Source organism: Cellulophaga sp. HaHaR_3_176 (assembly GCF_019021925.1).
In the GTDB taxonomy this organism is placed as follows: Bacteria; Bacteroidota; Bacteroidia; order Flavobacteriales; family Flavobacteriaceae; genus Cellulophaga.
In genome coordinates, this window is the sequence record NZ_CP058990.1 from 403,700 (window position 1) to 461,370 (window position 57,671).

A 57,671-nucleotide genomic window follows, 5' to 3' on the forward strand; every position below is an offset into this window, starting at 1 on the left:
TATTCTTCCTGATGGAAGAGTATTTGGAGGGCCAATGAATTATCTGCGTTACGGTTTAGAAAAAAGAAATATGAAAGGCTTAGGTAAAGTTCTTGCAGGTTTATTTGCGGTTCTTGCTGTAGGTGCTTCTTTTGGAGGTGGAAACATGTTTCAAGCAAATCAATCTTTTGAACAGTTAGCAGGTCAGTTTCCTGTATTAGAAGGTAATGGTTTTTGGTTCGGTATTGTAACAGCTATTCTAGTAGGTGTTGTAATTATTGGTGGTATTAATAGTATTGCAAATGTAACAGGGAAGATAGTTCCTGTAATGGCATCGATATATATCGTAGCTGCATTGGCGGTTATTATAATGAATATAGAAAATATAGGGCCAGCTTTTTCAGCTATTTATGATGGTGCTTTTAGTCCTTCTGCATTAAGAGGTGGTGTAATTGGGGTGTTAGTCATAGGTTTTCAAAGGGCAGCTTTCTCTAATGAGGCAGGTGTTGGTTCAGCAGCTATTGCGCATAGTACTGCAAAAACAAATCATCCGCCATCAGAGGGTTTTGTTGCTTTATTAGAGCCTTTTATAGATACTGTTGTTGTTTGTACGCTAACAGCTTTAGTATTGATATTTACGGGTATGCATGAAGTAGAAGGTATGGCGGGTGCTCAGTTAACATCTGATGCTTTTGGTAGTCAAATTTCTTGGTTCCCATATGTATTGGCATTGGCAGTTTTCTTATTTGCATTTTCTACAATGATTTCTTGGTCTTATTATGGAATGAGAGCTTGGACTTACCTTTTTGGAAAGAGTAAAAGAACTGAGTTTATTTACAAAATGTTCTTTTTAGTATTTGTTGTAATAGGTGCATCTGTAAGTTTAGGAGCTGTATTAGATTTTTCAGATATGATGATTCTAGCAATGTCTTTCCCTAATATTATAGGACTTTATATAATGTCTGGTGAGGTTAAAAAAGATTTAAAGGAGTATTTGATAAAATTAAAATCAAATCAATTATTTAGAAGACAAAGAGAAGAAGAGGCTGCTAAATAATAAATAAAATCATGAATAAATTTAAATCCCACTTCAAGTTCGATAAACAAGAACGAAGTGGGATTTTCTTTTTATTAGGCATAATAATATTTTTACAATTAGGCTATTATGCTTATAAATCATATAAGACAGATAATGATTCAAGCTTTGTCTTAAATCAAGAAGTTGAAAAACGAGTCTTACTTCTAAAGAAAAACAAGGAGAAAGATGGAAAATCTTTTTTTCCGTTCAACCCTAATTATATTTCAGATTATAAAGGTTATAAATTAGGAATGTCTGTTAAGGAAATAAAAAGGCTTCACAAATATAGAAGTCAAAATAAATTTGTTAATTCAAATTTAGAGTTTCAAGTAGTTACAAGGGTTTCAGATTCTTTATTAAATATAATCTCTCCTTTTTTTAAATTTCCAGAATGGAAAACATTCAAAAAATATAATACGAAACAAAATAATACTTCTAAAGCTCAAAATAAGAATAGTTTAGTAATAAAACAGGATATTAATAAAGCTTCGTCAGAAGATTTTAAAACTATTTACGGTATAGGTGATAAACTTTCATTGCGAATTGTTAAGTTTAGAGATAGGCTAGGGGGGTTCTTGGTCGAAGATCAATTATATGATGTTTATGGTTTAAAACCTGAAGTAGTCGAAAAAACACTTCAGAAATTTAAAATTATAACGAAACCCAATATCATTAAAATTAACTTGAACACATCTTCAGCATCAGAGTTATCTAAAAATTTATATTTAAATTATATTCTTTCTAATAAAATAGTTCAATACAGAGAGGAAAATAATGGGTTTTCATCTTTTGAGGAATTGTCGAAAATAGAGGGATTTCCTTCAGAAAAAATTAATAGAATATCTTTATATTTGGCTTTATAAAAAAAAAGACCTATGAAAAGTATGTACTTCACTGAAGAACATGAGTTGTTTAGAGCAAGCTTGAAAGATTTTTTGAAAAAAGAAGTTGTTCCTCATATTGATAAATGGGAGGCAACTGGAACTATCGAACGTTTTATTTGGAAAAAGTTTGGAGACATGGGGTACTTTGGGCTTGCTACAGCAGAAGCAGATGGAGGTTTAGGGTTAGATTTGTTCTATACAGTAATTCTTTTAGAAGAACTTCAGAAAATTAATTCAGGAGGTTTTGCGGCTGCTATATGGGCGCATTCGTATTTAGCAATGACTCATTTAAACAAAGAGGCTGACTCGGCAATCAAAGAGCAGTATTTGACGCCAAGTGTTCTTGGTGATAAAATAGGCTGTTTGTGTATTACAGAGCCATTTGGAGGTAGTGATGTTGCGGGTATGCGAACTAATGCTGAAAAAAACGGAGATACTTATGTTATTAATGGATCAAAGACATTTATAACAAATGGAGTTTATTGTGATTATATGATAGTTGCGGCTAAAACTAAACCAGAATTAGGAAATAAAGGGATAAGTATTTTTATAATCGACAAGAATACAGATGGAGTTTCGGCTACAAAATTAGACAAATTAGGATGGCGTGCTTCTGATACAGGGGAAATTGCTTTTGATAATGTTGTGATACCAGCATCTAATCTAATGGGTGAAGAAAATAAAGGATTCTCTTATATAATGGAGCATTTTGCATTGGAAAGGTTGATAATGGGTGTTAATGCTCATGCGCGTGCTGAATATGCTTTAGATTATGCTCAACAATACATGTCTGAGCGTCATGCTTTTGGTAATGCTATAAATAAATATCAGGCTTTAAGGCATAGATTTGTAGATCTTTATGCTGATATGGAAATTTGTAGAGAGTATAATTACTTAGTGGCATATAGATTAAATAAAGGGGAATATGTAGTTAAAGAGGCTACAATTTCAAAATTGAAATCTACTGAAATGGCAGATAAGGCTATTTACGAGTGTTTACAGTTTTTAGGGGGTTATGGTTATATGGAAGATTATCCGATGGCTAGACTTTTGAGAGATAGTAGGCTTGGGCCTATTGGAGGAGGAACTTCAGAGATTTTAAAAGAAATTTTATCTAAAATTATTATAGATAAAAAAGAATATAAAACAGTAGAATAGTAATAATGATAGGGTGTTGAGGTGTTTTGGCAAATAAAACATGAATTTTATTTTGAATTTATATTTGTTAATCGATAAAAAATATTATATTTGCAGCCTTAATCACTAAAGAGAGGAGGTTTTAGCCCATGTTAATTATACCAATAAAAGAAGGAGAAAACATAGATAGAGCATTAAAGCGTTTCAAGCGTAAGTTCGATAGAACTGGAACAATGCGTCAATTAAGAAAGCGTCAACAATTTAATAAGCCTTCTGTAGAGCGTAGAGCTCAGATTCAGAAAGCACATTATATTCAAGGTTTAAGAGATCAAGAAGAAATATAATTTACAGTAATATATTATAATATTAAAGCCTTGCATTTATTGCAAGGCTTTTTTTTGTTTTCAATTTAATTTTTTAAAAGTGTGGTATATATTATAACTTTACTTTATGAGTGTCTCTTCTTTTGTTACATACCTTTCTTTAGAGAAAAAATATGCTGAAAATACAGTAGTTGCTTATCATGCAGATCTTCAGGAATTTGCTTTGTTTTGTAGCGAAAATTTTAAGCAAGCTGTTATTGATAAAGTAGATTATACGGTTGTTAGAAGTTGGATTGTGGAATTGGTTAATTTAAAACACTCAAATAGAACAATTAATAGGAAAATATCTTCGCTTAAGGCGTATTATAAATTTTTGCAGAAAATAGGAGAGATTGAGATTAGTCCTTTGTTAAAGCATAAGTCTTTAAAAACTCCAAAAAAAATAGAAATTCCCTTTTCGGAAGATGAAATGAATAAAATTCTATTTGAGATTCCGTTTCCGGAAAATTTTGAAGGAGTTCGTGATAAGTTAATTGTAGAGTTACTTTATGCTACAGGTATAAGAAGGGTGGAGTTGGTGAATTTAAGACTCAGTAATTTAGATGTTGATCAAGGTTTGATTAAGGTTTTAGGGAAAAGAAATAAAGAGCGCGTTTTGCCATTGCTAGGTTCTCTTAAAAAATTATTTGCTTTATATCTTCAAGAAAGAAGGGGGGTTGAGGGTTCGGAAAAAATAGATTTTGTTTTTTTATCAAAAAAAGGAGATAAGATTTATGAAACTCTTGTTTATAGAGTTGTTAACCATTATTTAGGTTTAGTTTCATCTAAGGTAAAAAAAAGTCCACATATCCTTCGTCATACTTTTGCTACGCATTTATTAAATAAAGGTGCTGATTTAAATTCTGTAAAAGAATTGTTGGGGCATGCTAGTTTGGCTTCGACGCAGGTTTATACTCATAATAGTATTGCTGAGTTGAAAAAAGTTCACCTTTTGTCTCATCCGAGAAATAAAAAATGATAAAATATTAGTTATGCTTTTTTTAATTTTACTTAAAGTAAATACGGTATTTTGTGGTTGTTATTTAGGTGTGAGCTTGAATTATTATAAAATAAATTAAATCATTTAAATTTATTTTATAATAAAATGATTTGATGTGGTATATATTTTAAAATTGAAAGAAATAAAGCGAAAAGGGTTTTTATTATGTATAATAAAAGTCTATGTTGCTAGAAATGAATTTATTGTAGTAAGCTAGTTTTGGTGTTTTGATAATTTAATTGCTTTAGGTTGCGGTGCTTTGAGTATGTGGTTGGGGTAGAAATGAAAAAAAAAGAAGGTAAATGAGAAAAAAAAATGAAAAATGTTTTTGAATATTTAAAAATATATCTACATTTGCAATCCGTTAGAAATAGTGGGCTTTTTTTTAACGAAAAAAGCAGTAAAAAGCCGATGTAGCTCAGCTGGCTAGAGCAGCTGATTTGTAATCAGCAGGTCGTGGGTTCGAGTCCCTCCATCGGCTCTTAAATGTAGTTCTTTTAAAATAATGGTTTGGGGAGATACTCAAGCGGCCAACGAGGGCAGACTGTAAATCTGCTGACTACGTCTTCGCAGGTTCGAATCCTGCTCTCCCCACTAAAATTTTCATTACCTTTGTGTGGTGTTAGTTTTGAGATAAAAAACGAAGTGTTTTTTATTTAATGATTTTGAAATTTTGAATTTAAAAGTAGCAACTTTAATAGTTGTGATAATAATGCGAGAGTAGCTCAGTTGGTAGAGCGTCAGCCTTCCAAGCTGAATGTCGCCGGTTCGAACCCGGTCTCTCGCTCTTTTAAACCTTGAGTGTAAGGTTGTTTTTTTGAGTTTTGATCTTTTTGTTTAATGATTTTGAACTCAGACAGGCCGGTGTAGCTCAGGGGTAGAGCGTTTCCTTGGTAAGGAAGAGGTCATGAGTTCAAATCTCATCATTGGCTCAAATAAGACGTAAATTGTACACTAATATAAACTAAGATTAAAATTCAATAAACATGGCTAAGGCAACATTTGATCGTTCTAAACCGCATTTAAATATCGGTACTATTGGACACGTAGATCACGGTAAAACTACATTGACTGCCGCTATTACAACGGTTTTAGCGAACGCAGGATTGTCTGAATTGAGAAGTTTTGACTCAATTGATAACGCACCAGAAGAAAAAGAAAGAGGTATTACAATTAATACATCTCACGTTGAATATTCAACTGCTAATCGTCATTACGCTCACGTTGACTGTCCAGGTCACGCGGATTACGTAAAGAACATGGTTACGGGTGCTGCTCAAATGGACGGTGCTATTCTTGTTGTTGCTGCTACTGATGGTCCAATGCCTCAAACTCGTGAACATATCCTTTTAGGTCGCCAGGTTGGTATTCCTAGAATGGTTGTATTCATGAATAAAGTGGATATGGTTGATGATGAAGAGTTATTGGAATTAGTTGAAATGGAAGTTAGAGAATTACTTTCTTTCTATGAATATGATGGTGATAATGGTCCTGTTGTTGCTGGTTCGGCTTTAGGAGCTTTGAATGGTGAGCAAAAATGGGTTGATACGGTTATGTCTTTAATGGAGGCTGTTGATACTTGGATTGAGTTACCAAAGAGAGATGTTGAAAAAGATTTCTTAATGCCTGTAGAGGATGTATTTACGATTACTGGTCGTGGTACAGTTGCTACTGGTCGTATAGAAACTGGAGTTGCTAATACTGGAGATCCTGTTGAGATTATCGGTATGGGTGCTGAGAAGTTAACTTCTACTGTTACGGGTGTTGAAATGTTCCGTAAGATACTAGATAGAGGTGAAGCTGGTGATAACGTTGGTCTTTTATTGAGAGGTGTTGAAAAAACACAAATCAAAAGAGGTATGGTTATTTGTAAGCCGGGTTCTGTTAAGCCGCATGCCAAGTTCAAGGCGGAGGTTTACGTTCTTAAGAAAGAAGAAGGTGGTCGTCATACTCCATTCCATAATAACTATCGTCCTCAGTTCTATGTAAGAACTACAGATGTTACTGGTACTATTAATCTTCCTGAAGGAGTTGAGATGGTAATGCCAGGTGATAACCTTACAATTATTGTTGATTTGTTATCTCCAATTGCATTGAGTGTTGGTCTTCGTTTCGCTATCCGTGAAGGTGGTAGAACTGTAGGAGCTGGTCAGGTAACTGAGATTATTGATTAATTCATTTATAAGATTATAAATAAAGTATTTTCATTGAGGGTGTCTGCTAATAGCAGATACCTTTCGATGTAAATATATACGGGTGTAGCTCAGTTGGTAGAGCACTGGTCTCCAAAACCAGGTGTCGTGAGTTCGAGTCTCCCCTCCCGTGCAAATAAAAAAATGAAAGTAAGATTTCATTTTTTTTTATAATTAAAGTTAAATCTTTCGCAGTATGTTAACATATATCAAGGAGTCCATAGAAGAACTTAGAACGAATATAACATTGCCAGCTAGAGCAGAAGCTACTAACTTAATGGTAATTGTTGCTGTCTTTTCTATTTTGTTTGCTTTGGCAACTTGGGGCGTAGATAGCCTTTTTAGTAAGTTGATTACATTCTATTTTGATAACGTAATAAATAATTAAAAAAGCTTTTTTTTTATGTCTGATGTTTTAGAGAAAAAATGGTATGTGGTAAGGGCTGTAAGTGGTCAGGAAAACAAAATTAAGGGTTATATCGAGTCAGAGGTGGCTAGGTTGGGTTTTGGTGATTACTTAGAGGAGGTTCTTGTTCCTACTGAAAAAGTTGTTCAAATTCGTAATGGTAAGAAAATAAATAAAGAAAGAGTTTATTTTCCTGGTTACATTATGGTTAAGGCAAATTTAGGTGGAGAGATGACTCATGTTATTAGATCTATTACTAATGTTATAGGTTTTTTAGGGGAGACAAAAGGAGGAGATCCTGTTCCGCTTAGAAAATCTGAAGTAAATAGAATGTTAGGCAAGGTTGATGAGTTGACAGTAACTACGGATAGTGTAGCTATACCATTTGTACTTGGTGAGACTGTTAAGGTGATTGATGGACCTTTTAATGGTTTTAATGGTACTGTTGAGAAAATTAATGAAGAAAAGCGTAAGCTTGAGGTAATGGTTAAGATTTTCGGAAGAAAAACACCATTGGAGTTGAGTTATATGCAAGTGGAAAAAGTATAAATATAACTGTTACATAAAAAATTGTGTTGCTTCCAGTAAACACAATTTAATTTAATTTTAAACAATGGCAAAAGAAGTAAGTAAAGTAGTTAAACTACAAGTTAGGGGAGGTGCAGCGAATCCATCGCCACCGGTCGGACCCGCTTTAGGTGCTGCCGGTGTTAACATCATGGAGTTCTGTAAGCAATTTAATGCGCGTACACAGGACAAACAGGGTAAAGTTTTACCTGTTGCTATCACGGTATACAAAGATAAGTCGTTTGACTTCGTTGTAAAGACACCGCCGGCGGCAGTTCAGCTTATGGAAGCGGCAAAGATTAAAAAAGGATCTGGAGAGCCTAATCGTGTTAAGAACGGAAACGTTTCTTGGGATCAGATTAAGACAATCGCTGAAGATAAAATGGTAGATTTAAACGCATTTACGGTAGAATCTGCTATGAGCATGGTTGCCGGAACTGCGAGATCTATGGGTTTAAAAGTTTCAGGTACTAGACCTTTTTAATATCTTAAAAGCATTTATAATGGCAAAATTAACAAAAAATAAAAAAGTAGCGCTTTCTAAGATAGACAAGAATAAAATTTATTCTGTAGAAGAAGGTTCTGCTTTAATAAAAGAAATAACAACAGCTAAGTTTGATGCTTCTGTTGAATTAGCAGTTCGTTTAGGTGTTGATCCTAGGAAAGCTAATCAAATGGTTCGTGGTGTGGTTACATTGCCACATGGAACTGGTAAAGATGTTAAAGTTTTAGCATTAGTTACTCCAGATAAAGAAGCAGAGGCTAAAGAAGCTGGTGCTGACTTTGTTGGGTTAGATGAATATTTAGATAAAATTAAAGCTGGTTGGACAGATGTTGATGTAATCATCACTATGCCAAGTGTTATGGGTAAATTAGGTCCTTTAGGTAGAGTTTTAGGTCCTAGAGGTTTAATGCCTAACCCAAAGACTGGTACTGTAACTATGGATGTGGCTAAGGCTGTATCTGAAGTAAAAGCTGGTAAAATCGATTTTAAAGTTGATAAGACAGGTATTGTTCATGCTGCAATTGGTAAAGTTTCTTTCTCTGCAGAGAAGATTCAGGAAAATGCAAAAGAACTTATTGATACCCTTAACAAATTAAAACCGACAGCTGCAAAAGGTGTTTATATTAAAAGTATTTTCATGTCTAGTACTATGAGTCCTAGTGTACAATTAGATGCTAAATCAGTTTAATTCCAATTAAATCATGACAAGAGACGAAAAATTAAACGCAATAGAAGATTTAACTGCACAATTAGGGGATAATGCAACTATTTATTTAGCTGATATTTCTGGTTTAAATGCAGTAGTAACTTCTGATTTAAGAAGAGCTTGTTTTAAAGCTAATATTAAATTAGCAGTTGTAAAAAATACATTGCTAGCAAAAGCAATGGAGGCTTCTGATAAAGAATTTGGTGAACTTCCTAGTGTTTTAAAGGGTAGTACTTCCTTAATGTTTGCTGAGACTGGTAATGGTCCTGCAAAATTAATTAAAGCTTTTAGAGCGAAGACTAAAGATAAGCCTTTGTTAAAAGGAGCTTTTGTTGAAGAAGCGGTTTATATTGGTGATGATCAATTAGAGTCATTAGTTAATATCAAATCTAAAGAAGAAGTTATTGGTGATATTATTACTTTACTTCAGTCTCCAGCTAAGAATGTTATTTCTGGGCTTAAGGCTAGTGGAGGAAAAATTGCTGGTATTCTTAAAACTTTATCAGAGAAATAAAACGTACGCACTACAAACAATTATATTTTAAAAATTTATTAAACGATAGAAAAATGGCAGATTTAAAAGATTTCGCAGAACAATTAGTTAACTTAACTGTAAAAGAGGTAAATGAGTTAGCTACTATATTAAAAGATGAGTATGGTATCGAGCCTGCTGCTGCTGCTGTTGCAGTTGCTGCTGGAGGTGCTGCAGGTGGTGAAGCTGCTGAAGAGAAAACAGAATTTGATGTTATCTTAAAAGCTGCTGGAGCATCTAAATTAGCAGTTGTAAAATTAGTTAAAGAATTAACTGGTTTAGGTTTAAAAGAAGCTAAAGATATCGTTGATAGCGCACCAAAAGCTATCAAGGAAGGTATTACTAAAGATGAAGCAGAAGGAATTGTTAAGTCATTAGAAGAAGCTGGAGCAGAAGTTGAGCTTAAATAATAGAAGCAACCATAATAGTATTGGTTTAGGTCTTTCCACTTTTGTGGCTAGACCTAAACTTATTTATGTATGTAGCCATTAAATACATACAATTTTAGAGTAAGTATTCATAATCAAAATTTTGTCCATTGATGTTTACAAATCAGACTGAAAGAATAAATTTCGCATCCGCTAAGAACATTCCAAATTACCCGGATTTCTTGGACATTCAGGTTAAATCATTTCAAGATTTTTTTCAATTAGAAACTAAATCTGATGAAAGGGGAGACGAAGGACTATATAATACGTTCATGGAAAACTTTCCTATTACGGACACGAGAAATCAGTTCGTATTAGAGTTTTTAGATTATTTTATAGACCCACCTCGTTATTCAATACAAGAGTGTATTGAGCGTGGTCTTACCCATAGCGTTCCGCTAAAAGCAAGGTTAAAATTATATTGTACTGATCCGGAACATGAGGATTTCGAAACTATTGTTCAGGATGTATATTTAGGGACTATCCCTTACATGACACCAAGTGGTACCTTTGTTATAAATGGTGCTGAGCGTGTAGTTGTATCTCAATTACATAGATCTCCAGGTGTATTTTTTGGACAATCATTCCATGCAAATGGAACAAAATTATATTCTGCAAGAGTAATTCCTTTCAAAGGTTCTTGGATAGAATTTGCTACCGATATCAATGGCGTTATGTACGCTTACATTGATAGAAAGAAAAAATTACCTGTAACTACATTATTCAGAGCTATTGGTTTTGAAAGTGATAAAGATATATTAGAGATTTTTGACCTTTCTGAAGAGGTTAAAGTTTCTGTTGCAGGACTTAAAAAAGTATTAGGACGTAAATTGGCTGCGAGAGTATTAAATACTTGGCATGAAGATTTCGTTGATGAAGATACTGGTGAGGTTGTTTCTATTGAAAGAAATGAAATCATTTTAGATAGAGATACTGTTCTTGAAAAAGATCACATCAATCAAATTGTTGATGCAGATGTTAAAACTGTTCTTTTGCATAAAGAAAGTGCTGCTCAATCTGATTATGGTATTATTCATAACACATTACAAAAAGATCCTACAAACTCTGAAAAAGAAGCTGTAGAGCATATTTATCGTCAATTACGTAATGCTGAGCCGCCAGATGAGGAAACTGCGCGTGGTATAATTGATAAGTTATTCTTTTCTGATCAACGTTACAACTTAGGTGAAGTTGGTCGTTATAGAATGAATAAAAAATTAGGTTTAGATATCGGAATGGACAAACAGGTTTTGACCAAAGAAGATATTATAACTATTATAAAGTATTTGATTGAGTTAATCAATTCTAAAGCTGAAATTGATGATATTGATCACCTTTCTAATCGTCGTGTTAGAACTGTAGGTGAGCAATTATCTCAACAGTTTGGTGTTGGTTTAGCACGTATGGCTAGGACTATTCGTGAACGTATGAACGTTCGTGATAATGAGGTTTTTACACCTATCGATTTAATCAATGCTAAAACTTTATCTTCTGTAATTAACTCTTTCTTTGGTACAAACCAATTATCTCAGTTTATGGATCAAACGAATCCATTAGCAGAGATTACTCATAAGAGAAGACTTTCGGCTTTAGGGCCAGGAGGTTTATCTAGAGAGAGAGCTGGTTTTGAGGTTCGTGATGTTCACTATACACACTATGGTAGATTATGTCCTATTGAAACTCCAGAAGGACCAAACATTGGTCTTATTTCTTCTCTTTCTGTATTCTCAAAAGTAAACCCATTAGGTTTCTTAGAGACTCCATATAGAAAGGTTGAAAATGGTAAAGTTGATATTAATAATTATACATATTTAAGTGCCGAAGAAGAAGAAGGAATGAAAATTGCGCAAGCAAATATTCCTATGGATGATGAAGGCAATATAACAGCTGAAAAGGTAATTGCAAGAGAAGAAGGAGATTTCCCTGTTGTAGACCCAGCTGAAATTCAATATACGGATGTAGCTCCTAATCAAATTGCATCTATTTCTGCATCTTTAATTCCTTTCTTGGAACATGATGATGCGAACAGAGCATTGATGGGATCTAACATGATGCGTCAGGCAGTTCCTTTATTACGTCCTGATGCTCCTATAGTAGGTACAGGATTAGAACGTCAGGTAGCTTCTGATTCAAGAGTGTTAATAAACGCTGAGGGTAATGGAACTATTCAGTATGTTGATTCTCAGATTATAACAATCAAATATGATAGAACTGAAGAAGAGCGTTTAGTTAGCTTTGAGGATGATTCTAAAACGTATGAACTTGTTAAATTCAGAAAAACAAATCAAGGTACTAGTATTAATCTTAAGCCTATCGTAAGAAAGGGTGATAAAGTTAATAAAGGTCAAGTACTTTGTGAAGGTTATGCAACTGAAAATGGAGAGTTAGCTTTAGGTAGAAACTTAAAAGTTGCCTTTATGCCTTGGAAGGGGTATAATTTTGAGGATGCAATTGTAATTTCAGAGAAAGTTGTTCGTGAAGATATCTTTACATCTATTCATGTTGATGAATATTCTTTAGAAGTTAGAGATACTAAATTAGGTGCTGAAGAATTAACTAATGATATACCAAACGTTTCAGAAGAGGCTACAAAAGACTTGGATGAGAATGGTATGATTAGAATTGGTGCTGAAGTTAAACCTGGTGATATTTTAATTGGTAAAATTACTCCGAAAGGAGAATCTGATCCAACACCAGAAGAAAAATTACTTCGTGCAATATTTGGTGATAAAGCAGGTGATGTTAAAGATGCATCTTTAAAAGCATCTCCATCTCTTAGGGGTGTTGTTATTGATAAGAAATTATTCTCTCGTTCGATTAAAGATAAGAGAAAACGCTCTGAAGATAAAGAAGCAATTTCTAAATTAGAATTAGAATATGAAGTTAAATTCCAACAACTTAAAGATGTTTTAGTTGAAAAACTATTTAATCTTGTTAATGGTAAAACTTCTCAAGGTGTATTAAACGATTTAGGAGAAGAAGTTCTTCCTAAAGGAAAGAAATACACAATGAAAATGCTTAATGCTGTAGATGATTTTGCTCACTTAGTAGGTGGAAGTTGGACGACAGATAAAGAGAATAATGTTATGGTAACAGATTTGTTACATAACTATAAAATTAAACTTAATGACCTTCAAGGTAACTTGAGAAGAGATAAGTTTACAATATCTGTTGGTGATGAATTGCCAGCTGGTATTATGAAATTAGCTAAGGTTTATGTTGCTAAAAAACGTAAGCTTAAAGTTGGTGATAAGATGGCGGGTCGTCATGGTAACAAGGGTATTGTATCAAGAATAGTAAGACATGAAGACATGCCTTTCTTAGAAGATGGAACACCTGTTGATATTGTGTTAAATCCATTAGGTGTACCATCTCGTATGAACATTGGTCAGATTTATGAAACTGTTCTAGGTTGGGCAGGTTTAAAATTAGGTAAGAAATATGCAACTCCAATTTTTGATGGTGCTACTCTTGATCAAATAAATGCTTATACAGACGAAGCTGGAATTCCTAGATTCGGTCATACATATCTTTATGATGGTGGAACAGGTCAGCGTTTTGATCAACCTGCAACTGTAGGTGTGATTTATATGTTGAAACTAGGACACATGGTTGATGATAAGATGCATGCTCGTTCTATAGGACCGTACTCTTTAATTACACAACAGCCATTAGGTGGTAAAGCACAATTTGGTGGTCAACGTTTTGGAGAGATGGAAGTTTGGGCATTAGAAGCATATGGAGCTTCTGCTACTCTACGTGAAATATTAACAGTTAAATCTGATGATGTTGTAGGTAGAGCTAAAACTTATGAGGCTATTGTTAAAGGTGAAACAATGCCAGAACCTGGTTTACCAGAATCATTCAATGTATTAATGCATGAACTTAAGGGATTAGGTTTAGACATTAGACTTGAGGAGTAGTAGCAATAGGTTTTTTAAGAGACACTATTTAGTAACACAAATTTAATTTATCATCACCATATTGTTATGGCTAGACAAAGAGATAATAACACAGTAAAAAGGTTCAATAAAATTTCAATAGGCTTGGCTTCTCCAGAATCAATTTTGGCAGAATCTAAAGGTGAAGTTTTAAAACCTGAAACTATTAACTATAGAACGCACAAACCAGAGCGTGACGGTCTTTTTTGTGAACGTATTTTTGGCCCTGTAAAGGATTACGAATGTGCTTGTGGTAAGTACAAGAGAATCCGTTATAGAGGTATTGTATGTGATCGTTGTGGTGTAGAAGTTACAGAGAAGAAAGTACGTAGAGATAGAGTAGGACATATTAATTTAGTTGTTCCTGTAGCTCATATCTGGTATTTCCGTTCATTACCAAATAAAATTGGATACTTATTAGGGTTACCGTCTAAGAAATTAGACATGATTATCTATTACGAGCGTTATGTGGTTATTCAACCAGGTATTGCTAAAGGTCCTGAAGGAGAAGAAATCAATAAAATGGATTTCTTAACAGAAGAAGAATATTTAAATATTTTAGAATCTGTTCCTGTAGAAAATCAATATTTAGAAGATACAGACCCAAATAAGTTTATTGCTAAAATGGGTGCTGAATGTTTAATTGATATTTTAGCTCGCATCGATTTAGATGTGCTTTCTTATGAGTTAAGACATAAAGCAAACACAGAAACTTCTAAGCAACGTAAAACAGAAGCTTTAAAGAGACTTCAGGTTGTTGAATCTTTGAGAGAGTCTCAAGAAAATAGAGAAAACAGACCTGAGTGGATGATTATGAAAGTAATCCCTGTTATTCCACCAGAATTACGTCCTCTAGTTCCTTTAGATGGTGGTCGTTTTGCGACTTCAGATTTAAATGATTTGTATAGAAGGGTGATAATCCGTAACAACCGTTTAAAAAGGTTAGTTGAGATAAAAGCTCCAGAAGTTATTCTTAGAAACGAGAAGCGTATGCTTCAAGAATCTGTTGATTCTTTATTCGATAACACAAGAAAAGCATCTGCTGTTAAAACAGAATCTAACAGACCTTTAAAATCACTTTCTGATTCTTTAAAAGGTAAACAAGGTCGTTTCCGTCAAAACTTACTTGGTAAGCGTGTGGATTATTCAGCACGTTCTGTAATTGTTGTAGGACCTGAATTAAGATTATTTGAATGTGGTCTTCCAAAAGATATGGCTGCAGAATTATACAAACCTTTTGTAATCCGTAAATTGATTGAAAGAGGTATTGTTAAAACGGTAAAGTCTGCTAAGAAAATTATAGATAAAAAAGAGCCTGTTGTTTGGGATATCTTAGAGAACGTATTGAAAGGTCATCCGGTTTTATTAAACAGGGCTCCTACATTACACCGTTTAGGTATACAAGCATTTCAACCTAAATTAATTGAAGGTAAAGCTATTCGTTTACATCCATTAGTATGTACTGCATTTAATGCGGATTTTGATGGGGATCAAATGGCTGTTCATTTACCATTAGGGCCAGAGGCAATTTTAGAATGTCAATTATTAATGTTGGCTTCTCATAATATATTAAATCCTGCGAATGGTTCTCCTATTACGGTACCATCTCAGGATATGGTCTTGGGTCTTTATTACATGACCAAAGAACGTAAATCTACACCTGAAGTGCCTATTAAAGGTGAAGGGTTAACTTTTTACTCTGCAGAAGAGGTTGTTATTGCTCATAATGAGGGCATGGTTGACTTGAATGCAGGTGTAAAAGTAAGAGCAAAAGACTTCAATGAAGCTGGTGAGTTGGTATACCAAATTATTCCAACAACAGTAGGTAGAGTTCTATTTAATAGAATGGTACCTGAAAAAGCTGGTTACATAAATGACGTATTGAATAAAAAATCTTTAAGAGATATTATTGGTGGTATTTTAGAGGCTACAGATGTGCCTACTACTGCTGATTTCTTAGATAAGATTAAAACAATGGGTTACGAGTTCGCTTTCAAAGGTGGTCTTTCATTTAGTTTAGGTGATATTATTATACCGCCAGAAAAACATGAAATGATTGCTGATGCTAATGGACAAGTTGAAGGTATTATGGCCAATTATAATATGGGTCTTATTACTAACAATGAACGTTACAACCAAGTAATTGATGTTTGGACATCTACCAATGCACAGTTAACAGAACTTGCTATGAAGCGTATTCGCGAAGATCAGCAAGGATTTAACTCAGTGTATATGATGCTTGATTCTGGTGCGAGGGGTTCTAAGGAGCAAATTCGTCAGTTAACAGGTATGCGTGGTTTGATGGCTAAACCTAAAAAATCGACTGCTGGTGGTGGTGAAATTATTGAAAACCCGATTCTTTCTAACTTTAAGGAGGGGCTTTCAATTCTTGAATACTTTATATCTACTCACGGTGCACGTAAAGGTCTTGCGGATACAGCATTAAAAACTGCCGATGCAGGTTACTTAACACGTCGTTTGGTTGATGTTTCTCAGGATGTTATTATTAATACTGAAGATTGTGGAACATTAAGAGGTATTGAAGTTGAAGCACTTAAGAAAAACGAAGAAATCGTTGAATCTTTAAAAGAAAGAATAATAGGTAGAGTTGCTCTACATGATGTTTACAATCCTTTAACTGAAGAGTTATTGTTAACAGCAGGTCAAGAGATTCATGAAGCTGATGCTAGACTAATAGAAGCTTCTCCAATAGAGAAAGTTGAAGTTCGTTCTGCATTAACTTGTGAAGCTAAAAAAGGTATTTGTGGTAAATGTTACGGTAGAAACCTTTCTACTAATAAAATGGTTCAAAGAGGTGAAGCAGTTGGTGTTGTTGCAGCACAATCAATTGGTGAACCAGGAACACAGTTGACATTGCGTACTTTCCACGTGGGTGGTATTGCAGGTAACATTTCTGAAGATAACAAATTGAATGCTAAATTTTCGGGTATAGCTGAAATAGAAGATTTAAGAACGGTTACAGGAGCTGATAACGAGGGTAACCCTTCTGAGATTATTATTTCAAGAACATCTGAAATTAAAATTGTAGATGCTAAAACAGGAATTGTATTAAGTACAAATAACATTCCTTACGGTTCTCAATTGTTTATTAAGAATGGTGCGAAAATTACAAAAGACGATGTAATCTGTCAATGGGATCCTTATAACGGTGTTATCGTTACTGAATTCCCAGGTAAGATTGTATATGAGAATATTGATCAGGGTGTTACTTACCAAGTTGAGATTGATGAGCAAACAGGTTTCCAAGAGAAAGTTATTTCTGAATCTAGAAACAAAAAATTAATACCTACATTACTTATTAAAAATAGTAATGACGAAGTATTACGTTCATACAATTTACCAGTAGGTTCTCACATTATGGTAGATGATGGAGAAAAAGTTAAAGAAGGTAAGATTTTAGTTAAAATTCCACGTAAATCTGCTAAATCTGGTGATATTACTGGTGGTCTTCCAAGAGTTACTGAGTTATTTGAAGCGCGTAACCCTTCTAATCCAGCTGTAGTTTCTGAAATTGATGGAGTAGTTTCTTTTGGTAAAATTAAAAGAGGTAACCGTGAAATCATTATTGAGTCTAAATTAGGAGAAGTTAAAAAGTATTTAGTTAAACTTTCTAATCAAATCTTAGTTCAAGAAAATGATTATGTTCGTGCAGGTATGCCATTGTCAGATGGTTCTGTAACGCCAGAAGATATTTTATCTATTAAAGGGCCTTCTGCTGTTCAACAATATTTAGTAAATGAAGTACAAGAAGTATATCGTTTACAAGGTGTGAAAATTAATGATAAGCATTTTGAAGTTGTTGTTCGTCAGATGATGCGTAAAGTACGTATACAAGATCCGGGAGATACTATATTCTTAGAAAATCAATTAGCTCATAAAGATGACTTTATAGTTGAAAATGATGGAATTTTCGGAAAGAAAATTGTTGTTGAAGTTGGGGAGTCAGATAACCTTAAAGCAGGTCAGGTAATAACTGCACGTGAGTTAAGAGATGAAAATTCAATTTTAAGAAGAAATGATAAAGCTTTAGTTGAAGCTAGAGATGCTATTGCAGCAACTGCGACACCAATACTTCAGGGTATTACTCGTGCTTCATTACAGACTAAATCATTTATATCTGCAGCATCTTTCCAAGAAACGACTAAAGTATTAAACGAAGCGGCAGTAGCTGGTAAAGTTGATAGCTTAGAAGGGTTGAAAGAAAATGTAATTGTAGGTCATAAAATACCTGCAGGTACAGGTATGAGAGACTATGATAGTATTATCGTAGGATCTAAGGAAGAGTATGATGAAATAATGGCTCGTAAAGAAGAGTTTAAGTTTTAATATTAGTTTTAATGAGCGATCAGAATCAAAAACAAATTAACATAGAATTAGATGAAAAAACTGCTGAAGGGATATATTCCAATTTAGCAATTATAAATCATTCTGTATCAGAGTTTGTTGTTGACTTTATTAGTATGATGCCAGGAGCTCCAAAAGCGAAAGTGAAGAGTAGAATAGTTCTTACTCCTCAACACGCTAAGAAGTTTTTAAAAGCATTAAATGATAATGTTACACGTTTTGAAAAAGCTCATGGAACTATTAAAGATTATGAGCAAACTCCTATCCCAATTAATTTTGGCCCCACTGGAGAGGCATAAATAAAAAAAACCCGCAATTAATATTGCGGGTTTTTTGTTTTAAAAAATTATAAGTTTAATTATCTATTTAATTAAACTTATAATTTTTATTCAAATTCAGATGTGAACTTTAGTGTTACATTAGGGTATTTTTGTTGTGTCATTTGTAGTGAAAATTGAGAATCAGCTAAGAAAACTAATTGCCCTCTTTTGTCTTTTGCTAAAAACTTTTGTTTAACTCTTTTAAACTCTTTAAATTCATCACTGTTTTTGTCTTTAGGAGCTAACCAGCAGGCTTTGTATACAGGGAAATTTTCATATGTACATTTAGCACCATATTCATGCTCTAAACGGTATTGAATTACTTCGTATTGTAAAGCACCTACGGTACCGATAATTTTTCGTCCATTCAATTCAAGAGTAAATAACTGTGCAACACCTTCATCCATTAATTGGTCAACACCTTTTGATAATTGTTTAGATTTTAAAGGGTCTGCATTATTAATGTATCTAAAATGTTCAGGGGAGAAGCTTGGTATTCCTTTATAGTGTAAAAGTTCGCCTTCAGTTAATGTATCTCCAATTTTAAAATTCCCGGTGTCATGTAGTCCTACAATATCACCTGGATATGATATATCTATAATTTCCTTTTTTTCTGCAAAAAAAGCATTTGGACTAGAAAATTTTAGTTTTTTGTTATTTCTAACGTGCAAGTAAGGTTTGTTTCTCTCAAAAGTACCAGATACAATTTTTATAAATGCTAATCTATCCCTGTGTTTAGGATCCATATTAGCATGTATTTTAAAAACAAAACCAGTAAAATCTTTTTCTTTAGAATCTACTAATCTTTCTTCAGACATTTTAGGTCTTGGTGTTGGAGCGATGTCAATAAAGCAGTCTAAAAGTTCTCTAACACCAAAATTATTTAATGCAGATCCAAAAAATACAGGTTGTAAATTCCCTTCTAAATATTCTTTTTGATTGAATTCAGGGTATACACCATTAACTAATTCTAAATTTTCTCTAAGATCATTAGCGGCTTTATCTCCTATTATGGTATCTAATTTTTTACTGTTAATGTCGTTAAAGGCAATAACGTCTTCAATGTTTTTTTTACTATCACCACTAAATAGGTTTATGTTTTTTTCGTAAATGTTATAAATACCTTTAAAATCGTATCCCATTCCAATAGGGAAACTTAAAGGTGTTACTGTTAAATTAAGTTTTTGTTCAACTTCATCTAGTAGGTCAAAAGCATCTTTTCCTTCTCTGTCCATCTTGTTAATAAAAACAATGATAGGAATATTTCTCATTCTACAAACTTCTACTAATTTTTCAGTTTGTTCCTCTACACCTTTTGCAACATCAATTACAACAATAACACTATCTACTGCAGTTAGAGTTCTAAATGTGTCTTCAGCAAAATCTTTATGTCCAGGTGTATCTAAGATGTTTATTTTTTTATCTCTGTAAATAAAAGCTAATACTGAGGTCGCAACAGAAATTCCACGTTGTCTTTCAATTTCCATGAAATCACTTGTAGCGCCTTTTTTTATTTTATTGTTTTTAACAGCCCCAGCTTCTTGTATTGCTCCTCCAAATAAAAGTAATTTTTCGGTAAGGGTTGTTTTTCCTGCATCAGGGTGAGATATAATACCAAAAGTTCTCCTTCTTTTAATTTCACTTTCAAAACTCATAAATAAAATTTTTGCAAAAATAGGTTAAATTATAATTGTATTAATCTGATGTGTAAAAGTAAATAATTTGTAAATTTTTTCACTTTTAAACTTGCGTAATTATTTGATTTTTAGAGTTTAATGATTTTTTTGGAATCGATAAACGGTATGGTTTCTTCTTTTTGGTAGATTTGTGAAATCTTTTTGTAGGATTTATACGTAATTATACCTGATCAGGTTTGTGATAAAACGTACCATTGGTCGATAAAATGTGTTGTTAAAAGAGTTTTGTTACTTTCTATGTTAGAATAATTTAGCCAATTTGAATTTTAGCTATATCTTGCGCTAACATTTATAATGATGAAGTCCCAACTTCTTACTTGTTAAAAATACCTACATACGATATGGTGATTAGTTTAATATAAAGCTAGCGCGTATGGATTTTATTACTTTGAGAGAAAATTTTAAGAGTGTATTTATATACTCAACTAAATTTTTATTAATATTCTTTATTCTTATATCTACAACTTCTTTTGATTTTTCAGAAGACAAATCACTATTGGCTAGTATCCTATACCAGGATACCGATGGAGATAAGGTCCCTGATGTGAAAGATATTGATGATGATGGAGATGGTATAATAGATACTGTTGAAGGATACAATGCAACCAACCCGAGAGATACTGATAAAGATGGTATACCAGATTATTTAGATATTGATTCTGATAATGATGGTATCTTAGATAATGTTGAGGCACAAAAAACTTCAATGTACAAAGCGCCATCAGGGAATGATGTTGATGGTAATGGATTAGATGATGCTTATGAATTATCTCCAGGAAGTTGTGGAGGTTTAATGCCTGTTGATACAGATAAAGATGGTAAACCTGATTATAAAGATATTGATTCTGATAATGACGGAATATTAGATAATGTAGAAGCACAAACAGAAAATGAGTTTATTGCTCCATGTGGTATGGATAAAGATGGTAATGGTTTAGATGATCATTACGAAAATTATTGTGGTGCAGGTCAAGGTATAACGCCAATCAATTCTGATAATGATCCAAATCCTGATTTCAGAGATATTGATTCAGATAACGATGGTATTCCTGATAACGTAGAAGCTCAAACTACAGATGATTATATCGCACCATCAGGAAACGATTCAGACATGGATGGTTTAGATGATAATTATGAAGGTTCAGGAAATGAAGGGTTAACTCCAGTAAATACAGACGGAGAAGATACTGCAGATTATATCGATTTAGATTCTGATAATGATTCAGTTCCTGATAATAATGAAGGTAATGATTTTGATTTCGATGGTATTCCAGATCAAACCTTTACAGGTATAGATACAGATGGTGATGGTTTAGATGATGGTTATGAAGGATCAGACGTTAACGACGGTTTTGATGTTAACGATGAAATTAATGATCCAGCAAATGACTTGCCAGATACAGACGGTACAGAAGATGTCAACTATAGAGATTTAGATGATGACGGAGATGGCATCAACACACCAGATGAAGATATTGATGGTGATGGTAACCCGACGAATGATGATACAGATGGTGATGGTATTCCAGATTATTTAGACCCTACAGATGATGGAAAAGATACAGATGGAGATGGTGTTCCAGATGCAACAGATTTAGATGATGATAACGATGGTATTTTGGATGTTGTTGAAGATGCAAATGTTGATGGTGATAATGATCCATTAACAAACCCAACTGATACAGATAATGATGGTATTCCAAATCATTTAGATATAGATGCTGATAATGACGGTATTCCAGATAACGTAGAGGCACAAACTACAGATGGTTATATTGCACCATCAGGAAACGATTCAGACATGGATGGTTTAGATGATAATTATGAAGGTTCAGGAAATGAAGGGTTGACTCCAGTAAATACTGATGGTGATGAAACTCCAGATTATACTGACTTAGATTCAGATAATGATTCAGTTCCTGATAATAATGAAGGAAACGATTTTGATTTTGATGGTATTCCAGATCAAACCTTTACAGGTATAGATACAGATGGTGATGGTTTAGATGATGGTTATGAAGGATCAGATGTAAATGACGGTTTTGATGTTAACGATGAAATTAATGATCCAGCAAACGACTTGCCAGATACAGACGGTACAGAAGATGTTAACTATAGAGATTTAGATGATGATGGAGATGGTATCAATACACCGGATGAAGATATTGACGATGATACTGACCCGACGAATGATGATACAGATGGTGATGGTATTCCAGATTATTTAGACCCTACAGATGATGGAAAAGATACAGACGGCGATGGTGTTCCAGATGCAACAGATTTAGATGATGATAATGATGGTATTTTAGATACTGTAGAAGATGCGAATGTAGATGGCGATAATGATCCATTAACAGATCCAACCGATACAGATGGCGATGGTATTCCAAATCATTTAGATATCGATGCTGATAATGACGGTATTCCAGATAACGTAGAGGCACAAACTACAGATGGTTATATTGCACCATCAGGAAACGATTCAGACATGGATGGTTTAGATGATAATTATGAAGGTTCAGGAAATGAAGGGTTGACTCCAGTAAATACAGACGGAGAAGATACTGCAGATTATATCGATTTAGATTCTGATAATGATTCAGTTCCTGATAATAATGAAGGTAATGATTTTGATTTTGATGGTATTCCAGATCAAACCTTTACAGGTATAGATACAGATGGTGATGGTTTAGATGATGGTTATGAAGGATCAGATGTAAATGACGGTTTTGATGTTAACGATGAAATTAATGATCCAGCAAACGACTTGCCAGATACAGACGGTACAGAAGATGTTAACTATAGAGATTTAGATGATGACGGAGATGGCATCAACACACCAGATGAAGATATTGATGGTGATGGTAACCCAACCAACGATGATACAGATGGTGATGGTATTCCAGATTATTTAGACCCTACCGATGATAATGGTCCTGATACAGACGGCGATGGTGTTCCAGATGCAACAGATTTAGATGATGATAATGATGGTATTTTAGATACTGTAGAAGATGCGAATGTAGATGGCGATAATGATCCATTAACAGATCCAACCGATACAGATGGCGATGGTATTCCAAATCATTTAGATATCGATGCTGATAATGATGGTATTCCAGATAACGTAGAGGCACAAACTACAGAAGGTTATATAGCACCTAATGAGGATGATGCAGCAACGTATATTGATAATGAAGGATTAAACAGTGCTTATCCTGATGGTTTAACACCAAACGATCATGATGGTGATGAAACTCCAGATTATACTGACTTAGATTCAGATAACGATTCAGTTCCTGATAATAATGAAGGAAACGATTTTGATTTTGATGGTATTCCAGATCAAACCTTTACAGGTATAGATACAGATGGTGATGGTTTAGATGATGGTTATGAAGGATCAGATGTAAATGACGGTTTTGATGTTAACGATGAAATTAATGATCCAGCAAACGACTTGCCAGATACAGACGGTACAGAAGATGTTAACTATAGAGATTTAGATGATGACGGAGATGGCATCAACACACCAGATGAAGATATTGATGGTGATGGTAACCCAACCAACGATGATACAGATGGTGATGGTATTCCAGATTATTTAGACCCTACCGATGATAATGGTCCTGATACAGACGGCGATGGTGTTCCAGATGCAACAGATTTAGATGATGATAATGATGGTATTTTAGATACTGTAGAAGATGCGAATGTAGATGGCGATAATGATCCATTAACAGATCCAACCGATACAGATGGCGATGGTATTCCAAATCATTTAGATATCGATGCTGATAATGATGGTATTCCAGATAACGTAGAGGCACAAACTACAGAAGGTTATATAGCACCTAATGAGGATGATGCAGCAACGTATATTGATAATGAAGGATTAAACAGTGCTTATCCTGATGGTTTAACACCAAACGATCATGATGGTGATGAAACTCCAGATTATACTGACTTAGATTCAGATAACGATTCAGTTCCTGATAATAATGAAGGAAACGATTTTGATTTTGATGGTATTCCAGATCAAACCTTTACAGGTATAGATACAGATGGTGATGGTTTAGATGATGGTTATGAAGGATCAGATGTAAATGACGGTTTTGATGTTAACGATGAGATCAACGATCCAGGAAACGACTTACCAGATACAGACGGTACAGAAGATGTCAACTATAGAGATTTAGATGATGACGGAGATGGCATCAACACACCAGATGAAGATATTGATGGTGATGGTAACCCAACCAACGATGATACAGATGGTGATGGTATTCCAGATTATTTAGACCCTACAGATGATACACCAGAAGAAATGATCATTCTAGTAAATCAAATGTTAACTCCTAATTCTGATGGTAAAAATGATTTCTTATTTATTAGAAACGTAGAGTTTGCATTTAATAATACAATCAAAATTTTTAATAGATGGGGAGTAGCTGTTTATGAAGGTGCTGATTATAATAATCAAAACAATGTATTTGATGGTCGATCAAAAGGAAGGTCAACTGTAACTCAAGAAGAGTATTTGCCATCAGGTATTTATTATTATATATTTGAATATCAAGATATTAATAATAAAAATATTACAGACAACGGTTACATTTATATTAGTAAATAAGAATAGTATTGAGAACACTATATATTATGAATAAATCAATTTTTATTTTACCATTTTTACTGACATTGCTATTTGTACAGAATACAAATGCACAACAAGATGCTCAGTATACGCAATATATGTTTAATACCATGAGTGTTAACCCTGCATATGCAGGTTCTAGAGGGCAGCTTAGTATTGCTGCACTATATAGATCTCAATGGGTTGGGCTAGATGGATCGCCAACAACGCAAACTTTAAACCTGCATTCACCTATTAGAAATAGTAGGTTAGGTTACGGAGTTTCAATTGTTAACGATGAAATAGGTAACGGAACTGTTCAAGAAACTTATTTTGATGGTATCATTTCTTATACATTACCCGTATCTGAAACAGGAAAACTATCTTTTGGTTTAAAGTTTGGAGGTAATTTACTAAACTTAGATTTTTCAAAATTGAGAAATTTTGATGATGAAAATGTTACAGGTGAAAATATTGAAAATAAATTCTCGCCCAATTTTGGGCTAGGTATGTATTATCATACCGATAAATTTTATTTAGGGTTATCTGCACCAAATTTATTAGAAACTAGTCATTTTGATAATTCAAATAGAGACTCAGGATCTGTTTCTTTTTTATCAGAAGAACGAATAAATTTTTATGCAATAACAGGTTACGTTTTTGATCTTTCAGATCAGTTTAAATTTAAACCAGCATTATTAACGAAAGTAGTAGGTGGAGCACCTTTGCAAGTTGATATTTCAGCAAACTTTATGTTTAACGATAGATTTACATTTGGTGGAGCTTATCGTTGGGATGCAGCAGTTAGTGCATTGGCAGGTTTTCAAATAAGCGATCAATTAATGATTGGAATGGCTTACGATAAAGAAACTACGGAATTAGGTTCTACAAGATTTAATGATGGTTCTTTCGAGATTTTCTTGAGATATGAATTGGTTAAGTCTTTTCAAAAATTAGTATCACCACGTTTCTTCTAAATAATAGATTATGTTAAGAAAAATATTTTTTGCAATTATCCTAATCTTTATCGTAGTTCAAAACTCTATAGGTCAGGATAATAAAACTCTTGATAAAGCTAATGCTAAATATGAAGAGTACTCGTTCAGACCAGCCATAGATATCTATAAAAAAGTTATAGATAAAGGCTTTGTTTCTGCAGATATATTAAAAAAGTTAGGGAATTCATACTATTTTAATGCAGATTATAAAAGTGCTTCAGAGATTTACGATAGATTAGTAAACGAGTTTGAAGCGGATGTTACTTCTGATTACTATTTTAGATATTCACAAACGTTAAGAAGCCTTGGTGAATATGATAAAGCAGATGAGTTGATGACAAAATTTTCAGAAATGACTTCTGGAGATTCTAGAGTTAGTTCTTTTAAATCAGAAAGAAATTATAAAAAAGAAATTAAAGAAAATTCTGGTAGATACGATATAGCTCCATTTAAATACAATACAAAGTATTCTGAATTTGCACCAACGTTTTATAAAGAAGGATTAATATTTTCTTCAGATAAAGATACTGGTAATTTAGCTAAATACAGACATACTTGGAATTCTAAAGACTTTTTAGATTTGTATAAAGTAAATGCAGATAGTCTTTCTATGGATTATGTAGTTAAACTAGATGATGAAATAAATACTAGAATACATGAGTCTACTACAGCAATAACTAAAGATGGTCAAACTTTATATTTTACGAGAAATAACTTTAAAGAAGGTAAATCGTATAAAGACGAATCAGGGATTATTAGATTAAAGATTTTTAGAGCACAACTTGTAGATGGTGAATTTACTCAAATAGAAGAATTACCTTTTAATAGCGATGGTTATTCGGTTGCTCACCCAACATTGAGTGCAGATGAAAAAACCTTATATTTTGCATCTGATATGCCTGGTAGTTTAGGAGAGTCAGATATTTTTAAAGTACAAATAAATGATGATGGAACATTTACAAATCCAGAAAATTTAGGAAGTACTATTAATACCGAAGCAAGAGAAACATTCCCATATGTTACAAGTAAAGAAATTTTATACTTTTCTTCTGATGGGCACCCTGGTTTAGGAGGATTAGATGTTTTTGCTACTAAAATTGAAAATAATTCTTATTCAGGACTTGTAAAAAATGTAGGCGAACCTATTAATAGTAAATTAGATGATTTTACATTTATTATTGATGAAAGTATAAAACAAGGTTATTTTGCTTCTAATCGAGAAACTGGAATGGGTAATGATGATATTTATAGTTTTGTAGAGATCAAACCTTTAGTATTAGATTGTCAACAAAAAATTTCAGGAACAGTTAGAGATAAAATGTCTAACCAGGTATTAGTTGGTGCCACTGTTAAGATTATTGACGAAAATAATAAAGAAATATTAGATGTTTTAACAGATTCTAATGGTTTTTATGAGGTTTTAATAGATTGTGATAAAGGAAATTTTGTTAGAGCTTTAATGGACGGTTACGTGCCTTCTGAAGAGTATTTAAATAAATCAGAGGGAGACCCTCAAGTGATAGATTTTTATTTAGAGAGAGATTTAGTTACAGGAGGGTTCGGAGACGATTTAGCAAAACTATTACAACTTAGTACTATTTACTTTGATTTAAATAAGTATGATATTAGACCTGATGCAGAAATTGAGATTCAAAAAGTTATTGCTGCTATGGAAAAATACCCAAGTTTAAAAATTAAAGTAAATTCTCATACGGATAGTAGAGGTAAAGATTCTTATAATCTTTGGCTATCTCAAAAAAGAGCAGAATCCACTGTGGGTTACATGATTTCTAAAGGTCTTTCTGAAGAAAGATTAAGTGGTGAAGGTTTTGGAGAAACCAAACTAGTTAATAGTTGTGGTAATAACTCTAAATGTACATCTAAAGAGCATGATTTAAATCGTAGATCTGAATTTATAATATTAGAGTAAAGTATATAAATAATATTTATTTTATAAACCTGCAAGACTTTGTCTTGCAGGTTTATCTATTTTAAAAAGGCTTTGTTATCTGTAGCTGATCGATAAAGCGCTTATTTTTTTAAGAAACTAAAACTTAACACTAATTCTGCCTTACTACACTATAAAATTTACTGTGTACACAACAAATATTAGCTGAAAGCTTGCATTATCAATAATTTTGTATGTAATCATTTTGTTTATTATTAAGCAAAATACTCGATTCCATATTGCATGAATTTTTTTAGTAGACTTATATTTATCTTAATTACCTTTTTTTCAATTAATTTATTAGTTGGACAGGAGACATATAGAGATAATTTTTCGTCCATTAGTTATTCCAATAATAATGGGTCGCAAAATTTCAGTTCTAATTGGATTGAACGTAATGATAATAATAGTCCAAATGGAGAAAAGATTTCAATTAATTCTAATCAATTAACTTTTAATAATTTAGATGGAGCAAATATTTATCGATTTGTTCCTTTAGCAGGGGCAAGTGGAGTTACTTTGACTTTAGATTATAATGCTACAGCTAGAGGAGGGGAGTCACTTGCAGTCAGCATTTATAATACGACCACACAAACCTTTAATCAAGTTTTCAATATAAATACGAATACTACAGGAAGCCTTTCTTATAATTTAACAGCAGCAGAAGTAGCATCTAATCCAGCTATATATATTTCAACTTCAAGTGGCAACTGGGGTAATGGAGATCAAATTAGAATAGATAATGTTTTGTTTACAGCTTATAATGGTCCTACAATCTCTATTAACGATGTAACAGTTGATGAAGATGATGGTAGTGCAACTTTTACAGCTACTTCTAATGGGGCTTCGTTAGGTAGTTCTTTTACTGTGAATTATCAAACAGTAAATGGTTCTGCAACAGCAGGAGGAGATTACACGTCTATTTCAGGAACTATGACTTTTAATGGAAATGTAGGAGATACAGAAACGTTTACAGTACCTATTCTTGATGATACTAATTTGGAGAATACGGAAACCTTTATCATTCAAATGACCTCCGCTTCAAGTCTAAGTGTAAATATATCAGATACAGGAACAGGCTCTATATTAGATAATGAATCTATAACCATGAATGATGGCAGCACTACAACTGAATGTGATAAGATTTTTTTAGATCCAGGAGGTCTTGGTAATTACGGCAATAATTTAGATGTAACCCATACAATATGTCCTGAAGCTGGATTTGATTATGTTTCGGTAGATTTTACGAGTTTTGATTTAGATGCAGGAGGTGATTTTCTTTATGTTTACGATGGTAACTCTACTGGCGCAACACTTATTGGTCAATATGATAATGATAATTTACCAAGTACTCTTTCAGCTTCACCAGGTACTTCGGGTTGTTTAACTTTTAGATTTACTTCGAATAATAACGCAAACGGAACAGGTTTTCAAGCAGATATAAAATGTAATATTGAAGGACCTAGATTGGTTATCGATGATGTGTCAATTGACGAGGATGGAGGTAATATTTTATTTACAGTAACATCTACAAGAGCAGCCCATGGGCGTAATGTTTTTCTATTTGGATTTATTAATACTCCATTTACTGTAGATTATACAACAGTAAATAATACAGCACTTTCAGGTAGCGATTATACAGCTACTTCAGGTACATTAACTTTTACAGGGGCAATAGGGTATCAACGTACTATTTCTGTTCCTATAACAGATGATGGTATACCTGAGTTTGATGAAGACTTTTTTATTGAATTTACAGGCTCAAACGCACCAGATGTTGCAGTAAATATTGACGATACAGGTAAAGGAACGATCAACTCTCAGATATTAGCAAATGTACCATTAACACTTTTTAGACAGTTTGATGGTGATTATGATTATGCAACTACAGGTGGTAGTTTACGTACTCAAAGTAATGACTCTAACTCATGTGCTATACAAACAAGCTCTTCAAATCAATTAGTTTCAAATATACCCGATACAGGAACTATAAAAGCAGCTTATCTATATTGGGCACACTCTAGTTATGTTCGTGATGAACAAGTAACTTTTGAAGGTCAGACTATTAATGCTGGTTTTGTATATCAAACTACCTTTGCCGCTAGTCAGAGTATAAATTTAAGTTTTTATGGTTATGTAAGTGACGTTACTAGTTTAGTAAGTGCTATACCGGATATTAATAATAATAATTTTGATTTTTCAGGCTTAACAATAGATACCTCTAATAATTATTGTAGTACAGCAACTGTATTGGGTGGCTGGTCATTAATGGTATATTATGAAGATCCCTCATTACCTGCCGTAAGTATCAACTTATACCAAGGGTTTGATGGATTACAAAATAATTCACCAGGAACACAATTTACATTAGATTCTTTTTTTGCTATTGATGGATTAGGGGCTAAAGCAACTTTTTTATCCTGGGAAGGTGATGATACTTTAGGTTCTAGCGGTGCAAACCCTGAAGCATTAACTATTACAAATGAATCTAACCAAACATTTACTCTAGCAGATGACGGTGGTCAAACGGGTAATAATGCATATAACGGAACTATTTTCGATGATACCACTGCACCAATATACAATCAATTAGATACATATGGGGTAGATTTAGATACATACGATATATCAAACTATATTTCACCAGGTGATTCTCAAGTTACTGCAACAGTAAATGTTGGACAAGATTATGTTATTAATATGGCAGTTGTAATGAAAGTACCTTCTAACTTAATAACAGGTACTGTATTTGAAGATATCAATTACCCAGGAGGTGAGGGTAGGAATCAAATAATTTCAGGTGGAACAGTTTTATCTGGAGTAACAGTTGAGTTATTTGAAGATAAGGGTCAAGGACAATTTATAGAAAGGAAGATTACAGATAATAATGGGCAATATTCTTTTGCAGGTATGGAAGATGGAGATTACCTTATTAAAGTGGTAAATCCTACAGTGCGTTCTAATAGAGATAATGGACTTAATTGTACCGAGTGTATTGCTGTTCAAACTCATAGGACATTTGGGGATGCAAATACAGTAACTGAAATAAATAATGAAATTGGAGGGGCGTACCCTAGTGCATTGCAAGATGCAGCTTTAGGTATTGCTAGAGATGCTCAAACAATTTCTTTAGTAACGGTAGCTAGTAATGGTGTAACAAATATAAATTTCGGATTTAATTTTAATACCATAGTTAATAGCAATGAAAATGGCCGTGGCTCTTTAAATCAATTTATAATAAATTCTAATAATTTAGGAGAAACAGGTTTAGATATCGAATCAAATAGCATTTTTGATCCATTGGCAGGAGAAGATACTTCTATATTTATGATTCCACCAACAGGAGATGCATTCGGTAGAGTAGCTGATGCGAATTATACAGGAGGTATTTTTGATCTTTTAATTTCAGACGGTAATCCTCTTTCAGTTATTACAGGAACAAATACAATAATTGATGGTAGAACTCAAACAGCGTATTCAGGAGACTCTAATTCAGGAAGTGTAGGCTCTGGAGGATCAGCAGTAGGTACTTCGGCGGTGGCTTTACCTAATTTTGACAAGCCAGAAATTCAAGTTCACAGCAATAATGGAGATGTATTTCAGACAACAGGTAATGGTGTAACAATTCGCAACCTTTCTGTTTATGCAAATAACAATTCAGCAATAAAAATCATTGGAGGAACAGGTACTGTTTCTAACTCTTTAATAGGTGTGAATGCATCAGGAATAAATGCGGGTAATTTAAGTTATGGAGTAGAAGTTACTGGAGGTATTGCATCTATAAATGAAAACTATATAGCGACAAATATTGATGCAGGAATTTTAGTTAATGGAGGCACATCAACAACCATTGAAAATAATCATATTACCAATAATGGAAACAGCCCTTGTGATGATAATATTACATTAACAAACGGTACAGGTATTATAATTAATCACAATTTAATTGATAGTGCAGCTTCACTCGCGATTGATGACGATGGAGTATCGGGTAATGTTGTTGTTTCAGAAAATACAATTATCAATTCAGGTCAAAATGGAGGTGCTTGTTCTGGTAATATTGAAAATATGGGTGTTAGGTTATTAGGTAGTAATTCATCTATTATTAATAATGTTATAGCAAGTAATAGAGGTTCAGGTATTGTTTTAACAGGCGGTAATACAACAGGTAATTTAATATCTAAAAACTCTATTTATGCAAATGGTACAGCATCAAACGCATTGGGTATTGATTTGGATAGCTCTAGTATTATAGGTGATGGTGTAACTTTAAATGAATCGAACGATTCAGATAACGGGCCAAATGGTTTATTAAACTTTCCAATACTATCTGGGTCTTATGTATCTGGTTCTAATTTAGTAGTTAATGGCTGGGTAAGACCAGGTAGTGTTATTGAAATATTTTTAACAGATGTAGATCGTGGTACGGCTAATATGGGAGATAATCAACTAGGGTTGTCAACCGATTACGGAGAGGGTCAAACATATTTAGCAACATTTATAGAAGGTTCTGCAGAGGATTTATCATCTAAAATTTCTTCATATTTAGATGTTGATGGAAATATAGATAATACAAATAAATTTCAATTTAAAATTCCTTTACCTTCTGGTGTAGTAGTAGGTACTTTTGTTACTACAACAGCAACAATATCGAACTCAACTTCTGAATTCTCTCCTTTTAGTATTGTTGAAAATTACACACTTATTACAAATAGGAAAATTACATATAGAGTTAAAGAGAATTAAACTGTTTATTTTTAATTAACATCGTTACTTAAAATAAGGCTTGTAAATAAGTTTTTTTTATTTAATTAACCTCGCATATATCGGCTTTAACCGTCAATTATTGGGACTTACACAACATTAATTCTACATAGTGTAACGCTACTTATATCTTTATAAAATTGATATAGATAAGATTACAATGATTAAGAAGTATAAGTTATTTTTAACTAGGCGGTTATATATAATTACAGTCATAGTATTCATGCTTTTTTTAAAAAGCGTAAACTCCCAAACTACTTTTACAGAAAACGCTGCTTCCTATGGTTTAGATTTAGGAGAACCTAAAGATGGAGGTCATTCTTGGTCCGATTTTGACGGTGATGGAGATTTAGATGTTCTTGTTCTAGAGAATAACAATAATGCCAGTGTAAAGAGTTTTTTAATGCGTAACAATGGTAATAATACATTTACCAATGTACAACCTATATTAGTTCCAGGTATGCTGGGCGATTGGGCAGAGAGGCAGGCTGCTTGGGGAGATATTAATAATGATGGAAGACCAGATTTCATGATTAATTCTTCGGGTAATAACAATGCCAGAAAAGCAATACAAATTTTTATTCAAAATACAGATGGTACTTTTGGTGATGGAGCAGGTGGAACGGCACCAATCACTATAGGTAGAACAGGCGCTACAATCAATATAAATAATGTAAATACTGAAGGTGCTGGTTTTTTTGATTTTGAAGGAGATGGAGATTTAGATATCTTTTTTGATAGTCATGATAATGGTATTGAGCTTTTAAGAAATAATTTTATAGATCATACAAACCATACTGTTACCAACCCTATTGCAAGTGCATTGTTTACTCATATAACTACAGGTAACGGTAGTGGTGTTACAGAGTTTGGACTAAACCAATTTGCTACAGATGGTGATTATGGTACTGCTGCAGATGTAAATGATGATGGTTGGGTAGATATTTTTATGCGTAAGCGAGATGAAAACGATTTCTTTTTAAATCAAGGAGGAAATTTTTCTAATGGCGCAGATTTAGGTCAGGCATCAAATAACAATAAAGGAGCTAACGGATTATGGGATTTAGATAACGATGGTGATTTAGATGCGGTCTGGACAGAAAACGGTCAAACACAAATACACAGAAATGATGGTGGAGGGGTATTTACAGCCTTAGGAGCAGCATCTTTTCCAGGGTTGCCACAACCTGGTAATTTAGACAATGGTAGTTCTGGTGCTCGCATAGATGCTTTGGCTGGTGGAGATATTGATAATGATGGGGACATAGATATTATCCTTGTGGGTAATAGTAGAAGTTATTTATATATAAATCAATTGAACAGTCCAACCCCTGCACCAGGTGTAATTGGTAGTGGGTCAGCAATGAATTTCTCTTTGGATTCTCAACAATTTAACTCAGGTAGAGATGGTGAAGGTACCACCATGGTTGATATTGATGATGATGGAGATCTTGATATTTACATAAGTATTAATAATAATAGCAATCAACTTTATATAAATAATTTACCGGCAGCTAACCGTAATAACCACTTGTTAATTGATGTTACCGAAGATAGAGGTGCTAATGGTTCTACGGGTGGGTTTTTAGGAAGAGTCGCTATCGGTACTAATGTTTTAATTAAAGATTGTTCAGGTAATATTATTAGCGGACTAAGACAGGTAAATGGAGTATATGGGCATGGTACACAGCAACCGGAAGAAGTTCATTTTGGTTTGCCCTTAGGGGAAAATGAAACCTATATTATAGAAGTCCATTATCCTAATTTCTATGATGCTTCTGAGCCAAGTGGGTATTCAAGATTAATAGCAACGGCAATAGCGCAACCAAGCACAATTGCAGGTACAAACCATTATACTTTAACAACAACAGATGCAGAATTAATCGAAAATCCTAATGCTCCAATTGCAGAGGATGATGAGGTACGAATAGCTTATGGAAATTCAGTTTCTGTTCAAATTCACTTGTTTACAAACGATTCTGAACCAGATGGGGAAAATTTTTCAATAGAAAACGTTACACAACCATCTGTTGGTTCTGTTGTTATTGATAATGCTGAAAACGGTATTGTAACCTATACTTATAGTGGGGCAACACCTTTTCCTGGTACAACATCTTTTGACTATACTATAACAGATTCAACAGACTCACTTTGTCCTTCATTGGGTAAAAGTGATACGGCTACGGTACGTATTATTGAACGTTGTACAGATCCATCTGGAATAGATACTGATGGGGATGGAATAAATGATGTATGCGATCTTGATAATGATAATGATGGAATTCTTGATTTTGATGAAGGTTGTGGTAATTTAATCATCAACCCTTCTTTTGAGATACAAGACTTCACTGATCCGGCAACTTTTCCAAACGGATTTACAGATGGATCGGGAACATTTATAGGAGCTTCATATAATTCAAATCAGTTAACTGGATGGAATTATACGACTAACTTAGATGGTTGGGTAGGCTTAGGAAGTCCTTCTTGGACTTCAGACATTTATGCACCTGCATATCATGGCAAGCAATATGTAGATGTTACAGGTAATAATGATGTGACAGGAGGAGTGAACAATACCTTATCTCAAGAAGTAAATACAGTAATTGGTACAACATATACCGTTTCCTTTTATTGGGGAGAAGATATAGGGCATGAAGCTGGAGCACCGGTAACATTAGATATCGATATTCTAGATGCAAGCAATAACCACCTTATTGATGAAACGCTAAACTATACAGCAGAGGGGTTGGTAAATGGTATAAGAGGACCAAAGCAATGGTTTTATTACGAACGCAATTTTATAGCTACAACTGCCACCACAACAATAGAATTTTATGCGACACCTGATAGAACATCGAACGGAGCGGCAATAGATTTGGTAAGTATAGCACCAACTACACAATGTTTAGATAGTGATGGTGATGGTACTCCAGATGCTTTAGATTTAGATAGTGACGATGATGGTTGTTTTGATGCTTTAGAAGGAACCGATAATTTAAATTTTCCAGATCTTAATAGCGATGGTAGTATTAGTGGCGCTGTAGATGAAAATGGTGTACCTATTGCGGTAAGTGGAGGGCAAGATAAAGGCAGTAGTGTAGATGATTCTGTTACTTCAGGTCTTTGTGATGACGACAATGATGGTGTAAATAATGCGAATGATAAATGTGAAGGATTTGATGATGCTATCGATATTGATAATGATGGTGTGCCAGATGGTTGCGATTTAGATAACGATAATGATGGAATTTTGGATTCAGATGAATGTACAACATCATCGTCTTTAGTAGAAAATGGAAATTTCACGGACTGGATATTTAATACAGGCTGGACAGCCGATGGTCAACAGTGGAATAAAGATGCTAATCGAGCATATTACCCAGATTGGAATGGTACAGGAACTGCTAGCTTTTTTCAAGAAATTAGTGTCAGTGCTGGTGTTGTAAATACAATAACTTTTGATTTAGGGTCAGACAATAGTAATGGAAAAGTTGTAACCTTAAATGTGTTAATTGATGGTGCTGTTCAATTTACCGAAACATCAAATCAAATAGTAGCTAATAATGGAGGTCGATCTCAAAATGGGAATGAGACAAGGAATATGCAAACACGTACTATTTCATTTACACCTTCAGGTAATACAGTAATATTAAAGTTTGATGGTGTTGCTACACAAACAGGTCATGATAGAATGTACGTTGATAACGTAATGTTAGATACGGGTTGTTCAGATTCTGATGGTGACGGTATACCTGATATTTATGATTTAGATAGTGATGGTGATGGTTGTTTTGATGCATTGGAGGGAGCTGATAATTTAGATTTTTCTGATTTAAACGGTAATGGTAGCATTTCTGGAGCTGTTGATGAAAATGGAGTTTCAACTGTTGTAAATGGTGGTCAAGGAAAAGGTAGTGCTGCTGATTATACGGTTACTTCAGAATTATGCGATGATGATGGGGATGGAGTGAACAATGCAAACGATAAATGTCCGTATTCAGATGATAGTATAGATAGCGATAATGATGGAATTCCAGATGCTTGTGATGTAGATGATGATAACGATGGTATTTCCGATTGTGATGAATCTACAGAAAGTGTATCTAATACATTTAGTTGGACATTAAATAACCCTGCTGGAGGTCTAGAAATGGATACCAACTATACTCCAGAGGTTAAAGACTGGATATTAGATAGTACCGGAACCATGATATTTAATACTCCAATCTTTAATATTAATGGTTCGCTCATACGAATTAATCCTCTATCAGCTGAAAATAAAAAAGAAGCTTTAGCAAATGGAGATTATATAGAAGTTTCTTTTACAACAGGCTCAGAGCTTTCTTCTTTCGAGTTAAGACAGATAAGATCAGGTTGGTATCTACCAAATAAAGGAGATTCGTATCGTACAGCTACAGCATTTACAAAAGTTGGGTCTAATGTTTGGAACACACTCTCTACTGATGTGTTGCATACAGATGATGGAAGTGCATATGCAAGATTCCAACATATAGATGGCGGGTCTGTTTATTTAGAAGCTTCTACGGAATATAGTTTTAGAATTTTTGTGTACGGAAAGATAAATGACGCTTCAGAGAACTATTCAGTTTTTGATGATTTAGCTTTTGATTTTACAGCATGTAGAACAGATGATTTAGATGGAGATGGAAGCCCAAATCATTTAGATGACGATAGTGATAGTGATGGTTGTAATGACGCAGATGAAGCCTATGCCGATGTTACAGCAGATTCAGATAATAATGGCATGTATGGTTCGGGAACACCAGCAGTTAATTCGGACGGTTCTGTAATAGCAGCGAATTACAATACACCAGCGGATGGTGATAGTAATGGCGATTATGATTTTTTACAAGTTGCAACAGCTCCAACAATAACACAACAACCTACAGATGCAAATGCTTGTCCGGGTGGTTCAACTACTTTTACTATTATGGCTACTGGTAGTGATGGGTATCAATGGCAACAATTAAATAGCGGTACTTGGACAGATTTAACTGAGGGAGGTATCTATTCAGGTACGGACACATCAACCTTGAGTATAAATAATCTATCATTATCAGATGACGGCAATAGTTATAGGGTGGTTACTTCAAACTCGGCTTTTGTATGTGAAGAGACAATTTCTGATGAGGTGGTATTAAGCATAGAAGTGCCATTGGTAAATGCAGGCACGGACCAAACCATATGTGATGGCGAGTCTGCGACGCTTACAGCTACAGCTTCGGGAGGAAGTGGTTCTGGATATACCTATCAATGGAGCACAGGCGAAACAACACCAACGATTACAGTTTCCCCATCTGGAAATACAAGTGGTAATGTAAATGTTGATTACACTGTTACCGTAACAGATGGTAACGGCTGTACAGATTCAGATGTAGTTAGGATAACTGTAGAGCCAACACCAAGTATTACAGTTTCCGGTTCACCAAGTTGTAATTTTGCATTATTCCAACCTACAACATATACTTTAGAAGTTACTGTAAGCGCGGGTGCTGTAACAGCTACTGCGGGAACGGTAACAAATATTTCTAGAAATGTTTGGGAGATATCGGAAGTGCCTGATGGTACTGATGTTGTAGTTACGGCAACACAAGGGAATTGTAGTAGTAATTTACCTGTAACGGCACCGGATTGTGCTTGTCCTACAGTTAATGCGCCTGTTAGCGGTGGAGATAAATTATATTGTGATACTGATACGCCAGCAACTTTAACAGCGTCTGTAAATGCAGGGCAAACAGTAGATTGGTATGAAAATGCTTCAGGTGGTACAGCTTTATTAACGGGTAATACCTCATTTACTCCTTCTGCTGCGGGAACTTATTATGCGGAAGCAAGAAGTACAACATTTGCAGGGTGTACTAGTTCTACCAGAACAGCCATAATATTAACAGAAGAGCCTTCTTCGGTTGTGAATATGGGAGCAGATCAAGTTGTTTTTGTCGGTGATAATGCAGTTTTTACAGCTACAGCAACAAATTCGGATACATATCAATGGGAAGAGAGTGTAGATGGCGGAGCAACATTTAATACCATAGTAGAAAGTTCAAAGTATATAGGTACACAGACACTTTCTTTAACAGTAAACTCTGCTGAGGTTATACAAAACGGATATCGTTATAGAGTAGTAGCATCAACAGCAGGCTCATCTTGTGGTGCAACTATATCATCTTCGGCACTTTTAACAGTTAAAGTTAAAACGGTAATTACAAATCGAAGAATTACATACAGAGTTAAGAAAAATTAGATTACATAATTAATAAAAATATTTAAAAAAAAGGAATTAAATGATTTATCATTTAATTCCTTTTTTCAATTCAAATAATTAGCTGAGATTGTCAAATCGTATTATTTTTTAAATTCTTTTCAACGGTCTTTTAATACAGTTAAACCCTTGTTGTAGTTGATTGTATCGATGAAAGTATGTAAGGTTTTAGCTTGAGACCTCAATAATTCCTCTATATACACTACTATTTTCTCTATTCACAACATTTATTTTACCTGACTTAATGTAATGTTAATTTTGTAAAGTGTAAGTACCTATAGTTCATTAAAAAGAAGTCTTACAATTAAAAAAATTAACCCATAATCATGATTAAAAAAATTCATCTACTAATAGTTTTATTAATGACTACTGTTGCATTTTCGCAAACTACAGTCACTTTAGAAGATCAATGTAACTGTGAAGTACTTAGTGGCACAGACGTTACAGCACCAGGTATGACAACTCCAGCAGGAGCCGATATAGGTGATGTTTATGTTAATACAGATACAGGAACAATTTATTTTTGGGATGGTGATACCTGGGAATTAACTTCTACAGATAGTCAGCAAATTCAAGACTTTAGTTTTGATGCAGCAACAAACCAATTAACTTTACAGTTGGAAAATGGAGGGACAACCAGTGTAGATATTTCTACTTTACAAGGAGATGGTAATATAACATCGCCAAATAATACAATTACTATATCAGGAGATTCAAATGCACTATTAGGTGATGTTGAAGTAGATATTGTTTCAGGTGGTATTGATCAAGTATTAGTTACAGATGCTACAGGAGTAGTAGAGTGGGTTGATAAATCTACATTTGCTGCAATAGCAGATCAAACAACAATAACAGGTTTAGGTACGGCTTCAGACCCATTTAAGGTAGAGAATTTATCTATAGTTACAGCTAAGTTAGCTGCGGATGCGGTTACGAATGCAAAGTTAGCGGACAATGCAGTTCAAACAGAAAACATACTTTCAGAAGGAAACGATCAAGTATTAGTTACAGATGCTACAGGAGTAGTAGAATGGGTTGATAAATCTACATTTGCTGCAATAGCAGATCAAACAACAATAACAGGTTTAGGTACGGCTTCAGACCCATTTAAGGTAGAGGATTTATCTTTAGTTACTGATAAGTTAGCTGCGGATGCTGTTACAAATGCAAAGTTAGCGGACAATGCAGTTCAAACAGAAAACATCTTTTCAGAAGGAAACGATCAAGTATTAGTTACAGATGCTACAGGAGTAGTAGAATGGGTTGATAAATCTACATTTGCTGCAATAGCAGATCAAACAACAATAACAGGTTTAGGTACGGCTTCAGACCCATTTAAGGTAGAAGATTTATCTATAGTTACAGCTAAGTTAGCTGCGGATGCGGTTACGAATGCAAAGTTAGCGGACAATGCAGTTCAAACAGAAAACATACTTTCAGAAGGAAACGATCAAGTATTAGTTACAGATGCTACAGGAGTAGTAGAATGGGTTGATAAATCTACATTTGCTGCAATAGCAGATCAAACAACAATAACAGGTTTAGGTACGGCTTCAGACCCATTTAAGGTAGAAGATTTATCTATAGTTACAGCTAAGTTAGCTGCGGATGCGGTTACGAATGCAAAGTTAGCGGACAATGCAGTTCAAACAGAAAACATACTTTCAGAAGGAAACGATCAAGTATTAGTTACAGATGCTACAGGAGTAGTAGAGTGGGTTGACAAATCTACATTTGCTGCAATAGCAGATCAAACAACAATAACAGGTTTAGGTACGGCTTCAGACCCATTTAAGGTAGAGGATTTATCTATAGTTACAGCTAAGTTAGCTGCGGATGCTGTTACAAATGCAAAGTTAGCGGACAATGCAGTTCAAACAGAAAACATACTTTCAGAAGGAAACGATCAAGTATTAGTTACAGATGCTACAGGAGTAGTAGAGTGGGTTGATAAATCTACCTTAGTTCCAGCAACAACGGTTTTAAATACTAGCACGGTAAATACAATATCGACAACAGTAGATGGAGTAACAGGAGCAGGAGTAAATATTATAAATAGTAACGAATTAACTTTAAATGGAAGTAATGAGTTAGTAAGTACTGTAAACGGAGAATCTTCAGGAGTAGTAGATTTAAGTCCTTATGTAAATACAGATTCACAAGCTATAAGTAGTGTTGTTTTAAATCCGAATGAGACTGTAAGAGTGGATTTAGTTGATGGAGGAAATACAACAATAGATATCAGAGATAATGATTCTGACCCTACAAATGAATTAACCGTAACAGGTTCTGGTGTTCCAACAGGTGCTCCTGAAAACGGAACAACTTATGTAGATGTAGATTCTGGTCAATTATATGTTTATGATGGTTCTTGGCAACAAGTAGGCGGTAGTGCTACACCAACTGCAGACATCGTGACAACATTATCTACCTCAGATAATGTAACCTACACATATACTTCAGAAAATAATACAGCAACATCTTTTGATGGAACAGATGATCAAGATGCATCAGAGGTTATATATGATGATACAAGCTCATCATTAGGGGCAGTAAATGTACAAGAGGCAATAGAGGCTCTTGCGACAGGAAGTACAGATGATCAATCATTAAGTTTAGAAACAGGAAACATATTGACTTTAGAGAATGGAGGAACAGTAAATTTAACTCCATTTTTAGATAATACAGATGATCAAACAGCAACAGAGGTTACAATTGCAGATGCAGCAAATAACTTTACGTCAACAGAAGTAGAAGGTGCATTAGCAGAATTAGCAGCTTCAAGTACAGATGATCAACAATTAGATGATCCAAATACAGTTTTTAATTCAGGTACAAATGAATTAACAATTGCTTTAGAAAATGGTGGAACTGCAACAGCAGATTTAAGCTCATTAAATAATTCAGGAACAGACGATCAAACAGCTACGGAGGTTGCTATTACAGATGCAGCAAACAATTTTACATCTACAGAAGTAGAAGGAGCATTAGCAGAATTAGCAGCGGCAAGTACGGATGACCAACAATTAGATGATCCAAATACAGTTTTTGATTCAGGAACGAATGAATTAACAATTGCTTTAGAAAATGGTGGAACTGCAACAGCCGATTTAAGTTCATTGAATAATTCAGGAACGGATGATCAAACAGCTACGGAGGTTGCTATTACAGATGCAGCAAACAATTTTACATCAACAGAAGTAGAAGGAGCATTAGCAGAATTAGCAGCAGGAAGCTCAGATGATCAACAATTAGATGATCCAAATACAGTTTTTGATTCAGGAACGAATGAATTAACAATTGCTTTAGAAAATGGTGGAACTGCAACAGCCGATTTAAGTTCATTGAATAATTCAGGAACGGATGATCAAACAGCTACGGAGGTTGCTATTACAGATGCAGCAAACAATTTTACATCAACAGAAGTAGAAGGTGCATTAGCAGAATTAGCAGTAGGAAGCTCAGATGATCAAACTCTTGATACAGACGGTACTTCAGGAAATATTTCAATTGAAGATGGTAATGCGATTACAATAAATGTAGATGATGCAGATGCTATCATAGGAAATGAAGTTGTCAATGGAACAGACGCTACTCTGGTACGCTCAGGATCGGGTACAAATGTAGATCCTTATACCTTAGATGTATCAGCAGATGGTATTACAAATGCAGAGATTGCTGATGATGCTGTTCAGTTAGAAAATATAGCAAACGGAACATCTACAGGGCAGGTTATTCAGTGGGATGGATCAGAATGGACTTTAGTTGATTTAGGATCTGTTACAGTTACAGAAAATGATGGTGTAATTGGAAATGAAATTGTAGACGGAACAGATGGAACATTAGTTCGCTCAGGAAACGGAACAACAGTTAGCCCTTATACATTAGATGTGGCATCAGATGGTATAACAAATGCAGAATTAGCTGATAATGCAGTAGATTTAGAAAACATAGCAGATGGAACATTAGCTGGAGAGATAATGCAATGGAATGGTAGTGACTGGGTTTTAGTTGATGGATCAAGTTTAAACACAGACGATCAAACAGCTACAGAAGTTGCTATTACAGATGCAGCAAATAACTTTACATCTACAGAGGTAGAAGGAGCATTAGCAGAATTAGCAGCTTCAAGTACGGATGATCAACAATTGGATGATCCAAATACAGTTTTTAATTCAGGAACAAATGAATTAACAATCGCTTTAGAGAATGGAGGAACAGCAACAGCCGATTTAAGTTCATTAAATAATTCAGGGACAGATGATCAAACAGCTACAGAAGTTGCAATTGCAGATGCAGCAAATAACTTTACATCTACAGAGGTAGAAGGAGCATTAGCAGAATTAGCAGCTTCAAGTACGGATGATCAACAATTGGATGATCCAAATACAGTTTTTAATTCAGGAACAAATGAATTAACAATCGCTTTAGAGAATGGAGGAACAGCAACAGCCGATTTAAGTTCATTAAATAATTCAGGGACAGATGATCAAACAGCTACAGAAGTTGGAATTGCAGATGCAGCAAATAACTTTACATCTACAGAGGTAGAAGGAGCATTAGCAGAATTAGCAGCTTCAAGCACGGATGATCAACAATTAGATGATCCAAATACAGTTTTTAATTCAGGAACAAATGAATTAACAATCGCTTTAGAGAATGGAGGAACTGCAACAGCAGATTTAAGTTCATTAAATAATTCAGGGACAGATGATCAAACAGCTACAGAAGTTACAATTGCAGATGCAGCAAATAACTTTACGTCTACAGAGGTAGAAGGAGCATTAGCAGAATTAGCAGCTTCAAGTACGGATGATCAACAATTAGATGATCCAAATACAATTTTTAATTCAGGAACAAATGAATTAACAATCGCTTTAGAGAATGGAGGAACAGCAACAGCCGATTTAAGTTCATTAAATAATTCAGGGACAGATGATCAAACAGCTACAGAGGTTACAATTGCAGATGCAGCAAATAACTTTACATCTACAGAGGTAGAAGGAGCATTAGCAGAATTAGCAGCTGCAAGTACCGATGATCAAACTCTTGATACAGATGGTACTGCAGGTAATATTTCAATTGAAGATGGAAATGATATAACAATAAATGTTGAAGATGCAGATGCTATAATAGGAAATGAAGTTGTAAATGGCACAGACGCTACTTTGGTGCGTTCAGGTTCAGGAACAAATGCAGATCCTTATACTTTAGATGTTGCAGCAGACGGTATTACAAATGCAGAAATTGCAAATGATGCGGTTGAGTTAGAAAACATAGCAAACGGAACATCAACAGGTCAAGTTATTCAATGGGATGGATCAGAATGGACATTAGTCGATTTAGGATCTGTTACAGTTACAGAAAATGATGGTGTAATTGGAAATGAAATTGTAGACGGAACAGATGGAACATTAGTTCGCTCAGGAAACGGAACAACAGTTAGCCCTTATACATTAGATGTGGCATCAGATGGTATAACAAATGCAGAGTTAGCAGATAATGCAGTACAACTAGAGAATGTTGCAGATGGAACATTAGATGGCCAGATTATGCAATGGAATGGTAGTGATTGGATTTTAGTAGATGGAGCAGGTTTAAGTACCGATGATCAAACAGCTACAGAGGTTACAATTACAGATGCAGCAAATAACTTTACTTCTACAGAGGTAGAAGGTGCATTAGCAGAGTTAGCAGCGGCAAGTACTGATGATCAAAATTTAAGTTTAGGAAGTTTAGGTGTAACTAATGAAAGTGTTGAAGTTGCTATCGAAAACGGTTCAAATGTATTGGTAGATATTCGTGATGAAGATTCGGATCCTACAAACGAAATAGAATTACCTACAGGAGGAAGTAATGGTCAGGTATTATCTACAGACGGTTCAGGTATATACAACTGGGTAAACGCTGATTCAGGACCACAAGGTATTCAAGGAGAAACTGGTGCTCAGGGAGAAAAAGGAGATACTGGAGATCAGGGAATCCAAGGTATCCAAGGAGAGACTGGTGCTAAAGGAGATCAAGGTGACCAGGGAATCCAAGGTATTCAAGGAGAAACTGGTGTTCAGGGAGAAAAAGGAGATCAAGGTGATCAGGGAATCCAAGGTATTCAAGGAGAAACTGGTGCTCAGGGAGAAAAAGGAGATCAAGGTGATCAGGGAATCCAAGGTATTCAAGGAGAAACTGGTGCTCAGGGAGAAAAAGGAGATCAAGGTGACCAGGGAATCCAAGGTATTCAAGGAGAAACTGGTGCTCAAGGATTAAAAGGAGATACAGGAGACCAAGGTATTCAAGGAGAAAAAGGAGATACTGGTGATCAGGGAATCCAAGGTGTTCAAGGGGAAACTGGGGCTCAAGGATTAAAAGGAGATACTGGAGATCAGGGAATCCAAGGTATCCAAGGAGAGACTGGTGCTAAAGGAGATCAAGGTGACCAGGGAATCCAAGGTATTCAAGGAGAAACTGGTGTTCAGGGAGAAAAAGGAGATCAAGGTGATCAGGGAATCCAAGGTATTCAAGGAGAGACTGGTGCTCAGGGAGAAAAAGGAGATCAAGGTGACCAGGGAATCCAAGGTATTCAAGGTATTCAAGGGGAAACTGGCGCTCAAGGATTAAAAGGAGATCAAGGTGACCAGGGAATCCAAGGTATTCAAGGAGAGACTGGTGCTCAAGGAGAAAAAGGGGATACAGGTGATCAGGGAATCCAAGGTATCCAAGGAGAGACTGGTGCTCAAGGAGAAAAAGGAGATCAAGGAGATCAGGGAATCCAAGGTATTCAAGGAGAGACTGGTGCTCAAGGAGATCAAGGTGACCAGGGAATCCAAGGTATTCAAGGAGAAACTGGTGCTCAAGGAGAAAAAGGAGATCAAGGAGATCAGGGAATCCAAGGTATTCAAGGAGAAACTGGTCCAGCAGGAGTTCAAGGGCAACAAGGTCCGGCAGGGCAAGATGGTCAGGATGGACAACAAGGTCCAGCAGGTCAAAATGGTCAAGATGGTCAAAAAGGAGATAAGGGTGATGCAGGAGATCCTGCATCGGATGATCAGACATTAACAGCAGGTACAGCTCCAGGAACAGTAAGTATCTCGGGTGGTAATAGTGTGATAATTAATGTTAATGATGCGGATTTTGATCCAACAAATGAATACAATACAGCTTTTGCTGTTGTTGGTAATAACTTAAGATTGACAGATGGTGGCGGTTCTAGAAATGTACCATTGTCTTCATTAGGTACGGATGACCAATATGATGATGAAGTTTTACTAAGAACACCAATTGATGTTGATGAAGGTGGCGAAGCTTCACCTACAAACGAAACTACAGTTGAAGAAGTGATTCAGGCTATCGCACCAATTACTTCTAAGGCGGCTAGAATTTTCTATCCACCATCAATTGCAGTTGATGTATCAACTAACGGAACATTTACAATTGATTTGTATCAAGAATATATAGCACAATATGGTTCACCTACAGTAGGTAGTGCAGGAGCGCCTAATGCTTTACCAACTTATACAAGAACAGAATTATATTATTATGTAACCTATGCAGATCCAGCAGTTTTTGGTAATGGTACAGCTGTATCAGGAATGTCAATTGATGCAAATGGTAATTTAACGTATCAAGTTCAAGATCAACCAACAGATTACAATTCATTAATAAATGTAGTTTTTGTTGTAAAATAATTTAAGCGAATAAAAAGAAAAGAATAGTTTGAAATCAAACACGACATATAAAATTTTATTTGCTGTATTAATAGGCTTTTTTTGGTCTAATTTAATAAGTGCGCAGTTTTTATTGCAGGCACCTAATACTACAGACGAGAATAATTACAAATGGTATAATGCTTCAGATACAGGTACCGTATTAGGTACCGATTTTTTCTATGAAGTAAATCAACCAGGTGTATATTTTGCAACCTATGATGGAACAATTTGCGGTAAAAATGCCACAAGTTATTTTATACTTACAGATTGTGAATCTCCAAACAACGAGGTAACATTAGATGTTACAGCAAATGTTCCTACTGGAGCAAATATAAGTTGGTCTCCTCCGTTAACAGGCGATCAAGTAGCGCCACAAATTACAGCAACAAAAGATGTAATACGATATTTAGCGACTTTAGTTAAAGCGGGTAATAGTAAAAAGCTACCAAGTTTTACAGTAGTATGTATGAGTCAGGCGAGTATCTTAATTGATGATATGGCTACAGTCGATGAAGATTTATCTGTTGATATTTCTGTTTTTGATAACGATAGTGAATTACCAGTATTAGGGACAATAACAGCTACAGTACCAACTAACGGTTCTGTATTGATAGATGATAATGGTACACCAAATAACCCTTCAGATGATATTGTTACCTATACACCAAATCCAGATTACAACGGTCCAGATTCTTTTACATATACAATTTGTAACTCTTTTGGAGACTGTAGTACAGCAAATGTAACTATTGATGTTTTACCAATTGTTGATACCAATGATGATATTGTAACTATAGAAGAAAATGAAATAATAGTAATTGATAATTGGCAGGCTAACGATAATGATTTACCTACAACTGGTAGCTTTACAACAACTGCACCAGTTAATGGTAGAGTTGTTATAGATGATAATGGTACTCCTGATAACCCATCAGATGATATAATAACATATACTCCAAATGATGATTTCTCAGGAACTGACTTTTTTGAATACACAGTTTGTGATACTATAGGGAACTGTAGCACATCACAAGTAACCGTAATTGTTACAGATGCCACCGATTTAGATAGTGATGATGATGGTATTTTAGATGCTTGGGAAGATTTAAATACAGATGGAGATAATGACCCATCAACAAACCCTACAGATTCAGATGGTGATACAATTCCTGATTACTTAGATATTGATAGTGATGATGATGGTATACCAGATAATGTAGAATCTCAGACAACATTAGGTTATATAGCACCTAGTTTAGAAGATTTAAATAATAATGGTTTAGATGATGCTTATGAGCAAAATGGAAACTTGGGTATTATTCCTGTAAATACAGATGGAGAAGATTTACCTGATTATTTAGATGACGATAGTGATAATGATAATGTGCCAGATTATATAGAAGCACACGATTATAACAAAGACGGTATTCCTGATGTAGTTTTTATAGGTTCAGATAAGGATAATGACGGATTAGATGAAGGTTTTGAAGGGAATACAGTAATTGATATTGATGTTAATGATGAAATAGATGATCCGCTTAACAATCTTCCTGATACTGATGGAGATCAAGAATCAGATTATAGAGATACTGATGATGATGACGATGGTATAGAAACTATTGATGAAGATGTTAATTTAGATGGTGATTATTCGAATGACGATTCAGATGGCAATGGTATACCAGATTATTTAGATATTGATTTGGTAGTTACTGGAGGTGATGAAATAGAAATATTCAATGTTATAACACCTAATGGAGATGGCGTACATGATGTTTTAAGAATTTCTGGATTAGAAAATTTCCCAACAAACACAATCAAAATATACAACAGATGGGGAATTTTAGTTTACGTGACTAATTCATATAATACACAGGGTAATGTTTTTGATGGAATGTCTAATGGAAGGGTAACTATTGCAAGAGATAGTATGTTACCAGTAGGTACTTATTTCTATATTTTTGAGTATGAAAACGATACAAACCCAAGAAAAACTCTTTCAGGATATTTATACATAAATAGATAAGATATATAAAAAAGAAACATGAAAACCCCAAATAAACATATAACCTCTTTTAACTGGATTTTTGCATTGCTATGTTTTTTAGGAATGTTAAAAACTACAAATGTTGAAGCTCAGCAAGATGCACAGTATACACAATACATGTATAATACAATCAGCGTTAATCCAGGTTATGCAGGCTCTAGAGGGCATATGAGTGTGGGGTTATTACATAGGTCTCAATGGGTAGGATTAGATGGTGCTCCAACAACGCAAACATTTAATGTACACTCGCCTATAGGTTACAAAGGTGTAGGTTTAGGTGTTTCAATCGTAAATGATAAAATAGGGCCTACTTCTGAAACTAACTTTGATGTAGATTTTTCATATACCGTAAAAACATCAGAGGAAGGAAAATTGAGTTTCGGATTAAAAGGGAGTGTTAATTTATTAGATATTAAATTTTCTGAATTAAACCAATATGCAACAGATCAATCTTTAGAACAAAATATAGACAATAGATTTTCACCAAATGTTGGTGCAGGTGTTTATTATCATACCGAAAAATTCTATGCAGGCTTATCTGTTCCACGTTTATTAGAAACATCACATTTTGATGAATCTTCTTTATCTACAGCAAAAGAACAAATGAACTTTTATTTAATAACAGGTTACGTTTGGGAATTGAATCATTTTTTAAAATTTAAACCAACATTATTAAGTAAGATTGTAAAGGGTGCTCCTTTACAGGTAGATTTATCAGCAAATTTTATGTTAAACGATAAGTTTATTGTTGGAGCTGCTTACAGATGGGATGCGGCATTAAGTGGGATGATAGGTTTTAACTTCTCAAACGAACTTATGATAGGCATGGCTTATGATAAAGAAACTACCGACTTAGGTAATACTAGTTTTAACGATGGTTCTTTTGAGGTTGTTTTTAGATACGACTTTATAAAAACAAAAGGAAGCCTTAGATCTCCAAGGTTCTTTTAATTTCTTATTTCACTTCATTTTTAATAACAAAACAGGTTCTTTTTTTAATTTCTACACATAATATCATTCTAAAATTGATGTAAAGGTGTTATTTTTGTAAATGTGGTTTTTAAATCATAATTGCTAAGAAATAAAGAAAATAATTTGAAAGAAGAACGCGTAATCCTTGTTGACGAATCTGACAAAGAAATCGGAACAATGCCAAAAATGGAAGCTCACGAAAAAGCAAAATTGCATCGTGCATTTTCTGTTTTTGTTATGAATGATAAAGGAGAAACAATGTTGCAACAAAGAGCAGCACATAAATACCACTCACCATTATTATGGACAAATACGTGTTGTAGTCACCAACGTTTAGGTGAATCGAATATTTCAGCAGGTAAAAGAAGATTACAAGAAGAAATGGGTTTTGTAACAGAACTAGAAGAGCTTTTTTCTTTTATATACAAAGCTCCGTTTGATAATGGTTTAACAGAACATGAATTAGATCATGTGATGATTGGTAACTTTACAGATTTCCCATCAATAAACCCAGAAGAAGTTGCTGACTGGAAATGGATGAAACCTGAAGATGTAAGATTGGATATTGCAAAATCTCCTGAAGACTACACTGCTTGGTTTAAAATTATCTTCGAAAAATTCTATAGCCATATCACTACAAATAACTTCAAAAAATGAAAGTAAAAGTAAGTCGAAAAGCACATTTTAATGCTGCACATAGATTGTACAGAGCAGATTGGAGTTTTGAGAAAAATGATGCTGTTTTTGGTTTGTGTAACAACCCAAACTACCATGGCCATAACTACGAATTAATTGTGAGTGTTAAGGGAGAAATAGATCCAGAAACAGGTTTTGTTATGGATATGAAAATTTTGAAAGACCTTATTAAATCAGAAGTTGAAAACGAACTAGATCACAAAAACTTAAACGTAGAAGTGCCAGAGTTTAAAAATTTAAACCCTACAGCAGAAAATATAGCTGTAGTTATTTGGAAAAAACTTCGCCCACATATAGCGGTAGAAAATGAAATAGAGGTTGTTTTATTCGAAACACCAAGAAATTTTGTAACCTATACAGGATCATAAACTAAATAATAATAACATGTACCCATTAAAATTCAATCCCATTTTAAAAGAGCGCCTTTGGGGAGGTAGTAAATTAGGTGATATTTTTGGTAAACCAATTGAAAATGATATTACAGGAGAAAGCTGGGAAGTGTCAACAGTAAAAGGAGATATTTCTGTTGTGGCTAATGGTGCTATAGCAGGTACATCGTTACAAGAATTAATAGATAATGACGCTGAAGGTTTTTTAGGTAAAAGTGTTGTAGAACGTTTTGGCAAAGAATTTCCTATTTTGATAAAATTTATTGATGCCAAGCAAGATTTATCTATACAGTTACACCCCAATGATGAGTTAGCTAAAAAAAGACATGATTCTTTCGGAAAGACTGAAATGTGGTACATTATGGATGCTGATAAAGATGCTAACTTAATTGTTGGTTTCAACAAAACAGTAACAAAGAATGAGTACCAGAAAAGTATAGAAAACGATATGCTTTTAGATTTATTAAATTATGAAGAGGTGAAAGAAGGTGATACTTTTTTTATCAACACAGGTAAAATTCATGCTATTGGAGCAGGCGTAGTTTTAGCAGAAATTCAGCAAACATCAGATGTAACATACCGTGTTTTTGATTTTAATAGAAAAGACAAGAACGGTAATCTTAGAGAATTGCATACTGATATGGCTTTAGATGCAATGGACTATGAGAAGAAAGACGATTTTAAAGTAGCTTACAGTAAGCAAAATAATAGGGTTAATGATATGGTAGATTGTCCATACTTTAAAACTAACTATATTGACTTAACGGAAGATTTAGAGCAAAACATTACAACGAGAGATTCATTTACCATTTACATGTGTGTGTCAGGACAGGCAATTATTGTAAATGAAGATGGGGAAACTACAGTTAAAAAAGGAGAAACGGTTTTAGTACCTGCTAATTCAAATAAAGTAATATTAAAAACTAAAGGAGTTACACTTTTAGAAGTAACAATTTAAAATTTTATTTATAAGATTTTTGTTCTTTTAAAAAGAGTACTTTTGCAAAAACAAATTTAGTAATTATGGCAAGTGTAAAAGATTTAAAAAAAGATATCAATTATGTTTTAGGAGATATAATTGAAGCAGTTTATTTCTGGGAAGCAAAAAAAGGAAATAAAAACTCAAAAGAAGGTTCTGCACTTATTGATGATGCAATTAAAGTTTTTGATGATTTAATAGCTAAAGTAAATAAGAAAGATGTTGAAAGTAGAAGTAAACACCTTAACGGAGTTAAAACTGAACTAGAAGAGAAAGCTACTGGTTTAGTAGAGAAATTAAATAAATTAGGATAAAACCTTTATAAACAAAAAAACATCCAACTAGTTGGATGTTTTTTTGTTTATAAAGGTTTTTAATCTATTCTTCTTTAGACTTAATATCTTTTAAATAAGCCTCTAGTTTTTTACCATATTTAGAACCAGCAACTTCTGGTGATAAGGTGTTGTATATAGAATCTAGATATTTAACATTAGCATCTGCAACTTCATTAATAGCGATATAAGGAGCTATATATGAGTCTTTATTATTTAAAGCAAAGTTTAAAGCATAGGCATAACTCCTGTAAATATTCTTATCTCCAAGTTTAATTAAAGAATCAGCCATTGTAGAATCTCTTTTTATTTTAGGATCTAACCTTAATTGTAAAAGTTCTAAATTTTTCTTATTATATCTAGACATACCCTTGTTGTATTCTTCTAGTTTTTCGTGTGTTTTAGAACCTGTTATTTCGGCACCGAAATCGAAAGCATTCCAAGTTGTTTTTATATTGATGACACCTGGTTCTCCAAAAAATATAATTCTATCATTAATATCGTTATAGTCGTTTTTTACTAAATATAAATAATAAATATCAGGGCTTTCTATATCTGTTTTAAAACTGAAATCTCCACTACCTTGTACTTCTAAAGAATCAAGAGTTACTAAAACAGTGTCTTGCAATTGTTGTAAATATAATTTTCCTTTTTTTAAACCTTTAATAGAGCCGTTTACGGTCATAGTCTTTTCTGAATCTCCAGAGCAGGCAACTAATAAAAGTCCGATTAAGGACATAAAAAATATCTTCTTCATGGTTTTAATTTTGTGAGGCAAATATCAATAAAAAAATCTTTTCAGCTTAACATAAAATTAAGATAGTACTATATTTTATGCACAATTTTAAAGATTAGATGCTATTTCCATTAGATAGGCACAGAGTAATGCACCTCCGGTACCAACAACATAACCAAACACCGCTAATAACACACCAACGGATGTTAATGATGGATGAAATTCTGCAGCTACTATAGGAGCAGAAGCTGCTCCGCCTACATTTGCTTGGCTTCCAACAGCTAAGAAGAAGAATGGAGCTCTTATTAGTTTCGCAACTAAAATAAGAAGAAGAGCGTGTATGCTAATCCAAATCAAACCCACAATTATCAACCCTGGATTTTCTAATACTTGGGCGATATCTACTTTCATTCCGATAGTAGCTACCAATATGTAAATAAATAATCCTCCGATTTTACTAGCACCTGCACCTTCATAATTTTTAGCTTTCGTAAATGACAGAATAATACCAACTATTGTTGCTATCACTACCATCCAGAAAAACTTAGAACCTAAAAAGGACAGAAAGTTAGATGGGTTGGCAATAGCAGCAACACTAGAAATTAGAAAGTCACTTATTGCATCTCCGAAAAAATGAGCTATTCCAACGCCTGTAAATGCTAAAGAGAGCATAATTAAATAATCTTTTTGAGTTGGGACGCGAGTTATTTTTTCAGAAAAAGCAGTGATTTTTATCTTTAAATCTTCAATTGCAGAAGTATCGGCTTTTAACCATTTATCTATTTTAGCAGTTTTTCCAATACCTAATAATAGAATTGCCATCCAGATATTTGCAACAGCTATATCAACTAAAACCATGGCTCCATATTTTTCAGGAGTGTATTTAAAAACCTCATACATTGCTGCTTGATTAGCACCACCACCAATCCAACTTCCAGCAATGGTTGATAATCCTCTCCATATCGCATCAAAATCATTGCCGCCTACAGTTTCTGGAGAAATTATTGAAACTAATAAAATAGCAATTGGTCCACCAATAATAATACCTACAGTACCTGTAAAAAACATGATAAGAGCTTTAGAACCGAGATTTAAAATGGCTTTTAAATCTATGCTTAAAGTCATTAGTATTAATGCAGCAGGCAATAAATATCTACTTGCAACAAAATATAAATTTGATTTATGTTCAATAATGTTTCCAAGGGTATCTTCAGTTTCCCAATGTTCAGCAACAACTCCTGTAGACGAGAGTATAGCAGGGATTAAATAACACATTAATACACTGGGTACAATTGAATAAAACTTTTTCCAAAACCCAGTTTTAAGTGAAGATGTATAAAAAATAAACCCTAAACTCAAAGTTAATAAGCCAAAAACAACGGCGTCACTCGTAATTAATGGTTCAGGTAATGTTATATTCTGCATATAATGATAAGTTGTTTTTTCAAATATAACTAAACTAAAATATGTTCTTTAATAAAAGTAGCAACACCGTGCTCTGTATTCTTCAAAGTTGTGAAGTTGGCAATAGCTTTAACTTCATCTCTACCATTTGTTACTGCTACGCCACAGCCTACATTTGCTAGCATATCTAAATCATTATAATTGTCGCCAAAAGCAACAACATCATCTAAAGAAATGTCTTTTGTTAAAAAATGTTTTATAGCTGATAATTTAGAAACAGATTTTGGGGCAAGTTCTATCAATGTATCATTAGACCTGTAAATTGCAATTATATCATTTAATTGCTTCTCTAAAATAGGGTAGATGGCATCGCAAGTACTTTTTGTACCCATAAGCATTACTTTATGAGCGCCACTTATTTTTCTATTTTTCCAATCGTAAAAAGTTTCAGTAGTGGGCCTAAAAATAGGAGTTGCCTTAGTGTATTTAATTTCTTTTTCTACTCGTTCAGAGGTTTCTTCAACAAACCACTCATCTTTATAGTACAGGCCAAGTTTTATATTTTGTGCTTCTGCAAGTTTATATATTTCTTTTAATGTAGATGTAGCAATTGTAACTGAATCAATTTCCTTATCACCATCTACAATATACGCTCCGTTGTAACAGATTAAAGGTTCATTTTTAATACCTAAATCATCTTGAATATAAGTCATTGATTTTGGCATTCTAGCAGATACTAGTATAATTTTTACCTGTTCCTTAATTCTTTTAATTTCTGTAATAGTAAAATCAGAAACATCGCTTTTGGTAGATAATAAAGTTCCGTCTAAATCAGAACAAAGTATTTTGTAAGTCAAAATAGTGGTTTTTATAAAAATAATTTTATGCTAAGGTAACTGACTTTTTTAATTTGATTAAATCAATACGTAATAAGAGTAATTATTTTTCTCGTTCTAAAATAACTTTTAAAGCACCAGTGCTTGAATTGAATACAGTATTTAAAACAATCCAGCCTTGTTTAGCATGGTCGTTAATCGTTTTTTCAAAATCAGTATCTGAATCTTTCAAAAATTTAAACTTTTGTTTTATTATTTTGTATTCTTTCATGCTAATTCTCATTAAATTCTCTGGTCTTTTTTTTGTTTGGGTTTTTAAATAAGCGTTTTAAAAATCCATCTCTTTTAACAGGGTCACAATCTAATTTATCTAATACTTCAGAAGAAGGTGTTTCAAACTTTGCTTTTGTAATACCGTTAAAACTACTGTCTTTATTTAGTTTTTGCAACAAAAGAGCAAACATAGGTAGAGCGGCATTGGCACCTTGTCCTAGATTAGTATTGCTAAAACCAAGTTCGTGGTTATCTAAACCAACCCAAGTTACATGAACTAATTTAGGAGTAATACCAACAAACCACGCATCTTTATTATTTTGTGTAGTACCTGTTTTACCTGCAATATCATTTTTTAAATTGTAACTATTTCGAATACGTGAGGCTGTTCCTGAATTAATAGTAGATTTCATCATTTCTACCATTAATTGCCTTGTTTCAATCGAAAAAGCTTCTTTTTTAGCTATTTTAGGTTCAAAAACTTTTAAAATAGAGTCCTTGTTATTTGCAATTTTTTTGATTAAAAAAGCCTCAACGGGTTTTCCTTTATTAACAAAGGAAGCATAAGCACCTGCAAGTTCATTAATTTTAATTTCTCCTGTTCCTAGGGCTAAAGATGGTTCTTTAGGAAGTTTTTCTGTTATACCCATTTTTGTAGCTTGGTTAATTACATTTAGAACACCAACTTGTTCAAGTACTTTTACGGCTACAGTATTTACACTATTACTAAGTGCTTGCTCCATTGAATAATTCAAGTAGGCTTCATCTTTAGAACCAGAATTACTAGGTGACCACCCTTTTAAATTTTTATATTCAACTTCTTCTGCCGAAAAATAAGTACAAGGTGCTATTCCGTTTTCTAATGCAGCAGTATATACAATAGGTTTAAAGGTAGAGCCAACCTGCCTTTTACTTTGTGAAATATGATCGTATTTGTAATATTTAAAATTGATTCCACCAATCCAAGTTTTAACCTCACCAGAATTTGGGTCAATACCAATAGAGCCTGTATTCAAAAACTTCATGTAATGTTGTATACTATCCGTAATGTTAGCCTCTTTGCTTTCTTCGCCTTTCCAGTCTACTAATGTCATCGTTCTTTTTTTATTTAAAGAATCTAAAACTTCGGTATCTGATAAGCCTGATGTCTTTAGTTTTTTATAAGAAAGTGTTTTCTTCAATACTTTAGAAATAAGTTTTTTATTGGTTTTCCATGGTGGGTTTTTGCCATAACTTTTTTCAAAGCTTTCTTGCAAATCAGATAAATGTTCAACCATTGCCTGTTCGGCTAATACTTGCATGTTATAATCTAACGTAGTATAAATTTTAAGACCAGAGGTATAAATGTTATATTCATTTCCGCTTTCTTTTTGCTCCTTTGTCCATTTAGTAAGTTGTTTTCTTACTTCTTCTCTAAAGTATGGAGCTAGACCATCATTATAATTAAAATCTTTATAATCTAATTTTAAAGGAGTTGCAGCAAGGCTATCTTTTTTATTTTCATCTAAAAAATTATTTTTAACCATAGATTGTAATACCAAGTTTCTGCGCTTTAAGCTATTTTCAGGATGTACTCTTGGGTTATAACCATAAGTAGCTTTTAACATGCCAACTAAAACAGCAGCTTCTTCAGTCTTTAAATTTTTAGCTTTTTTATTGAAAAATTTGAGAGATGCACTTTCAATTCCGAAAGTATTATCACCAAAACTAACTGTATTTAAATAATGGTATAAAATGTCTTCTTTTGAGTATGCACCCTCTAACCTAGATGCTATTATCATTTCTTTAATTTTATCGACAACAATATTCGATTTCACTCTATCTTTTCTTGGGTATAGGTTTTTAGCAAGTTGTTGTGTTAGTGTACTACCACCTCCAGAGCTTTTATCTTGCATAAGAACTGTTTTTACGCCCACTCGAAACAAACTAGTAAAGTCAATACCTGAATGTTCATAAAAACGCTCATCTTCAATAGCAATTAAGGCATCTAGCAAGTTTTCAGGAAACTCATTAAAAGTAATAGGTTGCCTATCAAATAAATAATATTTACCAATTAACGTGCTATCAGTACTATATACCTCACTTGCTTTTTGGTACTCTAAATTAGATAGTTCTTTTGAATTCGGAATATTACCCCACAGACCACTATAAATACTGGTAATAAAAAGTAAGAAGCAGATAATTAAAGTCAAAATAGCGACTATACCATATCTAATAACTGGCGATTTTATTTTTTTTAGAATCAAAGTGGTTGTTTTTAAAGTAAAAATTATATCTAAATCTATATACGTCTTAACAACAGATTTAAGTTGTATTCTTTATTTTTGACAAAGGTTACATAAATTATAATCAGATGAAGAAAATTACCATTTTATTATTAACTCTTTCGATTCAGTTTGCATTTAGTAATGATGCCGATTGGTCAAAAACGGGTCATAGAACTACAGGCGAAGTTGCTCAAAGACACTTAACTAGAAAAGCTAAAAAAGCCATAGAAAAACTTTTAGATGGTCAAAGCTTAGCATTTGTTTCTACTTTTGCAGATGATATTAAATCAGATAGATCTTATAAAGAAT

The 57,671-nt window shown here is 33.9% G+C and carries 34 protein-coding genes and 5 tRNA genes (2 of these 39 running past the window's edge); 33 read left to right on the plus strand and 6 right to left on the minus strand.

The genetic code is table 11. From position 1 onward, the window contains the following. From H0I23_RS01820 to H0I23_RS01915, 20 genes are all read left to right on the plus strand, one after another. Window positions 1–1,036, plus strand: partial view of an amino acid carrier protein gene (locus tag H0I23_RS01820; RefSeq protein WP_216784777.1) — the final stretch only. The gene continues 1,049 nt to the left of window position 1, outside the view; 1,036 of the gene's 2,085 nt are visible here — the last part of the coding sequence; its start codon lies beyond the left edge, outside the window; its stop codon occupies window positions 1,034–1,036. Window positions 1,037–1,047: 11 nt separating this feature from the next. Further along, window positions 1,048–1,920: a helix-hairpin-helix domain-containing protein gene (locus H0I23_RS01825; protein WP_216784778.1), complete on the plus strand. Its 873-nt coding sequence runs from the start codon at window positions 1,048–1,050 to the stop codon at window positions 1,918–1,920. A 12-nt stretch (window positions 1,921–1,932) separates the two neighbouring features. Next, window positions 1,933–3,099, plus strand: coding sequence for an acyl-CoA dehydrogenase family protein (locus tag H0I23_RS01830; protein WP_216784780.1), 1,167 nt, complete (start codon window positions 1,933–1,935; stop codon window positions 3,097–3,099). 128 nt (window positions 3,100–3,227) lie between these two features. Continuing rightward, window positions 3,228–3,422 (plus strand): 30S ribosomal protein S21, encoded by a 195-nt coding sequence (rpsU, locus tag H0I23_RS01835; RefSeq protein ID WP_216784781.1) that lies wholly within the window; start codon window positions 3,228–3,230, stop codon window positions 3,420–3,422. A 106-nt stretch (window positions 3,423–3,528) separates the two neighbouring features. Beyond that, window positions 3,529–4,419, plus strand: a complete 891-nt coding sequence (locus H0I23_RS01840) for a tyrosine-type recombinase/integrase (RefSeq protein ID WP_216784782.1) — start codon at window positions 3,529–3,531, stop codon at window positions 4,417–4,419. Between the two features lie 428 nt (window positions 4,420–4,847). After that, window positions 4,848–4,921, plus strand: a tRNA-Thr gene (locus H0I23_RS01845). A 31-nt stretch (window positions 4,922–4,952) separates the two neighbouring features. Then, window positions 4,953–5,034: transfer RNA gene (locus tag H0I23_RS01850), tRNA-Tyr, on the plus strand. Between the two features lie 120 nt (window positions 5,035–5,154). Next, window positions 5,155–5,227 (plus strand) — tRNA-Gly (locus tag H0I23_RS01855). Between the two features lie 73 nt (window positions 5,228–5,300). Next, window positions 5,301–5,372: transfer RNA gene (locus H0I23_RS01860), tRNA-Thr, on the plus strand. 54 nt (window positions 5,373–5,426) lie between these two features. Then, window positions 5,427–6,614 carry an elongation factor Tu gene (tuf, locus tag H0I23_RS01865; RefSeq protein WP_216784783.1) on the plus strand — a complete coding sequence of 396 codons (1,188 nt, stop codon included), beginning with the start codon at window positions 5,427–5,429 and terminating at the stop codon, window positions 6,612–6,614. A gap of 78 nt (window positions 6,615–6,692) precedes the next feature. Next, window positions 6,693–6,765 (plus strand) — tRNA-Trp (locus H0I23_RS01870). 63 nt (window positions 6,766–6,828) lie between these two features. After that, on the plus strand, window positions 6,829–7,020 hold the full coding sequence (secE, locus tag H0I23_RS01875; RefSeq protein ID WP_216784784.1) for a preprotein translocase subunit SecE: 192 nt from the start codon (window positions 6,829–6,831) through the stop codon (window positions 7,018–7,020). Between the two features lie 15 nt (window positions 7,021–7,035). After that, window positions 7,036–7,587, plus strand: a complete 552-nt coding sequence (gene nusG, locus H0I23_RS01880) for a transcription termination/antitermination protein NusG (RefSeq protein WP_216784785.1) — start codon at window positions 7,036–7,038, stop codon at window positions 7,585–7,587. A gap of 64 nt (window positions 7,588–7,651) precedes the next feature. Continuing rightward, window positions 7,652–8,089 (plus strand): 50S ribosomal protein L11, encoded by a 438-nt coding sequence (gene rplK / locus H0I23_RS01885; protein ID WP_216784786.1) that lies wholly within the window; start codon window positions 7,652–7,654, stop codon window positions 8,087–8,089. A gap of 19 nt (window positions 8,090–8,108) precedes the next feature. After that, window positions 8,109–8,798, plus strand: coding sequence for a 50S ribosomal protein L1 (gene rplA / locus H0I23_RS01890; protein ID WP_216784787.1), 690 nt, complete (start codon window positions 8,109–8,111; stop codon window positions 8,796–8,798). A gap of 13 nt (window positions 8,799–8,811) precedes the next feature. After that, a complete protein-coding gene (gene rplJ, locus H0I23_RS01895) occupies window positions 8,812–9,330 on the plus strand; it encodes a 50S ribosomal protein L10 (RefSeq protein WP_216784788.1) in 519 nt (172 codons plus the stop codon). Window positions 9,331–9,383: 53 nt separating this feature from the next. Continuing rightward, a complete protein-coding gene (rplL, locus tag H0I23_RS01900; RefSeq protein ID WP_216784789.1) occupies window positions 9,384–9,758 on the plus strand; it encodes a 50S ribosomal protein L7/L12 in 375 nt (124 codons plus the stop codon). A gap of 131 nt (window positions 9,759–9,889) precedes the next feature. Next, window positions 9,890–13,699: a DNA-directed RNA polymerase subunit beta gene (gene rpoB / locus H0I23_RS01905; RefSeq protein ID WP_216784790.1), complete on the plus strand. Its 3,810-nt coding sequence runs from the start codon at window positions 9,890–9,892 to the stop codon at window positions 13,697–13,699. Between the two features lie 66 nt (window positions 13,700–13,765). Continuing rightward, window positions 13,766–18,064, plus strand: coding sequence for a DNA-directed RNA polymerase subunit beta' (gene rpoC, locus H0I23_RS01910; RefSeq protein WP_216784791.1), 4,299 nt, complete (start codon window positions 13,766–13,768; stop codon window positions 18,062–18,064). An 11-nt stretch (window positions 18,065–18,075) separates the two neighbouring features. Beyond that, window positions 18,076–18,381 (plus strand): DUF3467 domain-containing protein, encoded by a 306-nt coding sequence (locus tag H0I23_RS01915; RefSeq protein WP_216784792.1) that lies wholly within the window; start codon window positions 18,076–18,078, stop codon window positions 18,379–18,381. A gap of 86 nt (window positions 18,382–18,467) precedes the next feature. Here the strand turns inward: H0I23_RS01915 and H0I23_RS01920 are convergent, their stop codons facing one another. After that, the gene (locus tag H0I23_RS01920; RefSeq protein WP_216784793.1) at window positions 18,468–20,057 is read right to left on the minus strand and encodes a peptide chain release factor 3; all 1,590 of its coding nucleotides are present in this window, start codon (window positions 20,055–20,057) and stop codon (window positions 18,468–18,470) included. Window positions 20,058–20,472: 415 nt separating this feature from the next. Between H0I23_RS01920 and H0I23_RS01925 the strand changes: the two genes are divergently transcribed. From H0I23_RS01925 to H0I23_RS01980, 12 genes are all read left to right on the plus strand, one after another. Continuing rightward, on the plus strand, window positions 20,473–24,735 hold the full coding sequence (locus tag H0I23_RS01925) for a gliding motility-associated C-terminal domain-containing protein (protein ID WP_254073637.1): 4,263 nt from the start codon (window positions 20,473–20,475) through the stop codon (window positions 24,733–24,735). Between the two features lie 26 nt (window positions 24,736–24,761). Beyond that, window positions 24,762–25,712, plus strand: coding sequence for a type IX secretion system membrane protein PorP/SprF (locus H0I23_RS01930; RefSeq protein WP_216784794.1), 951 nt, complete (start codon window positions 24,762–24,764; stop codon window positions 25,710–25,712). 10 nt (window positions 25,713–25,722) lie between these two features. Then, window positions 25,723–27,663, plus strand: coding sequence for an OmpA family protein (locus H0I23_RS01935; RefSeq protein WP_216784795.1), 1,941 nt, complete (start codon window positions 25,723–25,725; stop codon window positions 27,661–27,663). Between the two features lie 261 nt (window positions 27,664–27,924). Continuing rightward, entirely contained in the window at window positions 27,925–32,427 is a 4,503-nt protein-coding gene (locus tag H0I23_RS01940) for an S-layer family protein (RefSeq protein ID WP_216784796.1), read from the plus strand. A gap of 241 nt (window positions 32,428–32,668) precedes the next feature. Further along, the gene (locus H0I23_RS01945; protein ID WP_216784797.1) at window positions 32,669–38,710 is read left to right on the plus strand and encodes an FG-GAP-like repeat-containing protein; all 6,042 of its coding nucleotides are present in this window, start codon (window positions 32,669–32,671) and stop codon (window positions 38,708–38,710) included. A 344-nt stretch (window positions 38,711–39,054) separates the two neighbouring features. Then, window positions 39,055–46,410, plus strand: a complete 7,356-nt coding sequence (locus H0I23_RS01950; protein WP_216784798.1) for a hypothetical protein — start codon at window positions 39,055–39,057, stop codon at window positions 46,408–46,410. 28 nt (window positions 46,411–46,438) lie between these two features. Beyond that, window positions 46,439–48,457, plus strand: a complete 2,019-nt coding sequence (locus H0I23_RS01955; RefSeq protein WP_216784799.1) for a gliding motility-associated C-terminal domain-containing protein — start codon at window positions 46,439–46,441, stop codon at window positions 48,455–48,457. Between the two features lie 18 nt (window positions 48,458–48,475). Further along, window positions 48,476–49,429, plus strand: a complete 954-nt coding sequence (locus tag H0I23_RS01960) for a type IX secretion system membrane protein PorP/SprF (RefSeq protein ID WP_216784800.1) — start codon at window positions 48,476–48,478, stop codon at window positions 49,427–49,429. A 144-nt stretch (window positions 49,430–49,573) separates the two neighbouring features. Continuing rightward, the gene (gene idi / locus H0I23_RS01965; RefSeq protein ID WP_216784801.1) at window positions 49,574–50,107 is read left to right on the plus strand and encodes an isopentenyl-diphosphate Delta-isomerase; all 534 of its coding nucleotides are present in this window, start codon (window positions 49,574–49,576) and stop codon (window positions 50,105–50,107) included. Beyond that, on the plus strand, window positions 50,104–50,514 hold the full coding sequence (locus tag H0I23_RS01970; RefSeq protein WP_216784802.1) for a 6-carboxytetrahydropterin synthase: 411 nt from the start codon (window positions 50,104–50,106) through the stop codon (window positions 50,512–50,514). Before idi ends, H0I23_RS01970 begins: the two co-directional genes overlap by 4 nt. Window positions 50,515–50,530: 16 nt before the next feature. Further along, window positions 50,531–51,493 carry a type I phosphomannose isomerase catalytic subunit gene (locus H0I23_RS01975; protein WP_216784803.1) on the plus strand — a complete coding sequence of 321 codons (963 nt, stop codon included), beginning with the start codon at window positions 50,531–50,533 and terminating at the stop codon, window positions 51,491–51,493. A gap of 65 nt (window positions 51,494–51,558) precedes the next feature. Next, the gene (locus H0I23_RS01980) at window positions 51,559–51,828 is read left to right on the plus strand and encodes a hypothetical protein (protein WP_216784804.1); all 270 of its coding nucleotides are present in this window, start codon (window positions 51,559–51,561) and stop codon (window positions 51,826–51,828) included. Between the two features lie 64 nt (window positions 51,829–51,892). Here H0I23_RS01980 and H0I23_RS01985 read toward each other — a convergent pair whose 3' ends face one another. The 5 genes from H0I23_RS01985 to H0I23_RS02005 form a co-directional block, all read right to left on the minus strand. Further along, a complete protein-coding gene (locus H0I23_RS01985) occupies window positions 51,893–52,603 on the minus strand; it encodes a DUF4369 domain-containing protein (RefSeq protein WP_216784805.1) in 711 nt (236 codons plus the stop codon). An 87-nt stretch (window positions 52,604–52,690) separates the two neighbouring features. Beyond that, a complete protein-coding gene (locus H0I23_RS01990; protein WP_216784806.1) occupies window positions 52,691–54,007 on the minus strand; it encodes a DUF819 domain-containing protein in 1,317 nt (438 codons plus the stop codon). A gap of 29 nt (window positions 54,008–54,036) precedes the next feature. Beyond that, complete coding sequence (locus H0I23_RS01995; RefSeq protein ID WP_216784807.1) at window positions 54,037–54,843, minus strand: HAD family hydrolase; 807 nt, start codon at window positions 54,841–54,843, stop codon at window positions 54,037–54,039. A gap of 82 nt (window positions 54,844–54,925) precedes the next feature. Further along, window positions 54,926–55,093 carry a DUF4177 domain-containing protein gene (locus tag H0I23_RS02000; RefSeq protein ID WP_216784808.1) on the minus strand — a complete coding sequence of 56 codons (168 nt, stop codon included), beginning with the start codon at window positions 55,091–55,093 and terminating at the stop codon, window positions 54,926–54,928. Window position 55,094: 1 nt separating this feature from the next. Further along, the gene (locus tag H0I23_RS02005) at window positions 55,095–57,341 is read right to left on the minus strand and encodes a transglycosylase domain-containing protein (protein ID WP_216784809.1); all 2,247 of its coding nucleotides are present in this window, start codon (window positions 57,339–57,341) and stop codon (window positions 55,095–55,097) included. 107 nt (window positions 57,342–57,448) lie between these two features. Here H0I23_RS02005 and H0I23_RS02010 point away from each other — a divergent pair, with 107 nt between their 5' ends. Further along, window positions 57,449–57,671, plus strand: the 5' portion of a protein-coding gene (locus tag H0I23_RS02010) for a S1/P1 nuclease (RefSeq protein ID WP_216784810.1). The gene runs 554 nt beyond the window's last position; 223 of the gene's 777 nt are visible here — the first part of the coding sequence; it begins with the start codon at window positions 57,449–57,451; its stop codon lies off the right edge, out of view.

Coding starts and splice junctions, on each gene's coding strand:
- H0I23_RS01825 (WP_216784778.1), top strand. CDS start 1,048: ATGAATAAATTTAAATCCCACTTCAAGTTCGATAAACAAGAACGAAGT.
- H0I23_RS01830 (WP_216784780.1), top strand. CDS start 1,933: ATGAAAAGTATGTACTTCACTGAAGAACATGAGTTGTTTAGAGCAAGC.
- rpsU (WP_216784781.1), top strand. CDS start 3,228: ATGTTAATTATACCAATAAAAGAAGGAGAAAACATAGATAGAGCATTA.
- H0I23_RS01840 (WP_216784782.1), top strand. CDS start 3,529: ATGAGTGTCTCTTCTTTTGTTACATACCTTTCTTTAGAGAAAAAATAT.
- tuf (WP_216784783.1), top strand. CDS start 5,427: ATGGCTAAGGCAACATTTGATCGTTCTAAACCGCATTTAAATATCGGT.
- secE (WP_216784784.1), top strand. CDS start 6,829: ATGTTAACATATATCAAGGAGTCCATAGAAGAACTTAGAACGAATATA.
- nusG (WP_216784785.1), top strand. CDS start 7,036: ATGTCTGATGTTTTAGAGAAAAAATGGTATGTGGTAAGGGCTGTAAGT.
- rplK (WP_216784786.1), top strand. CDS start 7,652: ATGGCAAAAGAAGTAAGTAAAGTAGTTAAACTACAAGTTAGGGGAGGT.
- rplA (WP_216784787.1), top strand. CDS start 8,109: ATGGCAAAATTAACAAAAAATAAAAAAGTAGCGCTTTCTAAGATAGAC.
- rplJ (WP_216784788.1), top strand. CDS start 8,812: ATGACAAGAGACGAAAAATTAAACGCAATAGAAGATTTAACTGCACAA.
- rplL (WP_216784789.1), top strand. CDS start 9,384: ATGGCAGATTTAAAAGATTTCGCAGAACAATTAGTTAACTTAACTGTA.
- rpoB (WP_216784790.1), top strand. CDS start 9,890: ATGTTTACAAATCAGACTGAAAGAATAAATTTCGCATCCGCTAAGAAC.
- rpoC (WP_216784791.1), top strand. CDS start 13,766: ATGGCTAGACAAAGAGATAATAACACAGTAAAAAGGTTCAATAAAATT.
- H0I23_RS01915 (WP_216784792.1), top strand. CDS start 18,076: ATGAGCGATCAGAATCAAAAACAAATTAACATAGAATTAGATGAAAAA.
- H0I23_RS01920 (WP_216784793.1), bottom strand. CDS start 20,057: ATGAGTTTTGAAAGTGAAATTAAAAGAAGGAGAACTTTTGGTATTATA.
- H0I23_RS01925 (WP_254073637.1), top strand. CDS start 20,473: ATGGATTTTATTACTTTGAGAGAAAATTTTAAGAGTGTATTTATATAC.
- H0I23_RS01930 (WP_216784794.1), top strand. CDS start 24,762: ATGAATAAATCAATTTTTATTTTACCATTTTTACTGACATTGCTATTT.
- H0I23_RS01935 (WP_216784795.1), top strand. CDS start 25,723: ATGTTAAGAAAAATATTTTTTGCAATTATCCTAATCTTTATCGTAGTT.
- H0I23_RS01940 (WP_216784796.1), top strand. CDS start 27,925: ATGAATTTTTTTAGTAGACTTATATTTATCTTAATTACCTTTTTTTCA.
- H0I23_RS01945 (WP_216784797.1), top strand. CDS start 32,669: ATGCTTTTTTTAAAAAGCGTAAACTCCCAAACTACTTTTACAGAAAAC.
- H0I23_RS01950 (WP_216784798.1), top strand. CDS start 39,055: ATGATTAAAAAAATTCATCTACTAATAGTTTTATTAATGACTACTGTT.
- H0I23_RS01960 (WP_216784800.1), top strand. CDS start 48,476: ATGAAAACCCCAAATAAACATATAACCTCTTTTAACTGGATTTTTGCA.
- H0I23_RS01970 (WP_216784802.1), top strand. CDS start 50,104: ATGAAAGTAAAAGTAAGTCGAAAAGCACATTTTAATGCTGCACATAGA.
- H0I23_RS01975 (WP_216784803.1), top strand. CDS start 50,531: ATGTACCCATTAAAATTCAATCCCATTTTAAAAGAGCGCCTTTGGGGA.
- H0I23_RS01980 (WP_216784804.1), top strand. CDS start 51,559: ATGGCAAGTGTAAAAGATTTAAAAAAAGATATCAATTATGTTTTAGGA.
- H0I23_RS01985 (WP_216784805.1), bottom strand. CDS start 52,603: ATGAAGAAGATATTTTTTATGTCCTTAATCGGACTTTTATTAGTTGCC.
- H0I23_RS01990 (WP_216784806.1), bottom strand. CDS start 54,007: ATGCAGAATATAACATTACCTGAACCATTAATTACGAGTGACGCCGTT.
- H0I23_RS02000 (WP_216784808.1), bottom strand. CDS start 55,093: ATGAAAGAATACAAAATAATAAAACAAAAGTTTAAATTTTTGAAAGAT.